This is a genomic window from Pseudomonas sp. B2021 (assembly GCF_018135665.1).
Lineage (GTDB): Bacteria > Pseudomonadota > Gammaproteobacteria > Pseudomonadales > Pseudomonadaceae > Aquipseudomonas > Aquipseudomonas lactis.
This window is the reverse complement of the sequence record NZ_SMOF01000001.1, coordinates 1817496-1874289: the sequence shown is the minus strand read 5'-3', so window position 1 is coordinate 1874289 and position 56794 is coordinate 1817496. Positions and strand designations below refer to the sequence as shown.

52 protein-coding genes and 3 pseudogenes (1 of these 55 running past the window's edge) are annotated in these 56794 nt (G+C 61.2%); 23 read left to right on the top strand and 32 right to left on the bottom strand.

What is annotated here, in order from left to right:
* The 3 genes in view from mfd to E1K68_RS08485 are tightly spaced (at most 10 nt apart) and all read left to right on the top strand, a layout consistent with a single transcriptional unit that may run on beyond the window.
* Positions 1-1726, top strand: the 3' portion of a protein-coding gene (gene mfd / locus E1K68_RS08495; RefSeq protein WP_212613958.1) for a transcription-repair coupling factor. It extends 1724 nt beyond the left edge of the window; only the last 1726 of its 3450 coding nucleotides appear in the window; its start codon lies off the left edge, out of view; the stop codon is at positions 1724-1726.
* 10 nt (positions 1727-1736) lie between these two features.
* On the top strand, positions 1737-2303 hold the full coding sequence (locus E1K68_RS08490) for a CsiV family protein (protein WP_212613957.1): 567 nt from the start codon (positions 1737-1739) through the stop codon (positions 2301-2303).
* A 9-nt stretch (positions 2304-2312) separates the two neighbouring features.
* A complete protein-coding gene (locus tag E1K68_RS08485; RefSeq protein ID WP_003189664.1) occupies positions 2313-5003 on the top strand; it encodes a DEAD/DEAH box helicase in 2691 nt (896 codons plus the stop codon).
* 101 nt (positions 5004-5104) lie between these two features.
* On the opposite strand, the gene nagZ is transcribed toward E1K68_RS08485, so the two are convergent.
* Both nagZ and E1K68_RS08475 read right to left on the bottom strand, forming a co-directional pair.
* On the bottom strand, positions 5105-6115 hold the full coding sequence (gene nagZ / locus E1K68_RS08480; RefSeq protein WP_094774410.1) for a beta-N-acetylhexosaminidase: 1011 nt from the start codon (positions 6113-6115) through the stop codon (positions 5105-5107).
* A gap of 135 nt (positions 6116-6250) precedes the next feature.
* Positions 6251-6958, bottom strand: coding sequence for a TetR/AcrR family transcriptional regulator (locus tag E1K68_RS08475; protein ID WP_003189661.1), 708 nt, complete (start codon positions 6956-6958; stop codon positions 6251-6253).
* A 263-nt stretch (positions 6959-7221) separates the two neighbouring features.
* Between E1K68_RS08475 and lexA the strand changes: the two genes are divergently transcribed.
* Together lexA and sulA are read left to right on the top strand one after the other, a co-directional pair.
* Positions 7222-7830: a transcriptional repressor LexA gene (gene lexA / locus E1K68_RS08470; protein WP_003172575.1), complete on the top strand. Its 609-nt coding sequence runs from the start codon at positions 7222-7224 to the stop codon at positions 7828-7830.
* A gap of 10 nt (positions 7831-7840) precedes the next feature.
* A complete protein-coding gene (gene sulA, locus E1K68_RS08465; RefSeq protein ID WP_003189659.1) occupies positions 7841-8314 on the top strand; it encodes an SOS-induced cell division inhibitor SulA in 474 nt (157 codons plus the stop codon).
* A gap of 37 nt (positions 8315-8351) precedes the next feature.
* Here sulA and E1K68_RS08460 read toward each other — a convergent pair whose 3' ends face one another.
* The 9 genes and pseudogenes from E1K68_RS08460 to E1K68_RS08425 all read right to left on the bottom strand — a co-directional run bounded on the left by E1K68_RS08460 (position 8352) and on the right by E1K68_RS08425 (position 17574).
* Complete coding sequence (locus E1K68_RS08460) at positions 8352-8585, bottom strand: hypothetical protein (protein WP_003189656.1); 234 nt, start codon at positions 8583-8585, stop codon at positions 8352-8354.
* Between the two features lie 856 nt (positions 8586-9441).
* Positions 9442-9963 (bottom strand): DUF6586 family protein, encoded by a 522-nt coding sequence (locus E1K68_RS08455; protein WP_003189653.1) that lies wholly within the window; start codon positions 9961-9963, stop codon positions 9442-9444.
* A 39-nt stretch (positions 9964-10002) separates the two neighbouring features.
* A pseudogene (locus tag E1K68_RS28135) lies at positions 10003-10125 on the bottom strand (outer membrane lipoprotein carrier protein LolA); the annotation flags it as partial.
* 29 nt (positions 10126-10154) lie between these two features.
* Entirely contained in the window at positions 10155-12776 is a 2622-nt protein-coding gene (gene topA, locus E1K68_RS08450) for a type I DNA topoisomerase (RefSeq protein WP_003189652.1), read from the bottom strand.
* A 114-nt stretch (positions 12777-12890) separates the two neighbouring features.
* Positions 12891-13127 (bottom strand): DUF1653 domain-containing protein, encoded by a 237-nt coding sequence (locus E1K68_RS08445; RefSeq protein WP_003189651.1) that lies wholly within the window; start codon positions 13125-13127, stop codon positions 12891-12893.
* 98 nt (positions 13128-13225) lie between these two features.
* Positions 13226-14401, bottom strand: a complete 1176-nt coding sequence (gene fadA / locus E1K68_RS08440) for an acetyl-CoA C-acyltransferase FadA (RefSeq protein WP_003189650.1) — start codon at positions 14399-14401, stop codon at positions 13226-13228.
* 29 nt (positions 14402-14430) lie between these two features.
* Entirely contained in the window at positions 14431-16578 is a 2148-nt protein-coding gene (gene fadB / locus E1K68_RS08435; protein WP_212613956.1) for a fatty acid oxidation complex subunit alpha FadB, read from the bottom strand.
* A 365-nt stretch (positions 16579-16943) separates the two neighbouring features.
* The gene (locus E1K68_RS28130) at positions 16944-17114 is read right to left on the bottom strand and encodes a hypothetical protein (protein ID WP_236269839.1); all 171 of its coding nucleotides are present in this window, start codon (positions 17112-17114) and stop codon (positions 16944-16946) included.
* A 22-nt stretch (positions 17115-17136) separates the two neighbouring features.
* Entirely contained in the window at positions 17137-17574 is a 438-nt protein-coding gene (locus E1K68_RS08425) for a hypothetical protein (protein WP_212613955.1), read from the bottom strand.
* 105 nt (positions 17575-17679) lie between these two features.
* On the opposite strand from E1K68_RS08425, the gene E1K68_RS08420 reads away from it, so the two are divergent.
* Positions 17680-18120 (top strand): universal stress protein, encoded by a 441-nt coding sequence (locus E1K68_RS08420; protein WP_003189647.1) that lies wholly within the window; start codon positions 17680-17682, stop codon positions 18118-18120.
* Between the two features lie 183 nt (positions 18121-18303).
* Here the strand turns inward: E1K68_RS08420 and E1K68_RS08415 are convergent, their stop codons facing one another.
* On the bottom strand, positions 18304-20226 hold the full coding sequence (locus E1K68_RS08415; protein WP_003189646.1) for an ATP-binding cassette domain-containing protein: 1923 nt from the start codon (positions 20224-20226) through the stop codon (positions 18304-18306).
* Between the two features lie 213 nt (positions 20227-20439).
* On the opposite strand from E1K68_RS08415, the gene E1K68_RS08410 reads away from it, so the two are divergent.
* A complete protein-coding gene (locus tag E1K68_RS08410) occupies positions 20440-22368 on the top strand; it encodes a transglycosylase SLT domain-containing protein (protein ID WP_057710848.1) in 1929 nt (642 codons plus the stop codon).
* Between the two features lie 133 nt (positions 22369-22501).
* On the opposite strand, the gene E1K68_RS08405 is transcribed toward E1K68_RS08410, so the two are convergent.
* The gene (locus E1K68_RS08405; RefSeq protein ID WP_212614880.1) at positions 22502-24280 is read right to left on the bottom strand and encodes an ABC transporter ATP-binding protein/permease; all 1779 of its coding nucleotides are present in this window, start codon (positions 24278-24280) and stop codon (positions 22502-22504) included.
* Positions 24281-24518: 238 nt separating this feature from the next.
* Here E1K68_RS08405 and E1K68_RS08400 point away from each other — a divergent pair, with 238 nt between their 5' ends.
* On the top strand, positions 24519-24692 hold the full coding sequence (locus E1K68_RS08400; RefSeq protein ID WP_003189642.1) for a PA1571 family protein: 174 nt from the start codon (positions 24519-24521) through the stop codon (positions 24690-24692).
* Positions 24693-24846: 154 nt separating this feature from the next.
* Here the strand turns inward: E1K68_RS08400 and pdxB are convergent, their stop codons facing one another.
* Positions 24847-25989 carry a 4-phosphoerythronate dehydrogenase PdxB gene (gene pdxB / locus E1K68_RS08395; protein ID WP_212613954.1) on the bottom strand — a complete coding sequence of 381 codons (1143 nt, stop codon included), beginning with the start codon at positions 25987-25989 and terminating at the stop codon, positions 24847-24849.
* 161 nt (positions 25990-26150) lie between these two features.
* Here pdxB and E1K68_RS08390 point away from each other — a divergent pair, with 161 nt between their 5' ends.
* Complete coding sequence (locus E1K68_RS08390; RefSeq protein ID WP_003189639.1) at positions 26151-27545, top strand: MATE family efflux transporter; 1395 nt, start codon at positions 26151-26153, stop codon at positions 27543-27545.
* On the opposite strand, the gene tusA is transcribed toward E1K68_RS08390, so the two are convergent.
* Together tusA and rlmM are read right to left on the bottom strand one after the other, a co-directional pair.
* On the bottom strand, positions 27542-27784 hold the full coding sequence (gene tusA, locus E1K68_RS08385; RefSeq protein ID WP_003189637.1) for a sulfurtransferase TusA: 243 nt from the start codon (positions 27782-27784) through the stop codon (positions 27542-27544). The genes E1K68_RS08390 and tusA overlap by 4 nt on opposite strands.
* Positions 27785-27913: 129 nt before the next feature.
* The gene (rlmM, locus tag E1K68_RS08380; RefSeq protein ID WP_003189635.1) at positions 27914-28990 is read right to left on the bottom strand and encodes a 23S rRNA (cytidine(2498)-2'-O)-methyltransferase RlmM; all 1077 of its coding nucleotides are present in this window, start codon (positions 28988-28990) and stop codon (positions 27914-27916) included.
* Positions 28991-29186: 196 nt separating this feature from the next.
* On the opposite strand from rlmM, the gene acnA reads away from it, so the two are divergent.
* Positions 29187-31928, top strand: coding sequence for an aconitate hydratase AcnA (gene acnA / locus E1K68_RS08375; RefSeq protein ID WP_003189634.1), 2742 nt, complete (start codon positions 29187-29189; stop codon positions 31926-31928).
* Positions 31929-32105: 177 nt separating this feature from the next.
* Here acnA and E1K68_RS08370 read toward each other — a convergent pair whose 3' ends face one another.
* Positions 32106-33044 carry an aspartyl/asparaginyl beta-hydroxylase domain-containing protein gene (locus E1K68_RS08370; protein WP_005786126.1) on the bottom strand — a complete coding sequence of 313 codons (939 nt, stop codon included), beginning with the start codon at positions 33042-33044 and terminating at the stop codon, positions 32106-32108.
* A gap of 148 nt (positions 33045-33192) precedes the next feature.
* Between E1K68_RS08370 and E1K68_RS27745 the strand changes: the two are divergent.
* Positions 33193-33282, top strand: a pseudogene (locus tag E1K68_RS27745) (outer membrane lipoprotein carrier protein LolA); the annotation flags it as partial.
* Between the two features lie 3 nt (positions 33283-33285).
* Here the strand turns inward: E1K68_RS27745 and cysK are convergent.
* On the bottom strand, positions 33286-34260 hold the full coding sequence (gene cysK, locus E1K68_RS08365) for a cysteine synthase A (protein ID WP_003189630.1): 975 nt from the start codon (positions 34258-34260) through the stop codon (positions 33286-33288).
* 127 nt (positions 34261-34387) lie between these two features.
* On the opposite strand from cysK, the gene E1K68_RS08360 reads away from it, so the two are divergent.
* From E1K68_RS08360 to E1K68_RS08350, 3 genes are all read left to right on the top strand, one after another.
* Positions 34388-35464 carry a DUF748 domain-containing protein gene (locus E1K68_RS08360; protein WP_003189629.1) on the top strand — a complete coding sequence of 359 codons (1077 nt, stop codon included), beginning with the start codon at positions 34388-34390 and terminating at the stop codon, positions 35462-35464.
* Between the two features lie 213 nt (positions 35465-35677).
* Positions 35678-36523 carry a MoxR family ATPase gene (locus E1K68_RS08355; protein WP_003189627.1) on the top strand — a complete coding sequence of 282 codons (846 nt, stop codon included), beginning with the start codon at positions 35678-35680 and terminating at the stop codon, positions 36521-36523.
* A complete protein-coding gene (locus E1K68_RS08350; RefSeq protein WP_212613953.1) occupies positions 36523-37701 on the top strand; it encodes a VWA domain-containing protein in 1179 nt (392 codons plus the stop codon). Before E1K68_RS08355 ends, E1K68_RS08350 begins: the two co-directional genes overlap by 1 nt.
* 110 nt (positions 37702-37811) lie before the next feature.
* Here the strand turns inward: E1K68_RS08350 and E1K68_RS08345 are convergent, their stop codons facing one another.
* Genes E1K68_RS08345 through E1K68_RS08335 form a run of 3 tightly spaced genes read right to left on the bottom strand, consistent with a single transcriptional unit; the run spans position 37812 to position 40164 of the window.
* Complete coding sequence (locus E1K68_RS08345) at positions 37812-38726, bottom strand: biotin-dependent carboxyltransferase family protein (protein WP_212613952.1); 915 nt, start codon at positions 38724-38726, stop codon at positions 37812-37814.
* Positions 38723-39427 carry a 5-oxoprolinase subunit PxpB gene (pxpB, locus tag E1K68_RS08340; RefSeq protein ID WP_212613951.1) on the bottom strand — a complete coding sequence of 235 codons (705 nt, stop codon included), beginning with the start codon at positions 39425-39427 and terminating at the stop codon, positions 38723-38725. Before pxpB ends, E1K68_RS08345 begins: the two co-directional genes overlap by 4 nt.
* The gene (locus E1K68_RS08335) at positions 39424-40164 is read right to left on the bottom strand and encodes a 5-oxoprolinase subunit PxpA (protein ID WP_212613950.1); all 741 of its coding nucleotides are present in this window, start codon (positions 40162-40164) and stop codon (positions 39424-39426) included. The genes pxpB and E1K68_RS08335 overlap by 4 nt, the downstream gene beginning before the upstream one ends.
* 175 nt (positions 40165-40339) lie before the next feature.
* On the opposite strand from E1K68_RS08335, the gene E1K68_RS08330 reads away from it, so the two are divergent.
* Positions 40340-41260, top strand: a complete 921-nt coding sequence (locus E1K68_RS08330; RefSeq protein ID WP_003189619.1) for a LysR family transcriptional regulator — start codon at positions 40340-40342, stop codon at positions 41258-41260.
* 114 nt (positions 41261-41374) lie between these two features.
* Here E1K68_RS08330 and E1K68_RS08325 read toward each other — a convergent pair whose 3' ends face one another.
* Genes E1K68_RS08325 through E1K68_RS08315 form a run of 3 tightly spaced genes read right to left on the bottom strand, consistent with a single transcriptional unit; the run spans position 41375 to position 43262 of the window.
* Positions 41375-41917 carry a DUF2937 family protein gene (locus tag E1K68_RS08325; protein WP_014717492.1) on the bottom strand — a complete coding sequence of 181 codons (543 nt, stop codon included), beginning with the start codon at positions 41915-41917 and terminating at the stop codon, positions 41375-41377.
* A 10-nt stretch (positions 41918-41927) separates the two neighbouring features.
* Entirely contained in the window at positions 41928-42704 is a 777-nt protein-coding gene (locus tag E1K68_RS08320; protein WP_212613949.1) for a class II glutamine amidotransferase, read from the bottom strand.
* A 30-nt stretch (positions 42705-42734) separates the two neighbouring features.
* Complete coding sequence (locus E1K68_RS08315) at positions 42735-43262, bottom strand: hypothetical protein (RefSeq protein WP_032900466.1); 528 nt, start codon at positions 43260-43262, stop codon at positions 42735-42737.
* Positions 43263-43286: 24 nt separating this feature from the next.
* On the opposite strand from E1K68_RS08315, the gene E1K68_RS08310 reads away from it, so the two are divergent.
* Positions 43287-45329 (top strand): S9 family peptidase, encoded by a 2043-nt coding sequence (locus E1K68_RS08310; protein ID WP_212613948.1) that lies wholly within the window; start codon positions 43287-43289, stop codon positions 45327-45329.
* Here the strand turns inward: E1K68_RS08310 and E1K68_RS08305 are convergent.
* On the bottom strand, positions 45326-45607 hold the full coding sequence (locus E1K68_RS08305) for a hypothetical protein (protein WP_212613947.1): 282 nt from the start codon (positions 45605-45607) through the stop codon (positions 45326-45328). The genes E1K68_RS08310 and E1K68_RS08305 overlap by 4 nt on opposite strands.
* A gap of 78 nt (positions 45608-45685) precedes the next feature.
* Between E1K68_RS08305 and E1K68_RS08300 the strand changes: the two genes are divergently transcribed.
* The 4 genes from E1K68_RS08300 to E1K68_RS08285 all read left to right on the top strand — a co-directional run bounded on the left by E1K68_RS08300 (position 45686) and on the right by E1K68_RS08285 (position 47882).
* Entirely contained in the window at positions 45686-46372 is a 687-nt protein-coding gene (locus E1K68_RS08300; protein ID WP_212613946.1) for a hypothetical protein, read from the top strand.
* Positions 46373-46461: 89 nt separating this feature from the next.
* Positions 46462-46836 carry a YajD family HNH nuclease gene (locus E1K68_RS08295; protein ID WP_003189609.1) on the top strand — a complete coding sequence of 125 codons (375 nt, stop codon included), beginning with the start codon at positions 46462-46464 and terminating at the stop codon, positions 46834-46836.
* Between the two features lie 160 nt (positions 46837-46996).
* Positions 46997-47464 carry an RNA methyltransferase gene (locus E1K68_RS08290; RefSeq protein WP_003189607.1) on the top strand — a complete coding sequence of 156 codons (468 nt, stop codon included), beginning with the start codon at positions 46997-46999 and terminating at the stop codon, positions 47462-47464.
* Between the two features lie 67 nt (positions 47465-47531).
* Positions 47532-47882: a DUF2892 domain-containing protein gene (locus tag E1K68_RS08285; protein WP_057710842.1), complete on the top strand. Its 351-nt coding sequence runs from the start codon at positions 47532-47534 to the stop codon at positions 47880-47882.
* A gap of 83 nt (positions 47883-47965) precedes the next feature.
* Here E1K68_RS08285 and E1K68_RS08280 read toward each other — a convergent pair whose 3' ends face one another.
* Positions 47966-49186 carry a hypothetical protein gene (locus tag E1K68_RS08280; RefSeq protein ID WP_034133631.1) on the bottom strand — a complete coding sequence of 407 codons (1221 nt, stop codon included), beginning with the start codon at positions 49184-49186 and terminating at the stop codon, positions 47966-47968.
* A 13-nt stretch (positions 49187-49199) separates the two neighbouring features.
* Positions 49200-49649 (bottom strand): YcgN family cysteine cluster protein, encoded by a 450-nt coding sequence (locus E1K68_RS08275; protein WP_212613945.1) that lies wholly within the window; start codon positions 49647-49649, stop codon positions 49200-49202.
* 153 nt (positions 49650-49802) lie between these two features.
* Between E1K68_RS08275 and E1K68_RS08270 the strand changes: the two genes are divergently transcribed.
* Positions 49803-50396, top strand: coding sequence for a nitroreductase family protein (locus E1K68_RS08270; RefSeq protein WP_212613944.1), 594 nt, complete (start codon positions 49803-49805; stop codon positions 50394-50396).
* 136 nt (positions 50397-50532) lie between these two features.
* Here E1K68_RS08270 and E1K68_RS08265 read toward each other — a convergent pair whose 3' ends face one another.
* The 5 genes from E1K68_RS08265 to E1K68_RS08245 all read right to left on the bottom strand — a co-directional run bounded on the left by E1K68_RS08265 (position 50533) and on the right by E1K68_RS08245 (position 55189).
* Positions 50533-51465, bottom strand: a complete 933-nt coding sequence (locus tag E1K68_RS08265; protein WP_003189599.1) for a D-2-hydroxyacid dehydrogenase — start codon at positions 51463-51465, stop codon at positions 50533-50535.
* A gap of 106 nt (positions 51466-51571) precedes the next feature.
* The gene (locus E1K68_RS08260) at positions 51572-51865 is read right to left on the bottom strand and encodes a YcgL domain-containing protein (RefSeq protein ID WP_003189597.1); all 294 of its coding nucleotides are present in this window, start codon (positions 51863-51865) and stop codon (positions 51572-51574) included.
* The gene (gene rnd / locus E1K68_RS08255; protein WP_003189594.1) at positions 51862-52995 is read right to left on the bottom strand and encodes a ribonuclease D; all 1134 of its coding nucleotides are present in this window, start codon (positions 52993-52995) and stop codon (positions 51862-51864) included. Before rnd ends, E1K68_RS08260 begins: the two co-directional genes overlap by 4 nt.
* A 122-nt stretch (positions 52996-53117) precedes the next feature.
* Positions 53118-53717, bottom strand: a complete 600-nt coding sequence (locus tag E1K68_RS08250) for a class I SAM-dependent methyltransferase (protein WP_003189592.1) — start codon at positions 53715-53717, stop codon at positions 53118-53120.
* 101 nt (positions 53718-53818) lie between these two features.
* Positions 53819-55189: a glutamine synthetase family protein gene (locus tag E1K68_RS08245; RefSeq protein ID WP_212613943.1), complete on the bottom strand. Its 1371-nt coding sequence runs from the start codon at positions 55187-55189 to the stop codon at positions 53819-53821.
* A gap of 291 nt (positions 55190-55480) precedes the next feature.
* Here E1K68_RS08245 and E1K68_RS27740 point away from each other — a divergent pair.
* Positions 55481-55588: pseudogene (locus E1K68_RS27740) on the top strand (outer membrane lipoprotein carrier protein LolA); the annotation flags it as partial.
* 49 nt (positions 55589-55637) lie between these two features.
* Positions 55638-56411: a transporter substrate-binding domain-containing protein gene (locus E1K68_RS08240; protein WP_034133636.1), complete on the top strand. Its 774-nt coding sequence runs from the start codon at positions 55638-55640 to the stop codon at positions 56409-56411.
* Positions 56412-56794 lie beyond the last annotated feature (383 nt).

Sequence of the window (56794 nt, the reverse complement as noted above, 5' to 3'; positions counted from 1 at the left end):
CCGTCGCGCCGCCCGCGAAGGCTATGCGTTCGCCGACCCGAAAGCCGACTACGCCACCTTCAGCGCCGGTTTTGCCTTCGAAGAAACCCCCGACCAGCAAACCACCATCGAAGCGGTGCGCGCCGACATGCTCGCGCCCAAGCCGATGGACCGCCTGGTGTGTGGCGACGTGGGCTTTGGCAAGACTGAAGTGGCCATGCGTGCAGCCTTTATTGCAGTACACGGCGGTCGCCAGGTGGCGATCCTGGTCCCCACCACCCTGCTCGCCCAGCAGCACTACAACAGCTTCCGCGACCGCTTTGCCGACTGGCCGGTGACCGTGGAGGTAATGAGCCGCTTCAAGTCCGCCAAGGAAGTGAACGCCGCCGTCGCCGATCTGGCCGAGGGCAAGATCGACATCGTCATCGGCACCCACAAGTTGCTGTCGGACGATGTGAAGATCAAGAACCTGGGCCTGGTGATCATCGACGAAGAGCACCGCTTTGGCGTGCGCCAGAAAGAACAGCTCAAGGCCCTGCGCAGTGAAGTCGACATCCTCACCCTCACCGCCACGCCAATTCCGCGCACGCTGAACATGGCGGTATCGGGCATGCGCGACCTGTCGATCATCGCCACGCCACCGGCGCGTCGTTTGTCGGTGCGCACCTTCGTGATGGAGCAGAACAAGAGCACGGTCAAGGAAGCCCTGCTGCGCGAACTGCTGCGCGGCGGCCAGGTGTATTACCTGCACAACGATGTGAAAACCATCGAGAAGTGCGCCGCCGACCTCGCCGAACTGGTACCTGAGGCCCGTATCGCTATCGGCCACGGGCAGATGCGCGAGCGCGAACTCGAACAGGTAATGAGCGACTTCTATCACAAGCGTTTCAACGTGCTGATCGCCTCGACCATCATCGAGACCGGCATCGACGTGCCGAGTGCCAACACCATCATCATCGAGCGCGCCGACAAGTTCGGCCTGGCGCAACTGCACCAACTGCGCGGCCGCGTCGGGCGTAGTCACCACCAGGCTTATGCGTACCTGCTGACACCACCGCGCCAGCAGATCACTTCCGATGCGGAAAAACGCCTGGAGGCGATCGCCAATACCCAGGACCTCGGCGCGGGCTTTGTACTGGCCACCAACGACCTGGAAATCCGGGGTGCCGGCGAGTTGCTCGGCGATGGCCAGAGCGGGCAGATCCAGGCGGTGGGTTTCACGCTGTATATGGAGATGCTCGAACGCGCGGTAAAAGCCATCCGCAAAGGCGAACAACCGAACCTCGACCAACCCTTGGGCGGCGGCCCGGAGATCAACCTGCGCTTGCCTGCGTTGATTCCCGAAGACTACCTGCCGGATGTGCATGCACGGTTGATCCTGTACAAGCGCATTGCCTCGGCGGCCGACGAAGAAGGCCTCAAGGACTTGCAGGTAGAGATGATCGACCGCTTCGGCCTGCTGCCGGAGCCGACCAAGAACCTGGTGCGCCTGACCCTGCTCAAGTTGCAGGCCGAGCAGTTGGGCATCAAGAAAGTCGACGCCGGGCCGCAAGGCGGGCGTATCGAGTTCGAAGCGCAGACGCCGGTCGACCCGTTGGTGCTGATCAAGCTGATCCAGGGCCAGCCCAACCGCTACAAGTTCGAAGGGGCTACGCTGTTCAAGTTCATGGTGCCGATGGAACGTGCCGAAGAACGCTTCAACACCTTGGAGGCGCTGTTTGAACGCCTCATTCCGAAATCCGTTTAAGGACGCCCCCATGCGCGTGTTCCGCATTTTGAGCCTGTTGTTGGTGGTACTCGCACCTTCGGCCTTTGCCGACAGCCTGTATCAGGTGGAAATGATCCTGGTGCGCCAGAATGCGGAACCGGTGATCAACAGCCGCGCCGCCCCGGAAAACTGGGATGCGGGCGCGCCGCGCCTGGGTGAGCGAATGAGCCCGCCGCGCCTGGGTAATATCGTCGACAAGCTGCGCGCCGACGCCAACTACACGGTGCTCGCCCACAAAGCCTGGGAACAGAACCTGGGCGAGCAACCGGTGAAGGTGGCGATCACCGATGGCCAGGAGCAATTCGGCCAGTTCCCTATCGAAGGGGTGTTGAGCCTGCAACTGGGGCGCTTTACCGATATCGACGCGGATTTCTGGATCAACCAGTTCGACGGCAACGGCAGCGTGATTAACAGCGAACACTTGAGCCAGAAAGACGTGCGCACCAAGAACAACCAGCTCAACTACCTGGACGGCGGCCACCTGGCGCTGCTGATCAAGATCACCTCGCTGACCGCCAATCCACCCAGCGCACCACCGCCCGACCTTCAGGACTGATTGCGCGCCATGCCCCTGACGTCGTCGTTGACCAAACCCCTGGCCCCTTCGTGGGCCAACCGCTTCAAAGAGCAAAGCCTTGAGCGCGGGCGGCGCTACGCCCTGGAAAACCGCGTGCGCATCGTCGAGTGCGGCGACAGCACCATCACCGCCAGTTGCGAAGGCTCGGGCGGCAACGTTTACCGCCAGACCATCTCACTGCGCGAATCGGCCAAGGGCCTGCTGATCCTGGTGGACAGCCGCTGCACGTGCCCGGTGCACACCAACTGCAAACACATCGCGGCGGTGCTGCTCAAGGTCCAGGAAACCCTGGCCTACCCGGCAGCGGCCCAGGATGCGCAACTGCTGGAAAAGCTCCAGGCAGTGCTGGATAACCGCGTGGTCCTGCCCCAGGTGGTGATGGACGACGTGCAACCGGTGCCCCGCCTGTGGCTGGCCAGCGTGGAGTTCAGCGCGTTCGAGCCGCGCAACGGCAAGATGCAGCGCTATATCCAGCACCGTGCGGCGTTGTCGTTCAACTACCTGGGCAACTATGTCAGCGGGCAAAAGAATGCCGACATCATTGTGCGCCAGGAGACCCAGAGCCTGCGGATCAAGCGCCATCCCGAGCAAGAACAGGCCTATCGCGAACACCTGCGCCTGCTTGGTTTCAAGATCGCCACGCGCCAGAGCAAGGCCCTGCCGGAAAGTGCCGGCGAGCTGTTCGAGATGGTCAATGACAGCGCCTGGCTGAACTTCACCCTCAATGTGTCGCCCACCTTACGCGCCGAAGGCTGGGAGCTGCAGATCGATGAAGACTTCGGCTTTGACCTCAGCCCCGTCGATGACTGGTATGCCACCGTCGATGAAGGGCCGGAACGCGATTGGTTCGACCTGGAGCTGGGCATCATCGTCAACGGCGAACGTTTGAGCCTGCTGCCGATCCTGCTGAACCTGATGCGCTCCCACACCGAGATTCTCAACCCCGAGAAACTCGCGCGGCGCCGCGATGAAGAGCTGATCCTGGTGAACATCCCTGGCCTGCCCAACGGCCACGGCCCGCTGCAAGTGGCGCTGCCCTACGGCCGCTTGAAGCCGGTGCTGGCGACCCTCGGCGAGTTTTACCTGCAAGAAGCCGGCACCACCGCGCTGCGCCTGGCCAAGGCCGACGCCATACGCCTCAACCCGCTGGAAGACCTGCCACTGCAATGGGAAGGCGGCGAGAAGATCCGCAACTTCGCCCAGCGCCTGCGCGATATCAAGGATTTCACCTGCGCGGCGCCTGAAGGCTTGAATGCGACCTTGCGCCCCTATCAGCTGGAAGGCTTGAGCTGGATGCAGTCACTGCGCCAACTGGAGGTGGGTGGGATACTCGCGGATGACATGGGCCTGGGTAAAACCCTGCAAACCCTGGCGCATATTCTTACCGAGAAAATCGCCGGGCGCCTTGATCGGCCGTGCATGGTCGTGATGCCTACCAGCCTGATCCCGAATTGGCTCGATGAGGCTGCGCACTTCACCCCGCAGCTGAGAGTGCAGGCACTTTATGGCGCGGGGCGTAAGAAACATTTCGCCAACCTGAATGACTACGACCTGCTGCTGACCACCTACGCCCTGCTGCCCAAGGACATCGAACAGCTCGCCGCCCTGCCCTTGCACGTCTTGATCCTGGATGAAGCGCAGTACATCAAGAACCCGTCCAGCAAGGCGGCCCAGGCCGCGCGCGAGCTGAATGCCCGCCAGCGCCTGTGCCTGAGCGGCACGCCCTTGGAAAACCACTTGGGCGAGCTGTGGTCGCTGTTCCACTTCCTGCTGCCGGGTTGGCTGGGCGACGTGAAGAGTTTCAACCGTGATTACCGCGTGCCGATTGAAAAACGCGCCAGCGAGGTGCGATTGCAGCACCTCAACGGCAGGATCAAACCCTTCCTGCTGCGCCGTACCAAGGAGCAAGTGGCAACCGAACTGCCGCCCAAGACCGAGATTATCCACTGGGTCGACCTCAACGAGGCCCAGCGCGACGTGTACGAAACCATGCGCCTGGCCATGGATAAAAAGGTCCGCGACGAAATCACCCGCAAAGGCGTGGCCCGCAGCCAGATCATCATCCTTGAAGCGCTGCTGAAACTGCGCCAGGTGTGCTGCGACCTGCGGCTGGTCAACGACGCTACCCTGCCCGCCCGTGGCAGCAGCTCGGGCAAGCTCGACAGCCTGATGGACATGCTCGATGAGCTGTTTGCCGAGGGCCGCCGGATCCTGCTGTTCTCACAGTTCACCTCGATGCTGAGCCTGATCGAGGCTGAGCTGAAAAAACGCGGGATTGCTTACGCTCTGTTGACCGGCCAGACCCGGGATCGACGTACACCGGTGAAAGACTTCCAGAGCGGCAAGCTGCAGATCTTTTTGATCAGCCTGAAAGCCGGTGGCGTAGGTTTGAACCTGACCGAAGCCGACACGGTTATCCACTATGACCCCTGGTGGAACCCGGCCACGGAAAACCAGGCCACCGACCGTGCGTACCGCATCGGGCAGGAAAAGCCGGTGTTTGTGTACAAGATGATTGCCCGAGGCACGGTGGAGGAGAAAATTCAGCACTTGCAGAAGGAGAAGTCCGATCTGGCGGCGGGCGTGCTGGATGGGCGTACGACTGGGGACTGGCAGTTGGGCAATGATGAGATTGAGGCGTTGTTTGCGCCGCTGCCCAACAAGCAAGAGAAGCGCTGACTGTTAGGCCGCCTTCGCGAGCAAGCCCGCTCCCGCACTTGAATGTATTCACAAATCAAAATGTGGGAGCTGGCTTGCCTGCGATGGCCGCGCCGCGGTCTTCAGCCGATCAACTGCGCATCCCGCAACGCAGTAAGCGCTGTCAGCCAACGCGGGTCCTGCTTATAGTCCGTCGAGGCAACCGCCTGCCCACGCATACGTGCAATCCGCGCCGAGGGCGTGACCTTCATCCGCTGCGCTGCACTGAGCGCCAACTCGGCCGCCGCACGGTCATTGCACACCAAGCCCATGTCACAACCGGCGGTCAGCGCCGCTTCGATACGACTGGCCGCATCGCCGACCACATGGGCGCCGGCCATGGACAGGTCATCGCTGAAGATCACCCCGTCGAACTGCAACTCACCGCGCAGAATGTCCTGCAACCAGCGGCGTGAGAAGCCGGCGGGCTGGGCATCGACCTGCGGGTAGATGACGTGCGCCGGCATCACGGCGGCCAGTTGCTTGCTCAGGCGTGCGAAAGGCACCAGGTCATTGGCGCGAATCTGTTCCAGGCTGCGCTCGTCCGTGGGAATAGCGACGTGGGAATCGGCCTCGGCCCAACCGTGGCCAGGGAAGTGCTTGCCGGTGGCGGCCATGCCGGCGCTGTTCATACCGCGGATAAAGGCACCGGCCAGTACGGCAGCGCGCTCGGGGTCACCTTCAAAGGAGCGGGTGCCGACCACGGCGCTGCGTTGGTAGTCGAGGTCCAGCACTGGGGCAAAACTCAGGTCCAGGCCCACCGCAAGCACTTCGGTGGCCATGATCCAACCGCATTGTTCGGCCAGGTATTCGGCGTTGGGGTTATCCGCCAGCGCACGCATGGCCGGCAGGCGCACGAAGCCTTGGCGCAGACGCTGCACGCGGCCGCCCTCCTGGTCCACGGCCAGCAGCAAATCCGGACGCACTGCGCGAATGGCTGCGCTCAACTCGCGAACCTGGCGCGGGTGCTCGATATTGCGCGCAAAAATGATCAGGCCGCCCACTTCCGGTTGGCGCAACAGGTGACGATCCTCGGCCGTGAGCCAGGTACCGGCGACGTCGACCATCAAAGAACCTTGCAGGGCAGCAGTCATAAACCTTCCTTAAATAACGCACACAACCCGTCGTCCTTGCCAGGCACGGCAAGGACGACAGGTTGCGAATAAATAGCTGAAATCGGCATGGCGGCTAGCTTAGCGGATGCAAGCGGCCGCGCCCACCCGCAGCGATCAAACCTTGGCGGCGACCGGTACGGTTTTGCTGCGTGGGCGTAACTGGGCGGCGGCCATGGCCGGATCGCTGACGCCGGTTTCGGCGCGCATGCCAGCGGCGAGGAACGGCACCATCAAGCGCATGACTTGCTCGATGGAAGTGTTTACGCCGAAATCGGTCTCGGCAATTGCCCGCAACGCTTTGATACCAGACATGCTGAAGGCTGCGGCGCCGAGCATGAAATGCACGCGCCAGAACAGTTCGATAGGCGGAATACGCGGGGCCGCTTCGTTGACCAGCAGCATATAGCGGCGGAACACCTTGCCGTACATGTCTTCCAGGTAACGGCGCAAGTGGCCCTGGCTCTGGCTGAACGCCAGGCCCAACAGGCGCATGAAGATCGACAGGTCGTTGCCACTGCGAGGCTGCACAACCAACGCTTGCTCCACCAGGATTTCCAGCAGCTCTTCCAGGCTGGGCTTGTGATCGGCCTTGGCCTGGCGGCGTTCCAGCTCACGGTCGAGGCTTGCGCAGAACGGGCCCAGAAAGCGTGAGAATACCGCCTGGATCAGGGCCTTTTTCGAGCCGAAATGATAGTTCACAGCAGCCAGGTTGACCCCAGCCTTGCTGGTGATCAGCCGCAATGAAGTTTCAGCAAATCCTTTTTCCGCGAACAATTGCTCGGCAGCATCGAGAATGCGTTCAACGGTTTCCGACTGGGCCATGGCTACTCCGCCTGACAAACACTTGTTTGAAACATACGTTTCAGAGTGTGTCTTGTCAAGCCTGCAGGTCCGCTTTGCGGCTGGTCGGTCATCTGTTTCATCGCTATTTAATCACATCCTCGCAGCTCTGTAGGCAGCGCCGCATCTGCTGTGTAGGACGGCTGACGGATGACCGTCCAGCGGAGCCGCTAAAAAGGATGATTGCCAAGCGCAGTTCACTGTATATAATCCCAGTCACTGTATAAAAAGACAGAGCGATCAACATGCTAAAACTGACGCCACGCCAAGCTGAGATTCTGGCTTTTATCAAGCGCTGCCTTGATGACAATGGTTACCCGCCTACCCGTGCGGAGATTGCCCTGGAGCTGGGGTTCAAATCCCCGAACGCCGCCGAGGAACACCTCAAGGCCCTCGCTCGCAAAGGTGCGATCGAGATGACCCCAGGTGCTTCGCGGGGTATTCGTATCCCTGGCTTCGAAGCCAAGGCCGACGAGTCGACATTGCCGATCATCGGCCGCGTCGCCGCAGGTGCGCCGATCCTGGCGCAGCAGCACGTCGAGGAATCCTGCAACATCAACCCGACCTTCTTCCATCCCCGCGCCGACTACCTGTTGCGCGTTCACGGCATGAGCATGAAGGACGTGGGCATCTTTGACGGTGACCTGCTGGCGGTCCATACCACCCGCGAAGCTCGCAATGGCCAGATCGTCGTGGCCCGTATCGGCGACGAGGTCACGGTCAAACGCTTCAAACGTGAAGGCAGCAAGGTCTGGCTCCTGGCCGAAAACCCTGAGTTTGCCCCGATCGAAGTCAACCTGAAAGACCAGGACCTGGTGATCGAAGGCTTGAGTGTCGGCGTCATTCGCCGCTAAAGGAGGCATCATGCAGCTCGTACACACCCCACAACACGCACAACTGTCGCTGTTCGAGGCCTTCATGGCCCAACCCCTTGCGCCAATCCTCAAGGAAACGGTCGAAGCCCCCTGGGGCGGCGAACCTGAGGCGTTCAGTGAATTGTCGTTGCGCGGTGCGGCTGAGAGCTGCCTGAACCTGCTGGCACCTATCCTGCGCGAATTAAGCGAAGATCAGGACGCCCGCTGGCTGACACTGATCGCCCCGCCCGCCAGCCTCACCCAGGCCTGGCTGCGGGACGCCGGGCTCAACCGCGAGCGCATCCTGTTGCTGCAACCACGCGGCGCGCAAAGCGCCCAGCAGCTTACTTGCGAAGCCTTGCGTCTAGGCCGTAGCCATACGGTGGTGAGCTGGTTGAACCCTTTGAATGCAAGCGCCAAGCAGCAACTGATCAGCGCTGCGCGCATGGGTGATGCGCAGAGTTTAAATATTCGATTGGGGTAATGACGGGCGCGCCACAAACGCAGCCTTCACCAAGGACTCAGTGAAGAACGCGCGGCCCTTCTTCTTTCTCCGGCTCGCCTTCGGCAAGGCGACCTGCCATCTGTACGCCCACGCTCAACATGGCTTTAGCCACTTCGACGTGCTGACCTTGCAGGAAGACTTTGGCGTCTTCGGAGAAATCCAGAATAACCAGAGAACCCTCGTCCTCCGCCCGGCGCAGTTCGATTCGGCCGTCAGGCAGTTCAACAATTTCCAGAAAGGACGTTGGCATAAAAGTCTGTTCTCCACGAAAGGCCTGGGATTATATCAGTCATCCACCCAGCCTCGCAGAGGATATGGACAGGTTTGTTGACGGCTTGATGAATGGTGCCCTGGGCAACACGCTAATCAATGTGGGAGCTGGCTTGCCTGGGATGGCGGAGTATCAGCAAATAATCAGCAAACGGACCCACCGCTATCGCAGCATAAGTATCTATACAACTTTGTAAGCCGTAGCAGCCAACGGTAACCACGATGCGAAGCGAGCAGCTCTTGATCTGCTCTTGATCTGCTTTTGATCTTGATCTCAGGCGCCCCGTTAAACCACGCTGGCCGAACGCAGGCTTGAATTCGTGGGTAACCCGGCAGGACGCCGGGTTAGCCGCCCCGCGCCATGGATGGCGCGTGGCGGCGGCCCACGGATTCAAGCCTGTGTTCGGGCACACCGAGCCTAGGCGAGGGGCCGAGTGGAGGGGCAAGAGCGCTTTGGTTACTTTCGCGCTTTTCGAAAGTGACCCGCCGTCAGGCGGAACCCTAAGTGGCCGTAACCGCAGGAATGGATATGTACTCGGTATAACAGGGTCGCCTGCCAGACCGCCTTCGCGAGCCCGCTCCCACAGGTTGAACGCGGGGCATCAGGTCGATAGGTGTCGGCTGGCAGGCCGTCATCGCAGGCAAGCCAGCTCCCACAGTTTGATCGCGGGGCGTCAGGTCGATAGGTATCGGCTTTCAGACAAGCCCCCACATATGGATCCTAGAGCGTCAGGTACATAAGCGTCGGCTGTCCGGTCGTCACGGGAGCAAGCTCCCTCGCCACAGGTTCAGCGTCGCTCCGAAGCCAGCCCCCACATTTGCTTAGTGCAAACCCTTCAGCACTCGTTCAACCCTTCACGAAAACGCAGCGCCATCTTCTTCAGTTCCTGGCGCCAGCCTTCCAATTCCTCACGGCTCAAAGGCTTGGGCTCATCCTGCTCCAATGCCACGGCGACGATCAGCGGCTGGGTAACATCCCCCTTGGGCACATGGGGAATACGCGGTGGCTGAAACATATCCGCATGGGCCTTGAGCAGCCGCGCCACCCAACTGTCAGGGCTTTGGGCCATTTCCACCAACTCGGCCAACTCGGGGATCGCCATGGAATCCAACACTTCACGATTCATGATCATTTCCGCCCGAGGCGCGCCCGCTTGGGGCAAGCGATAGAACCCGGCGATTTCATGGCACAGCCCCAGCAAGGCACCGTACAGGTGGAACAACGCCGCTTCGCGCCCCGCCTGTACCAGCGCGATGGCATTCATCTCTTTCCCTTCCTCGGCACGGCCAAGGGCCTCCAGGGATAAACCCGCGAAGTAAATTTTCTGATTGGTACGGGTATAGAGTTCGTTGGCCATGACGGCAATCTCCACAACGAATAGGCGTGATGCTGGCTGTGTAGGAGCGAGCTTGCTCGCGAAAAACCTCCAGGCACCGTAGGGTGCCAGGTTTCCGGCGTTTTCGTTAACGATCTTCGCGAGCAAGCTCGCTCCTACAGTAAGCAAAAGCCGTCTATACAGACGGCTTTTGGCGTTAACAGACTAGCGGATCAAGCGCCTTGGCGCTTGTCCTCGACCTTCCACTTGCCGCCGTCGTAGAACGCTTTCCAGCCAGTCGGCTTGCCGTCCACTTCGGTCTGCACGTACTGCTCCTTGGTCTTGCGGCTGTAGCGGATCACGGCTGGGCGACCATCCGGGTCCTTCTTCGGCGCTTCACACAGGAAGTGGTACTTCGGATCGATCTCGTCCTTGTGCGGCACGATCTCCATCACCAGCGGCGCACGGGTCTCGCGGTTTTTCGGGAACTGGCTCGCAGCCAGGAACAGCCCCGAAGCGCCGTCACGCAGGATGTAGGTGTCGTTGACCTTCTCGCACTTGAGCTCAGGCATCTTCACCGGGTCCATCTTCGGCGGCGCCGCATCCCCGCTTTTCAGCAGTTTGCGGGTGTTTTTGCACGTCGGGTTGGTGCAACCGAAGAACTTGCCGAAACGGCCGGTCTTGAGCTGCATCTCACTGCCGCACTTGTCGCATTCCAGGCTCGGGCCTTCATAGCCCTTGATGCGGTAGGTGCCCTCTTCGATCTCGTAGCCGTTGCAATCGGGGTTGTTACCGCAGATGTGCAGCTTGTGCTTCTCGTCCAGCAGGTAAGCGTCCATCGCCGTGCTGCAGATCGGGCAGCGGTGCTTGCCGCGCAACACCAGCGACTCGGACTCACCCTCATCATCAGCCGCAATTTCATCGCCCGGCACCAGGTTGACGGTCGCCTTGCAGCGCTCTTTCGGCGGCAGGCTGTAGCCTGAACAACCGAGGAACACGCCGGTGGAGGCGGTACGAATCTGCATCGGCCGACCGCAGGTGGTGCACGGGATATCCGTCATCACCGGCTGGTTGGCGCGCATCCCGTTCTCAGGGTTCTCGGCCACTTCGAGCTTTTTCTTGAAGTCGCCATAGAACTCGTCGAGCACGTTTTTCCAGTCGCGTTCGCCCTGGGCCACGTCATCGAGGTTCTCTTCCATGCCCGCGGTGAAACCGTAGTCCATCAGGTTGGAGAAGCTCTCCGACAGACGCTCGGTCACGATGTCACCCATCTTTTCCGAATAGAAACGACGGTTGTGCAACGCAACGTAGCCACGGTCCTGGATGGTGGAGATGATCGCCGCGTAGGTCGATGGACGACCTATACCGCGCTTCTCCATCTCTTTGACCAGGCTGGCTTCGGAATAACGCGCCGGCGGCTTGGTGAAGTGCTGGGACGGGTCGAGCTTGATCAGCTTCAACGTGTCGCCCTGGGCCATGTCCGGCAGCACGTCATCATCGCCAGGCTTGGCAATCTGCGGCATCACGCGGGTATAGCCGTCGAACTTGAGGATACGGCCCTTGGCACGCAGCTCGAAATCGCCCGCGCCCACGCTGACGGTAGTAGACAGGTATTGCGCCGGCAGCATCTGGCACGCCAGGAATTGGCGCCAGATCAGCTCGTAGAGGCGCTCAGCGTCGCGCTCCATGCCGCTCAGCTTGGCAGGCGTGGTGTTGGCGTCAGAAGGACGAATCGCTTCGTGAGCCTCTTGTGCGCCTTCCTTGCTGCTGTAGACGTTCGGCTTCTCCGGCAGGTAGGTCTTGCCGAATTCGCTTTCAATATAGGTACGCGCCATCGCCACCGCGTCTTGCGACAGGTTGGTGGAGTCCGTACGCATATACGTGATATAGCCAGCCTCATACAGGCGCTGGGCCATCATCATGGTCTTCTTCACCCCGAAGCCCAGGCGGTTGCTCGCGGCTTGTTGCAGGGTGGAGGTGATGAACGGCGCCGACGGCTTGCTGCTGGTCGGTTTGTCCTCACGCTTGACGATGCTGTAGCTGGAGGCTTTGAGCTTCTCCAGCGCGGCCATGGCCTGGGCTTCGTTCAGCGGTTTGAAGGCCTCGCCTTTCTCACGGGCCACTTCAAAGCGCACATTGGCGCCCTTGGCAGTGCCGAGGTCGGCGTGGACTTCCCAGTACTCTTCAGGGATGAACGCACGGATCTCGCGCTCACGTTCCACCACCAGCTTGACCGCTACCGATTGCACACGGCCGGCGGACAGGCCACGGGCGATCTTCGCCCACAGCAATGGCGAGACCATGTAGCCGACGACGCGGTCGAGGAAGCGACGGGCCTGCTGGGCGTTGACACGGTCGATATCCAGCTCGCCCGGCTTGGAGAACGCTTCCTGGATGGCTTTCTTGGTGATTTCGTTGAACACCACGCGCTTGTAGCGGCTGTCATCACCGCCGATGGCTTCGCGCAGGTGCCAGGCAATGGCTTCCCCTTCGCGGTCCAAGTCCGTCGCGAGATAGATGGTGTCAGCATCTTTGGCGAGCCGGCGCAGCTCTTCGATGACCTTTTCCTTGCCCGGAAGGATTTCGTACTTGGCCTTCCAGCCATGGTCCGGGTCCACACCCATGCGCGAAACCAGTTGCTTGCGCGCTTTTTCTTTAGGCGTGAGTACCGGACCTTCGCCCGCGGCGGCCTTTCCGCGCTTGGCGGCAGGCTCCTTGCTGGCGCTAGCCGAACCGCTGGTGGGCAGGTCTCGGATATGGCCGATACTCGACTTCACCACGTACTCGTTGCCCAAGTACTTGTTGATGGTCTTGGCCTTAGCCGGGGATTCCACAATGACCAGCGATTTGCCCATGGATCGGAAAATTCCTGAATTCGAGAAGTGAAAGGCAGTTGGCGCCTGACGCGGCAACGCTATATATAGTGGCAACCGGATGAGGTCAAGCGCAGCATTCTGCGCGACCTGCCGTTATTGCCCTGTAAAAAGACTGGGTTCGGCCGTGACCAAAGCAAAGCGCGGGACCTGCTCGCCGTCAACTTCGACGGTCTCCAGGAACATGCTCAAAGGGCGCACCCAAAAACCGTATTCGCCATACAGCGCTTGGTAAAACACCACTTCTTCTTCGGTTTCAGAGTGGCGCGCCACACTGAAAACACGGTACTGCGGCCCCTTGTAATGCTGGTAGAGCCCTGGTTCGACTTTCATGCTCTGGCCCTCGTACAAAATTTGTTGAAAAAAAATATTTAAAAGTTCCAAAAAACAAAAACCGGGGCACTGGGCCCCGGCTTCCGTCAACCGAACGTTTAGACGCGTTCGAAGACGGTGGAGATGCCTTGGCCGAGACCAATGCACATGGTTGCAACCCCGAGGTTGCCGCCATTTTGCTTCATCACATTAAGCAAAGTGCCGGAGATACGCGCACCGGAGCAACCGAATGGGTGGCCCAGGGCAATCGCACCGCCGTGCAGGTTAACCTTCTCGTTCATCTTGTCGAGTACTTTCAAATCTTTCAGCACTGGCAGGGCCTGTGCGGCGAAAGCTTCGTTGAGCTCGAAGAAGTCGATATCGGAGATGGAAAGGCCTGCGCGCTTCAAGGCTTTTTGTGTGGCCGGTACTGGACCATAGCCCATGATCGCCGGATCCACACCCGCCACCGCCATCGAACGAATCACGGCCAACGGCTGGATACCCAGGTCCTGGGCACGCTGCGCCGACATCACGATCATGCACGAAGCACCGTCAGTGATCTGCGAGGAAGTACCGGCTGTCACGGTGCCGCCCTTTGGATTGAAGGCTGGCTTGAGGGCCGCCAGGCTTTCCAGGGTGGTGTCCGGACGAATGGTTTCGTCGTAGTCGAACAGTTTCAGAAAACCGTTTTCGTCGTAGCCGTTCATCGGGATGATTTCATCCTTGAACTTGCCTTCCACAGTCGCCTTGTGAGCGAGCTGGTGGGAACGCAGGCCGAAGGCGTCCTGGGCTTCACGGGTGATGCCGTGCATCTTGCCGAGCATTTCCGCGGTCAGGCCCATCATGCCCGAGGCTTTCGCCGCGTAGAGGGACATGTGCGGGTTAGGATCGACGCCGTGCATCATGCTGACGTGGCCCATGTGCTCCACGCCGCCGACCACGAACACATCGCCGTTGCCAGTCATGATCGCTTGCGCAGCGGTGTGCAGCGCGCTCATCGAGGAGCCACACAGGCGGCTGACGGTCTGGCCGGCCGCGGTGTGCGGGATCTGGGTCATCAACGACGCCATGCGCGCGATGTTCCAGCCCTGCTCCAGGGTCTGGTTGACGCAGCCCCAGATCACGTCCTCGACCTCGTTCGGGTCGACCTTGGTGTTGCGCTCCAGCACTTTGCTGATCAGATGCGCCGACATGTCTTCGGCGCGGGTGTTGCGGTGCATGCCGCCCTTGGAGCGGCCCATCGGCGTACGACCGAAGTCGACGATCACGACGTCTCTTGGATTCAAGCTCATAAATATTCTCGCTCTAGTCGTCTGGGCACTTAACCGAAGAAGCTCTGGCCATTCTTGGCCATTTCACGCAGCTTCGCGGTCGGGTGGTACAGCGGGCCCAGATCAGCGTACTGATCAGCCAGGGCAACGAACTGGGCCACACCGATGGAGTCGATGTAACGCAGCGCACCACCACGGAATGGAGGGAAACCAATACCGTACACCAGGCCCATATCGGCTTCGGCGGCGGTTTCAACGATGCCGTCTTCCAGGCAACGCACGGTTTCCAGGCACAGGGCAATCATCATCCAGTTGATGATGTCCTCGTCAGACACCTCACGCTGTTCGTAGATGACCGGAGCGAGTACTTCGTGCACCGATGGGTCGGCCACTTTCTTCTGCTTGCCCTTCTTGTCGGTCTCGTAGGCGTAGAAACCCTTGCCGTTCTTCTGGCCCAGGCGCTTGGCTTCGTAGAGTGCGTCGACAGCCGAACGACGGTCGTCTTTCATGCGGTCCGGGAAGCCTTCAGCCATGACGTCGCGACCGTGGTGGCCGGTGTCGATGCCGACCACGTCCATCAGGTACGCCGGGCCCATTGGCCAGCCGAATTTTTCCATGACCTTGTCGATACGCACAAAATCCACACCGGCGCTGACCAACTTGGCGAAACCGCCGAAGTACGGGAACAGCACGCGGTTGACCAAGAAGCCCGGGCAGTCATTGACCACGATCGGGTTCTTGCCCATTTTCTTGGCGTAGGCAACGGTGGTGGCCACGGCCAGCTCGCTGGACTTCTCGCCACGGATCACTTCTACCAGCGGCATCATGTGCACCGGGTTGAAGAAGTGCATGCCGACGAAGTTTTCCGGACGCTTGAGGGCCTTGGCCAGCAGCGAGATGGAAATGGTCGAAGTGTTGGAGGCCAGGATGGTGTCATCTTTGACCTGGGCTTCCACTTCAGCCAGCACGGCTTGCTTGACCTTCGGGTTTTCGACAACCGCTTCGACCACCAGGTCGACGTGGCCGAAATCGCCGTAGGACAGCGTAGGACGAATGCCGTTAAGCACTTCAGCCATTTTTGCAGCGGTCATGCGGCCTTTATCAACGCGGCCCACCAGCAGCTTGGCGACTTCGGCCAGGCCCTGCTCGATCCCGTGTTCGTTGATGTCTTTCATCAGGATCGGCGTGCCTTTGGACGCCGACTGATAGGCGATACCGCCACCCATGATACCGGCGCCGAGTACGGCAGCCTGTTTCACGTCCTTGGCAATTTCGTCGTAGGCCTTGGCCTTTTTCTTCAGTTCCTGATCGTTCAGGAACAGGCCGATCAGGCTCTGGGCCGCCGAGGTTTTCGCCAGTTTGACGAAGCCTGCCGCTTCCACTTCCAGGGCTTTGTCGCGACCGAAGTTCGCGGCCTTCTGGATGGTCTTGATCGCTTCAACCGGCGCCGGGTAGTTCGGGCCGGCCTGGCCTGCCACGAAACCTTTGGCGGTTTCGAACGACATCATCTGTTCGATGGCGTTGAGCTTGAGTTTTTCCAGCTTCGGTTGACGCTTGGCTTTGTAGTCAAATTCGCCGCTGATGGCGCCCTTGATCAGGTTCAGCGCGGCTTCGGCCAGCTTGTCCGGAGCTACTACAGCGTCGACGGCACCGACTTTCAGTGCGTCTTCAGCCTTGTTTTCCTTGCCGGCGGCGATCCATTCGATCGCGTTGTCAGCACCGATCAGGCGCGGCAGGCGCACGGTACCGCCAAAGCCTGGGTAGATGCCCAGCTTGACTTCCGGCAGGCCGATCTTGGCCGTCGCGGACATGACGCGGAAATCTGCCGCCAGGCACATTTCCAGGCCGCCGCCCAACGCGATGCCATTGATGGCAGCAACGGTCGGCACGTTGAGGTCTTCGAAATCGCTGAAGATCTTGTTGGCTTCGAGGTTGCCAGCCACCAGCTCGGCATCGGGCAGCTTGAAGTTGTCGACGAATTCGGTGATGTCAGCGCCGACGATAAACACGTCCTTGCCGCTGGAGACGATCACGCCCTTGACCGAAGCATCTGCTTTGATGGTGTCTACGGCCTGACGCAGTTCGTTCAGGGTTAGACGGTTGAACTTGTTGACGGACTCACCCTTGAGGTCGAACTTGAGTTCGACGATGCCACTTTCAAGAGCCTTAACCGTGATGGCTTTACCTTCGTAAATCATCAACTGATCTCCACGATATGGAAGCTGAACAGTACACACTGGACGCTGGTCTCTGGTTTGACATTGACAGTTGAATCAATGCTCACGCCAATCCGCCAGGCACACCCGCCAGTGCGATAGTCGGGTTTTGTATGAGTCGTCTGACAGGCAAACGCTCAATTCATACGCCCGTTTGATTTGGGTACGCCACCTTCATCCAATTCCGAGCAATTGTCAATCGCTCCAAAGGCTAGTAAAAACGCGACTTTCCAGTCATTTCAGAACCCGGCCCACAGGCGGGCCACCCGTCAATATTCAAATATTCACAGGATCAATAATAGAAAAGATGTGGGAAAAGGCTGTACAGAAAGGAATACCCGGCTAGGCTAGCGGCAACCTACAGATTTACCGGCCTGCCTGGCCACCTCCAGCCCGATGATGATGTCGGGCTTTTTATTGCCCGGCTTTTGTGTAGGAGCGAGCTTGCTCGCGAAAACCTGGAGAGCGCCGCGTATAGCCTGATTATCCGCGTTATCGTTGGCGATTTTCGCGAGCAAGCTCGCTCCTACAGGGTTTGGGTCAGGCCAGGGCCTTGAGCAGCGTATCGATGTCTTTGAGTACGCTTGCGTCGCCCTTCTCGCCCCAATACAAAGCAATCATCTGTTTGTCGGCCTCGACCTTGTAGACGTTCGCCGGCAGCGTTGCAAAATGCGGCAACAACTTCTCATCCACACAAGGCTCACGCCACTGATTGACCCACAGCCCCGGCTCCATCTGCCAGTAACTCCAGGTCGCGGGCATGCTGCCACGCCGTGGTCGGCAGTACTGCGCGCAAGGGCTCGGCGGCTCCTGTTTGAGCCAGTGCGGCCACTCCTGAGGCGCCAACTGCATGGCCAAGCCGATGCGGCGTGCCTCCATGCGCAGGGCCATGCGCCCGCTCTGCTGGCGCGAAGGACGCAGCCATACCAGGGGGCTCAAAACCACCGCAAGGATTGACACCACTATCCAGACCGTCATATGTGTACTCCCGAATTTCTAGATGAGCGGATTTGATCTGCGGCAACCCCATCCGCTTGAAAGCAGCCATACTGAACTTATTGCAGTCCCCTGGAGGAACGCCTCATGCCCTACAAACATATTCTGGTCGCTGTCGACCTGACCGAAGAGTGCGATCCAGTGATCAAGCGCGCACAGGAATCCGCGATTGCCAATGGCGCCAAACTGTCGCTGGTGCACATCGTCGAGCCCATGGCGATGGCCTTTGGTGGTGACGTGCCGATGGACCTTTCCCAGCTGCAGCAGCAACAATTCGACCAGGCCAAGGAGCGCCTGGACCGTTTGATTCTCAAATACCCGCACCTGAAAAAGGAAGACTGCCACCTGACATACGGCCAACCGCGCCAGGAAATTCACCACTTGGCCAAGGAACAGGGTTGTGACCTGATCGTAGTGGGTAGCCATGGGCGCCACGGCTTGGCCTTGCTGCTGGGCTCGACCGCCAATGATGTATTGCACGGCGCGCCGTGCGATGTACTGGCCGTCAAACTGGTAAAGAGTTCGTAAGACCGATGAAGGTCTAATGTGGGAGCTGGCTTGCCTGCGATAGCAGCCTGTCAGTTGATGCATCAGGTGGCTGATACACCGCTATCGCAGGCAAGCCAGCTCCCACAGTTGGATCGCATTTCATATTAAAAAGCCTCGCGCTCATAGGAATGAACGCCAGGCTTTTCAGTGCTGCAAGATCACTCAGGCATCCAACTCGGCCCAACGCTCAACCAACGCTTCCAGCTCCTGGTTCAACGTCTCCAAAGAGGCGATGACCTTGGCGGTCTCTGCCGCAGGGCGCAGGTAGAAACCAGCGTCAGCCATTTCCGCTTCGACCGCAGCAATCTGCTGTTCCTTGGCGTCGATATCACCCGGCAAGGCTTCCAGCTCGCGCTGCAACTTATAGCTCAGCTTTTTCTTGGCCGGCGCAGCGTCAGCCGCCGGTGCAGGCGCTTCGGCAGCGACCGGAGCCACCACCGCCGTGTTCAAGTCTGCTTTGCCCGACTTGCTCTCGGTTACGCCCAGCAGGCGCGGCGAGCCGCCCTGACGCAGCCAGTCCTGATAACCGCCCACGTATTCACGCACCTTGCCTTCACCTTCGAAGACCAGGGTGCTGGTGACCACGTTGTCGAGGAATTCCCGGTCGTGGCTGACCATCAGCACAGTGCCGTTAAAGGTCAGCAAGACCTCTTCCAGCAGTTCCAGGGTTTCCACGTCGAGGTCGTTGGTCGGTTCGTCGAGTACCAGCAAGTTGGCCGGCTTGCTGAACAGCTTGGCCAGCAGCAGGCGCGCGCGCTCACCACCCGACAGCGCCTTGACCGGCGTACGTGCACGCTGCGGGCTGAACAGGAAGTCGCCCAGGTAGCTGAGTACGTGGCGGCTCTGGCCGTCGATGTCGATAAAGTCGCGGCCTTCGGCGACGTTGTCGATCACGGTCTTTTCCAGGTCCAACTGGTGGCGCAACTGGTCAAAGTAGGCCACGTCGATGCGAGTGCCCTCTTCGACCTTGCCGCTGGTCGGTTGCAGGCCGCTGAGCATCAGCTTGAGCAACGTAGTCTTGCCGGTACCGTTGGCGCCCAGCAGGCCGATACGGTCGCCGCGCTGCAGGACCATGGAGAAGTCCTTGATCAGGAACGGGCCGTCCGGGTGATGGAAGCTGACGTTCTCCAGCACCATCACTTGCTTGCCCGACTTGTCGGCAGTATCGAGCTGGATATTGGCCTTGCCGGTGCGCTCGCGGCGCTCACTGCGCTCGACGCGCAAGGCTTTCAAGGCACGTACGCGGCCTTCGTTACGGGTGCGACGGGCCTTGATGCCCTGGCGGATCCAGACTTCTTCCTGGGCCAGCTTCTTGTCGAACAGCGCGTTGGCGGTTTCTTCGGCCGCCAGGGCGGCTTCCTTGTGCACCAGGAAGCTAGCGTAGTCGCCGTTCCAGTCGATCAGGCCGCCACGGTCCAGTTCGAGGATGCGCGTGGCCAGGCTCTGCAGGAAAGCACGGTCGTGCGTGATAAACAGCACGGCGCCTTGGAAGTCCTTGATGGCTTCTTCAAGCCAGGCGATGGCGCCAATGTCCAGGTGGTTGGTCGGTTCGTCGAGCAGCAGCAGGTCCGGCTCGGACACCAGGGCCTGGGCCAGCAGCACGCGACGACGCCAGCCGCCGGACAATTCGGCGAGGGTCTTGTCGGCCGGCAGTTGCAGGCGGCTCAGGGTGCTGTCCACCAGTTGCTGCAAGCGCCAGCCGTCACGGGCTTCGAGGTCTTGCTGGACGTGCATCAGCTTGTCGAGGTCTTCCTCGGTGACGCAGTTCTGCGCCAGGTGATGGTATTGCGCGAGCAACTCGCCAACGCCATCCAGGCCTTCGGCAACCACGTCGAACACTGTCCGTCCGTCGGCCACCGGCAATTCTTGCGGCAATTCGCCGATCTTGAGGCCCGGGGCACGCCACACAGAGCCGTCATCGGGCTTCTGGTCGCCTTTTACCAGCTTCATCATGCTGGACTTGCCGGTGCCGTTGCGGCCGATGATGCACACCCGCTCACCACGGGCGATCTGCCAGGACACCTTGTCCAACAACGGCATGGCGCCGAAAGCAAGGGACACATCGCTGAATTTGAGCAGGGTCATACGCTTCTCCAAAAACTGGGCGCGCATTCTACCTGATGTGAGGGTGGGATGCGGTCGGCATTTTCTCTATTGACACGTTCTGTAGGACATTTCCGGCGAACTTGAACGAACCAGCCGGCAAAGCTTTCGCGGGCCGCTGGCAAAAGGCTAAGCTAGGGGCAATCAGTGTCGGCAGTGCCGGTGCTAGTCGTGATTTCTCTGCACGGACGTCTCATGCGCAGTCGCCTTTTCAACTTTTTATCTTGTCTGCTTCTTTCCGCCACTGCCGTTCAATCCGCCCAGGCGGTGGACCTCACCACTCAACGCCAGTATTACGATCAAGCCAAACGCGCCCTGGCCAAGGGCGACAGCGGCCCCTACATGCAATACAGCCAAGCCCTGGCCGATTACCCGCTCACGCCCTACCTGGCCTATGACGAGCTGACCGCGCGCCTGAAAACCGCGAGCAACGAGGAAATCGAACAATTCCTCGCCAAACACGGCGACCTGCCCCAGGCCAACTGGATGAAACTGCGTTGGCTGCGCTGGCTGGCCGAACGTGGCGATTGGCAGACCTTTGAAAAGTACTACGACACCAAGCTCAATTTCGTCGAGCTGGACTGCCTGCATGGCCAGTACCAGCTCAGCCACAACCTGAAAGCCGAAGGCTACAAGACTGCCGAAAAGCTGTGGATGACCGGCAAATCCCAGCCCGCCGCCTGTGACGTCACGTTTGGCCAATGGGCCGCTGCCGGCCAACTCACCGAGCAGAAGATCTGGGAGCGCGCCAAGCTCGCCGCCGAAGCGCGTAACTACGCGCTGGCCAATAGCCTGGTGAAAACCCTGCCCACCCTCGGCGCCCAAGGCCGCTTGATGGTGGATGTTGCGCAAAAGCCCGACATGCTCAGCGACCCGTCACGCTTCCAGCCGGCCACCGAGGCCATGGCTGACGCCGTGGGCCTGGGCCTGCGTCGCCTGGCGCGCCAGGATCCGGACAAAGCCATGTCGCTGCTCGACGGTTACGCCAGCAGCATGCACTTCTCCCGTGACGAAAAAGTGTCGATTGCCCGCGAGATCGGCTTGACCCTGGCCAAGCGCTTCGACCCGCGCGCGCTGGAGGTCATGACCAAGTACGACCCCGAACTGCGCGACAATACGGTCTCCGAATGGCGCCTGCGCCTGTTGTTGCGCCTGGCGCGCTGGGAAGACGCCTACCAGTTGACCCGTAAGCTCCCACAAGACCTGGCCACCACCAACCGCTGGCGCTACTGGCAGGCGCGCAGCCTGGAGCTGGCCGAGCCGAAAAACCCGCAGGCTTTGGTGCTGTACAAAAACGTCGCCAAGGAGCGGGACTTCTACGGTTTCCTCGCCGCTGACCGCTCCAAATCGCCTTATCAGTTGAACAACAAGCCGCTAGTGATGAGCCAGGCCCTGGTCAACAAGGTCCGCAACACCCCAGGCGTGCGCAGGGCCCTGGAGTTCTACGCCCGCGGCCAGATCGTCGACGGTCGCCGTGAGTGGTACCACGTCAGCCGTCATTTCAACCGTGACGAGATGGTGGCCCAGGCCAAACTGGCCTACGACATGAAGTGGTACTTCCCGGCGATCCGCACCATCAGCCAGGCGCAGTACTGGGACGACCTGGACATCCGCTTCCCGATGGCCCACCGCGACACCCTGGTGCGCGAAGCCAAGGTACGCGGCCTGCACTCCAGTTGGATCTTTGCCATCACCCGCCAGGAAAGCGCGTTTATGGATGACGCCCGTTCCGGCGTTGGCGCCAGCGGCCTGATGCAACTGATGCCCGGCACCGCCAAGGAAACCGCACGCAAATTCAGTATCCCCCTGGCCTCCCCGGCCCAAGTGCTGGACCCGGATAAAAACATCCAGCTCGGCGCTGCCTACCTGAGCCAGGTGCACAGCCAGTTCAACGGCAACCGCGTGCTCGCCTCCGCTGCCTACAACGCCGGCCCCGGCCGCGTGCGCCAATGGCTGCGCGGCGCAGACCACCTGAGTTTCGACGTGTGGGTGGAAAGCATCCCCTTCGACGAAACCCGCCAGTATGTGCAGAACGTGCTGTCTTATTCGGTGATCTACGGGCAGAAGCTCAACTCACCGCAACCGTTGGTGGATTGGCATGAGCGGTACTTCGACGACCAGTAGGAGCGAGCTTGCTCGCGAAGAACGTCAACGCTAACGCGTGCTTCCTGGATAAACGCGGCGCCTGTGAGTTTTTCGCGAGCAAGCTCGCTCCTACAGAGGCGCCATTGCCCGCATCGAGAGATGCGGGCATTTTTTATTTCACCTGTTCATCTCCATCGTTGAACTGCAACGCCGCCAACCGCGCATACAACGGATTGCTCGCAATCAACTGCTGATGCGTGCCCACCGCCACCAGCTTGCCCTGGTCCATTACCGCAATGCGGTCGGCATTCTTCACCGTGGCCAAACGATGCGCGATGACCAGCGTGGTGCGCCCCTGCATGAGCTGCGGCAGGGCTTGTTGGATCAGGTGTTCGCTCTGAGCGTCGAGGGCGCTGGTGGCTTCGTCCAGTAGCAGGATCGGCGCGTCGACCAGCAAGGCGCGGGCGATGGCCAGGCGTTGGCGCTGGCCGCCAGAGAGGCCCTGGCCACTTTCGCCGAGGTGGGTTTGGTAGCCGTCGGGCATTTGCAGGATGAAGTCGTGGGCGTGGGCAATACGCGCGGCGGCTTCCACCTGGGCGGTGGTGGCGGACGGGTTGCCGTAGCGGATGTTGTCCTCGACGCTGCCGAAGAACAACGCCGGGCTCTGGGACACCAGGGCGAAATGGCGCCGCAGGTCCAGGGGGTCTAGCTCGGTCAGCGGCTGGCCTTCGAGCAGGATTCGGCCTTGCTGGGGGTCGTAGAAGCGCAGCAGCAGATCGAAAATCGTCGACTTGCCCGCACCGGACGGCCCTACCAAGGCCAGGGTTTCGCCCGGGTTGATGGTCAGGTTCAAGCCGTCGATGGCATAGCTGTCCGGTCGCGAAGGATAGGAAAAGCGTAGGTCCTGCAGTTCCATGCGGCCGCTGACCCGTTCCGGCAAACGTACACCGCCAGTGGCCGGCGCCTGGATGTCGCTGCCTGACTGCAACAGCTCACCGATCCGCTCCGCCGCCCCAGCGGCACGCTGCAACTCGCCGAGCACTTCGCTCAGGGTGCCAACGGCGCTGCCGACAATCAGGCTGTAGAACACGAACGCCGCCAGCTCACCGCCGGAAATACGCCCGCTGATCACGTCCATGCCGCCCACCCACAGCATCACGCCCACCGCACCGAGCACCAGCATGATCACCAGGGTAATCAGCCAGGAGCGCTGCAAGATGCGCTTACGTGCGGTGATGAAGGCGTCCTCGACGGTGACGGCAAAGCGCTGTTCGTCCTGCACCTGATGGTTATAGGCCTGCACGGTCTTGATCTGGCCCAAGGTCTCGGCGACATAGCTGCCAACGTCCGCGATACGGTCCTGGCTCAAACGCGACAGGCTGCGCACCCGACGTCCGAAAATCAGGATCGGCGCCAGCACCAGCGGCAACGCCACCACCACGATGCTGGTGAGTTTGGGGTTCGTGATAAACAGCAACACGATGCCGCCGATGACCATAAGGGCATTGCGCAAAAACAGCGACAGCGATGAGCCGATCACCGATTGCAGCAAGGTGGTGTCGGTGGTCAGCCGCGACTGGATTTCGGAGCTGCGGTTGTTCTCGTAGAAGCCTGGGTGCAGGTAGATCAGGTGGTTGAACACTTGCCGGCGAATATCGGCCACCACCCGCTCGCCAATCCACGACACCAGGTAAAACCGCGTGAAGGTGCCCACGGCCAGGCCGAGCACCAGCAGCATGAACAGGCCGATGGACTGGTTGAGCAAGTGCGGCGACTGAGTCATGAAGCCCTGGTCCACCAGCAGGCGTATGCCCTGCCCCATGGACAAGGTGATGCCAGCGGTGACGATCAGCGCCAGCAGTGCGCCAAGCGCCTGCCAGCGGTAGGGCGCGATAAAGCGGCTGGCCAGGCGAATCGCACGGCGTTGACGGATGGAGAACATGGGAGGTATCACCAATGAGGAATCTGTACCCTCCAACATTGGGGGAACTTGCGCGAATAACAATGAGTCAGGTTAATTATGCCCACCGATGCAGGCCGCTAGAGGCTATCGGTCTAAGCCTCATCTGGAAATATGTACCGGTTTCTGGTGGACTGGGTGTTCAAACCGATGAGCGTGTAAGGAGTTGTAACGGCGCGTTCATGCGGGGGAATTAAAGTAGGTACACAACCTGATGAGGAGACAGGCCATGACCTTGCAAAATAGCAGCGACGCCAAGATTGAAGTGATCCGCCAGCCGCAACAGCTGCCTTGCTCGTATATCGATGCCAAAGGCCAGGAAGTGCAGATTACCGAAGAAATGATCCAGCAAGCCTGCAGCGAACTGGAACAGCGACTGGTCAAGCCTGCCCAGCAAGGCTGAAGCGCCCAAGCTCTTTCAAACCCGGCCCCGGTGGCCGGGTTTTTTATGCCCCCTGTAGGAGCGGGCTTGCTCGCGAAAAACCTGAGGGCGCCGCGTTAAATCAGAAACGCTGCGTTATCGTTGACGTTTTTCGCGAGCAAGCTCGCTCCTACAGTTATAGGTGTTCGGCGCCCAGAGCAGCCACGATCTGCGACAGCACCACCGACTCCCCCATGATGCGCACCTTCAAGCCATCGATCTCGCGACGTTCCGGGTAATGCTTGCGCAGCAGGTCAAAGGCCTGGCGCTGCTCCTGCACGGTACCTACCAGGCTGCGGCGGAAATCCGCATCGTCACGGCGTGGGTCGTACACACTGCGGCACAAGGTCGCCAGCGCCCAGGCCGGGTCAGTCGTAGCGTTAAGGTGCATCTCGGCCAGCCAGGGGGCCGGCAGCAAATCACTCAGCTGGATACTCGGCTCCTGGCCCAGGTGCGCACACAGCGCCTGGTAAATCTGCGCGGTACCGCGCTGTTTGCCATCGAGGCTGTAGCCGGCGATATGGGGCGTGGCCAGCACGCACAGGTCTGCCAGCTCGACATCCACCTCGGGCTCGCCTTCCCACACGTCCAGCACCGCTTGCAGGTCTTCGCGCGCCAGCAACACCTCGCGCAGGGCGGCGTTATCCACCACCGCGCCCCGGCTGGCATTGATCAGCCAGGTGCCCGGCTTGAGCTGTTCCAGGCGCTGGCGATCAAACAGGTGCCAGGTCGAACCATTGCCGGACTTGATCAGCGGCGTATGCAAGCTGATCACGTCACAGTGCTCGATGATCTGCTGCAGGCTGACGTAATCACCGTCTTCGGTGACCTGGCGCGGTGGGTCGCACACCAACACATTCCAGCCCAGGCCCTTGAGCACCTTGACCAACCGCCCGCCGACTTCACCGGCACCGACGATACCGTAGGTGCGCTGCTTGAGGTCGGCGCCTTCGATTTCAGCCAGGGTCTGCAAGCTGCCGAGCACGTAGTCCACCACCCCACGCGCATTGCAGCCGGGCGCGCTGGACCACTGGATACCTGCTTGCTTGAAGTAGTCGAGGTCCAGGTGGTCGGTGCCGATGGTGCAAGTGCCGACAAAACGCACCTTACTGCCCTCGAGCAGGGCGCGGTTGACGTTGGTCACCGAGCGCACCAGCAGTACATCGGCCTGCTCGACCGTGGCGCGGTCGATGGAACGGCCGGGCACACGGCGAATCTCGCCAAACCCTTCGAAGAATGCATCGAGCAGCGGGATATTTTCGTCGGCAACAATCAGCATGGCAGGCTCCTTTGGCGGATTGGCAGTGTACAGAAGATCCTGTGTAGGAGCTGGCCTGGGCGCATTGCTTACAAATCCCTAACACAGGTTTTTTCCTGACCACTGCGTCAACGCGTAGAATCCGCCGTCCTTGCGACTGCCTTTTTATTGGACACCTGTACGTGAACACTGCCACCGCTACCCTCTCCCGCCCCGCCCGCATCAGCCGGGAAGTGCGCGGCCTGCTGACGCTGGCCTTGCCGATCATGATTGGCCAACTGGCAACCACCGCGATGAGCTTCGTCGATGCGGTGATGGCTGGGCGCGTGAGCCCGCAGGACCTGGCGGCGGTGGGCCTGGGTAATTCGATCTGGATCCCGGTGTACCTGTTGATGACCGGTACTCTGCTGGCCACCACACCGAAAGTTGCCGAGCGTTATGGCGCGGGCAAACTCACCGAGATCGGGCCTCTGGTGCGCCAATCGTTGTGGTTGGCCGTGGTGGTCGGTCTCTGCGGCGCGCTGCTGTTGCTGTGCGCCGAGCCGATCCTGCATGCCATGAAGGTCGAGCCCGACCTGATCGAGCCGTCCATGGGCTACCTGCACGGCATCGCCGCCGGTATGCCGGCGGTTGCGTTGTACTACGTGTTTCGCTGTTTCAGTGACGGCCTGGGCCGCACACGGCCGAGCATGGTCATGGGCTTGTGCGGGTTGGCGCTGAATATTCCGCTGAACTACATCTTCATCTACGGCCACTTTGGCGTACCGGCCATGGGCGGCGTGGGCTGTGGCTGGGCTACCGCCATTGCGATGTGGGTGATGATGATCGGCCTGGCCATCTGGACGCGCTGGGGCGCGGCCTATCAAAGCAGCGAATTGTTCAAGCGCTTCGACTGGCCGCAATGGACGGTGATCAAGCGCATCCTGGGCATCGGCCTACCGATTGGTGTGGCGATCTTCGCCGAGTCGAGCATTTTCGCGGTGATTGCCCTGTTGCTTGGCAGCCTGGGCGCCACGGTGGTCTCCGGTCACCAGATAGCCCTGAACGTCAGCTCCCTGGTGTTCATGATCCCCTATTCCCTGAGCATGGCCGTCACCGTGCGGGTCGGCCAGGCGTTGGGGCGCGGCGAACCCCGGGAAGCTCGCTTCGCCGCCGGCGTCGGCATGGGCACCGCCCTGGCGTACGCGTGTTTTTCCTGCAGCTTGATGCTGCTGTTTCGCGAGCAGATTGCAGCGATCTACACCCCCGACCCGGTGGTGATCCACCTGGCGTCGATGCTGATCGTGTTCTCGGCGTTGTTCCAGTTCTCCGACTCGATCCAGGTCACCGCCGCCGGCGCATTGCGCGGCTACCAGGACACCCGGGTGACCATGGTGCTGACCTTGTTCGCCTACTGGGGCGTGGGCCTGCCGGTAGGTTACGCCCTGGGCCTGACAAACTGGCTCGGCGAGCCCAGCGGCCCGAGCGGTTTATGGCAAGGGCTGATCGTGGGCTTGAGCTGTGCAGCGGGGATGTTGGTGGTGCGCCTGGCGCGCAGTGCACGCCGACGCATCCGGGCCGAAAAGGCGCAGGCTTAATCGGCTTTCTTGCGGATCCAGTACAGGTAGGTGCCAGCATCTTCCTGCTGATCCACCAGTTCGTGGTCGAGAAACACGCAGAACTTGGGGATATCGCGACGGGTCGACGGGTCGGTCGCGATCACCTTGAGCAGACCGCCCGCCGGCAGGTCGCGGATGTGCTGGTGCAGCATCATCACGGGTTCCGGGCAGTTGAGGCCGGTGGCGTCGAGGGTACCGTCAACAGGTTCAAGACTCATACTTCACTCCTAAAACTGGCACCGCTCAGCAATGTGGGAGCGGGCTTGCCCGCGATGACGGGGGCACATTCAACATAAATTTCGACTGTTATACCGCTTTCGCAGGCAAGCCAGCTCCCACATTTAATATCAGCGGCCTTTAGATTTCTTTATGTCTATCAGACGACGCAAGTGGCAGGTGACCTCTTCGCGGTCGTGGTAGAGCTGCTTGCAGCCAATCTCCACACGAATGCCGCGCGCCTTGAAGCCCTCTTCGATGCGCTCCAGCAAACGCTTCACTTCGGCGTAACGCTGCTTCATCGGCAACTTCAGGTTCACCACCGCCTCGCGGCAATGCCCTTCGCCAATCCAAGTTTCCAAGAGTGCCGCGTTGCGCGCGGGTTTTTCGACGATGTCGCAGACCATCCAGTCTACCGGCTGCTTGGGCACGAAGGTGAAGCCGTCGGCCATCAGGTGTTGCACCAGGCCGGTGTCCATCAGGCTTTCGGCCATGGGGCCGTTGTCGATGGCGGTCACCAGCATGCCACGGTTGACCAGTTGCCAGGTCCAGCCGCCTGGCGCTGCGCCGAGGTCGACACCAGTCATGTCGCCGTGCAGGCGTTCGTCCCACTGGTCGCGGGGGATGAAGTGGTGCCAGGCCTCTTCCAGCTTGAGGGTCGAGCGGCTGGGCGCGTCACGCGGGAACTTGAGGCGCGGGATGCCCATGGGCCACATCGCCGAGTTGTTCGATTCGGCCAGGCCCATGAACACTTCGCGGCCGCTCTTGAAGGTCAGCAGCAGGCGCGGCTTGCTCGGGTCGTCCACCAGCTTGCCGGCGTTAAGCAGGGCTTTGCGCAGGTGCACTTCGAATTTCTTGCAGAAGTTCGACAGCTCCTTGCCGTCGTTGGTGTCGACCATCTCCAGCCACAGGCTGCCGCACACGGGGAATTCGCGCAGGTGGGCGAGGATCACGCTGATGCGGTCGGTTTCCGGCAGGTCGATAAACACCCCGCGCGCCCACTGCCGGGGGAAGATCAGCTCGGCAAAGCGTTGGCCGTGCATCAGGCGCTGGGCGCCATCTTCTTCGGTGCAGACAAATTCGGCGCAGGCGCTGCCGGTCTTGGCCTTGGCGTAGCCGGACACGTTCAGGCGCGCGGCGTGCTCCGCGATCTCGGAACAGACTTCGCCTTCAAAACCCGGGCGGCAGTGCATAAAAAGGGTGTTCATTGAATCTCCTGGTGAATCAACTGGCCTTGCGCTATCGCAATACCTGTCATGAAAACGCGCGCATGATAGCCGAGTTCGGAACCTTGGACTCAGCGATAGAGTCCAGTTATTAGCCTGCTAATGAAAACAGCGCTAACGTGATAGCTCTGTTCGTCCCGTCAGGTCCGTAGCCGTGCGGACCATAAGGAGTCATGTAATGTCATCCCTTGATAGCCTGAGAACCCTTAAGACACTGCACATAGACAGCAAAACCTACCACTACTTCAGCCTGCCCGAAGCCGCCAAGAGCCTGGGTGACCTGGACAAGCTGCCGATGTCCCTCAAGGTGCTGCTGGAAAACCTGCTGCGCTGGGAAGACGCCAAGACCGTCACCGGCACCGACCTCAAGGCCATCGCCGCCTGGCTCAAGGCGCGCCAGTCGGACCGCGAGATCCAGTACCGCCCCGCTCGCGTGCTGATGCAAGACTTTACCGGCGTACCCGCCGTGGTCGACCTGGCCGCCATGCGCGCCGCCGTGGCCAAGGCCGGCGGTGACCCGCAGCGCATCAACCCGCTGTCACCGGTGGACCTGGTGATTGACCACTCGGTGATGGTCGACAAGTTCGGCAGCACCAGCGCCTTTGAACAGAACGTCGATATCGAAATGCAGCGCAACGGCGAACGCTACGCCTTCCTGCGCTGGGGCCAGAGCGCCTTCGACAACTTCAGCGTGGTGCCGCCGGGCACCGGCATCTGCCACCAGGTCAACCTCGAATACCTGGGCCGCACCGTGTGGACCAAAGAGGAAGACGGCCGCACCTACGCCTTCCCCGACACCCTGGTCGGCACCGACTCCCACACCACCATGATCAACGGCCTCGGCGTACTCGGCTGGGGCGTGGGCGGGATCGAAGCCGAAGCGGCCATGCTCGGCCAGCCGGTGTCGATGCTGATCCCGGAAGTGATCGGTTTCAAGCTCACCGGCAAGCTCAAGGAAGGCATCACCGCCACCGACCTGGTGCTGACCGTGACGCAAATGCTGCGCAAGAAAGGCGTGGTGGGCAAGTTCGTCGAGTTCTACGGCGACGGCCTGGCCGATTTGCCCCTGGCCGACCGCGCGACCATCGCCAACATGGCCCCGGAATACGGCGCGACCTGTGGTTTTTTCCCGGTGGATGAAGTGACCCTGGACTACCTGCGCCTGTCCGGCCGCCCGGCTGAGACGGTCAAACTGGTGGAAGCCTATACCAAGGCCCAGGGCCTGTGGCGCAATGCCGGCCAGGAGCCAATCTTCACCGACACCCTGGCTCTGGACATGGGCACTGTCGAGGCCAGCCTTGCCGGGCCCAAACGTCCCCAGGACCGTGTCGCCCTGCCGAATGTAGGCCAAGCGTTCAGCGATTTTCTCGACCTGCAATTCAAGCCCACCAGCAAAGAAGAAGGCCGCCTGGAAAGCGAAGGCGGAGGCGGCGTTGCCGTGGGCAATGCGGACCTGGTCGGCGAGGCGGATTATGAATACGAAGGCAACACCTATCGCCTGAAAAACGGCGCAGTGGTGATTGCCGCGATTACCTCCTGCACCAACACCTCCAACCCCAGCGTGATGATGGCCGCCGGGCTGGTGGCAAAGAAAGCCGTGGAAAAAGGCCTGACCCGCAAGCCCTGGGTGAAAAGCTCCCTGGCGCCGGGCTCCAAAGTGGTCACCGACTACTACAAGGCGGCGGGCCTCACCCAATACCTGGACAAGCTTGGCTTCGACCTGGTGGGCTACGGCTGCACCACCTGTATCGGCAACTCCGGCCCCCTGCCCGAGCCGATCGAAAAAGCCATCCAGAAGGCCGACCTCACCGTCGCGTCGGTGCTGTCCGGTAACCGTAACTTCGAAGGCCGCGTGCACCCTCTGGTGAAAACCAACTGGCTGGCCTCGCCGCCCCTGGTCGTCGCTTACGCGTTGGCCGGCACCGTGCGCATCGACATCAGCAGCGAGCCGCTGGGCAATGACCAGCAGGGTAATCCGGTGTACCTGAAGGACATCTGGCCCAGCAGCCAGGAAATCGCCGAGGCGGTGGCCCAAGTCAGCACCAGCATGTTCCACAAGGAATATGCCGAAGTGTTTGCCGGCGACGAGCAGTGGCAAGCCATTGAAGTGCCGCAGGCAGCCACCTACGTGTGGCAGCCGGATTCCACCTATATCCAGCACCCGCCGTTCTTCGACGACATCGCCGGCCCGCTGCCGGTGATCGCGGACGTCAAGGGCGCCAACGTGCTGGCCCTGCTGGGGGATTCGGTAACCACCGACCACATCTCCCCTGCCGGCAATATCAAGGCCGACAGCCCGGCCGGGCGCTACCTGCGCGAACAGGGCGTGGAGCCGCGTGACTTCAACTCCTACGGTTCACGCCGGGGTAACCATGAAGTGATGATGCGCGGCACCTTTGCCAATATCCGTATCCGCAATGAAATGCTCGGCGGCGAAGAAGGCGGTAACACGCTGTATATCCCCACTGGCGAGAAAATGGCGATCTACGATGCGGCCATGAAGTACCAGGCCTCCGGCACACCGCTGGTGGTGATCGCCGGCCAAGAATACGGCACCGGCTCCAGCCGCGACTGGGCGGCCAAGGGTACCAACCTGCTGGGCGTCAAGGCGGTGATCGCCGAGAGCTTCGAGCGCATCCACCGCTCCAACCTGGTGGGCATGGGCGTGTTGCCGTTGCAGTTCAAGCTGGATCAGAACCGCAAGACACTCAAGCTCACCGGCAAGGAGAAGATCGATATCCTCGGGCTGACCGCTGCCGAGATCGAGCCGCGAATGAACCTGACGTTGGTGGTCACTCGCGAGGATGGCAGCAGCGAGAAGGTTGAGGTGCTGTGCCGGATTGATACCTTGAATGAAGTGGAGTACTTCAAGGCGGGTGGGATTCTGCACTACGTGCTGCGCCAGTTGATCGCCTCTTAAGAGCAACGCAGATCAAATGTGGGAGCTGGCTTGCCTGCGAAAGCGGTGGGTCAGTCAACCTTTTTATAGCTGATACTCCGCCATCGCAGGCAAGCCAGCTCCCACAGTTTTGATCATATTCCAGGCGTAAAAAAGGCGCTGTATCTTTCGATACAGCGCCTTTTTATGGTGTGCGGTTTAGCCGAACAGCCACTTCCACAGCAGTACCAACACCACCACCGCCAGCACCGGCCGCGCAATGCGGTAGGCCTTGGGATGCTTGCGCTTCCACTGTTTGACCTGGCCACTGAACTTGTCGCTGAAGGTCTTGCTCCAGGCGTACGCCTGGTTGATGCCGCCCACGCGCTCGTCATCGAGGTTCTGCGGCGCGGTTGCGCGGCCCAGTTGCTTGCTGACCCAGCGGTTGATACGGGTCATCACGCGGTTGCTCAATGGGCGCTCAATGTCGCAGAACAGGATCACACGGGTCTGTTCGGTTTCGTTTTTCACCCAGTGCACGTAGGTTTCATCGAACATCACGTCTTCACCGTCGCGCCAGGCGTAGACCTGACCGTCGACGAAGATACGGCAGTCGTCGGAGTTCGGCGTAGACAGCCCCAGGTGATAACGCAGGGAACCGGCAAACGGGTCGCGGTGCGGGTTGAGGTGACTGCCGCCCGGCAACAGCGCAAACATCGCGCCCTTGACGTTAGGGATGCTGCTCACCAACGCCACGGTCTTGGGGCACAGCGCCTCGGCCGAAGGCAGCGGTTTGTCGTACCACTTGAGGTAGAAACGCTTCCAGCCCTTCTTGAAGAACGAACCGAAGCCGGCGTCGTTGTTCTTTTCGGCGGCGCGGATGTAGCCCTCGTCGAACAGGTGCATGGCCTCTTCGCGGATCACTTCCCAGTTGTCCTTGAGCACATCCAGTTCCGGGAACTTGCTGCGGTCCAGGTAGGGCTTGGACGGCACCGCGGAAAACAGGTACATCAGGGCGTTATACGGGGCGAACAGCGCCGAATGGTTGACGAACTGACGCAACATCGGCAAACGGGCCTTGCCACGCAGGTGCACATACAGCGTGCTGCCGATGAACAGCAGCAACACCGACAGTTTGGCGGCCAAAGAAAAGGTCATGCAGCAACTCCTGGAAATAAGCGCCTGGCCAGCAAATTTCCGTCAATGGGAAACCAGACGTAGCAGCCGGCCATGATAAACACTTGAACCATTATGCAGAAGGCCCAGGAAACCAGACTGACCTGTATCAACACCTGTAGGAGCGAGCTTGCTCGCGAAGAACGTCAACGATAACGCGGGTTTACTGATACAACGTGGCGTTCTCAGGTTTTTCGCGAGCGAGCTCGCTCCTACAGTCGATTCAGGCTTGGTTTTCCTGTTCGGTAAACAAATCGCTGAATAACATGCTCGACAGGTAGCGCTCACCGGAGTCCGGCAAGATCACCACAATAGTCTTGCCCTGCATCTCCGGCTTCTCGGCCAGGCGCACGGCCACCGCCATGGCGGCGCCACAGGAGATCCCGCACAGAATGCCCTCTTCCAGCATCAAGCGCCGGGCCATGGCCTTGGACTCCTCGTCGGTCGCCAGCTCCACCCGGTCGACCATCGACAGGTCGAGGTTTTTCGGCACAAAACCGGCGCCGATCCCCTGGATCTTGTGCGGGCTGGGCTTGATCTCTTCACCCGCCAAGGCCTGGGTGATCACCGGGGAAACCATGGGCTCCACGGCCACCGACAGAATCGGCTTGCCCGCGGTGTTCTTGATATAGCGTGATACCCCGGTGATGGTGCCGCCGGTTCCCACGCCCGCCACCAGCACGTCCACGGCGCCATCGGTGTCGTTCCAGATTTCCGGGCCGGTGGTTTTCTCGTGGATCGCAGGGTTTGCCGGGTTGTCGAACTGGGCCGGCATAAAGTAGGTGGCCGGGTCGCTGGCGACGATCTCGGCGGCCTTGTCGATGGCACCCTTCATGCCCTTGGCCGGCTCGGTCAGCACCAGCTCGGCGCCCAGAGCCTTGAGCACTTTACGGCGCTCAAGGCTCATTGACGACGGCATGGTCAGCAGCAACTTGTAGCCACGGGCAGCGGCGACAAAGGCCAGGCCGATACCGGTGTTGCCCGAAGTGGGCTCGACGATGGTCATGCCCGGCTTGAGCTTGCCGCTGCTTTCTGCATCCCAGACCATGCTTGCGCCAATGCGGCACTTCACCGAATAACTCGGGTTGCGCCCTTCGATCTTGGCCAGGATCGTCACGCCACGCGGTGCGATGCGGTTGATCTGAACCAGGGGCGTGTTACCGATGGAGTGCGCGTTGTCTGCAAAGATACGGCTCATGGCGGTTCCTATTGTCGAGGCGTTGGGAAAGGCCCCAAGGGTATGCCGCGTACTCCCAAGCGTCCAGACGGAGGAACGTTGCGTTCATCAGAACAGTCAATCTCCTACAAGCAAGGAGAACTGCCCTATGAAACGTCGCTACAGTTGGCCGTTAGGGACCATCGCCGCTCTGGTGCTGGTCTTGATTGCCATCCACCTTGCGCTGCCCTACCTGGTGCGCAACTACCTGAACGACAAACTCGCCAACATGGGCGATTACCGTGGCGAGATTGCCGATGTGGACCTGGCGCTATGGCGCGGCGCCTACCGGATCAATGGCCTGCAAATCGTCAAGGTGGACGGCAAGGTCCCGGTGCCGTTCGTCAAGGCACCGCTGATCGAGTTCGCGGTGAGCTGGCATTCGCTGTGGTACGACCATGCCGTCGTGGCCGAGGGGCATTTTGTGCGCCCGCAGATCAACTTTGTCGATGGCGGTGCCAACAAGCAGGCGTCCCAGACCGGTAAAGGCACCGACTGGCAGGAGCAACTGCGCAAACTGTTACCGATCACCCTCAACGAAGTGCGCATCGAAGACGGTGAGATCGCCTTCCATAACTTCAGCTCCAAGCCCCAGGTGAATATCAACGCCACCGGGGTCAACGCCAGCTTCTATAACTTGACCAATGTGGTGGATGTCAAAGGCAAGCGCGACGCCCGCTTCGAAGGCAAGGCACTCCTGCAAGGCCAGGCGCCTCTGGAGGCCAACGCCACCTTTGATCCGCTGAGCGATTTCGAAGAGTTCGAGTTCCGCTTCCGCGCCCGCGACCTGCAACTCAAGCGCATGAATGACTTCGCATCGGCCTATGGCAAGTTCGACTTCAAGGCCGGCACGGGCGATGTGGTGATCGAAGCCCAGGCGGAAAATGGCCGGCTCACCGGCTACATCAAGCCGCTGCTGCGCGATGTGGAGGTGTTCGACTGGCAACAAGACGTTGAAAACCAGGACAAGAATATCTTCCGCTCGATCTGGGAAGCCGTGGTGGGCGCCAGCGAAACCGTGCTGAAAAACCAGCGTAAAAACCAGTTCGCCACCCGTGTAGAGCTGAGCGGTAGCGTGCATCAGCAAAATGTCAGTGCGTTTTCGGCGGTGATCGCGATTCTGCGCAATGGGTTTATCCAGGCGTTCAATGCCCGTTACGAACAGCCCAAGCCCAGCGCTGATTAACCCTGTTGGAGCTGGCTTGCCTGCGATAGCGGTGTATCAGCGACAGATTAGTTAACTGACCCACCGCCATCGCAGGCAAGCCAGCTCCCACACGTCCTGCATGGGCCAGGGCTGATGTGACCCGCCATTCAGAGACTGAATGCCCCGTCTGCGTTCACAGTCGCCGGGGCTGCGCGGTATAGTCAGGCCATTGATGAATTCGAGGAATGACCGATGAAGTTCGAAGGCACCCAGGCCTATGTGGCTACCGATGACCTGAAACTGGCCGTCAACGCCGCCATCACCCTGGAGCGGCCGCTGCTGGTCAAGGGCGAACCGGGCACCGGCAAGACCATGCTTGCCGAGCAACTGGCCGAATCCTTCGGTGCCAGGTTGATCACCTGGCACATCAAGTCCACCACCAAGGCACACCAGGGCCTGTACGAGTACGACGCGGTCAGCCGCCTGCGTGACTCACAACTGGGCGTGGACAAGGTGCACGATGTGCGCAACTACCTGAAGAAGGGCAAGCTGTGGGAAGCCTTCGAGTCCGAAGAGCGGGTGATCCTGCTGATCGATGAAATCGACAAGGCCGACATCGAGTTCCCCAACGACCTGCTGCAAGAACTCGACAAGATGGAGTTCTACGTCTACGAAATCGACGAGACCATCAAGGCCAAGAAACGCCCGATCATCATCATTACCTCCAACAACGAAAAAGAGCTGCCGGACGCGTTCCTGCGCCGCTGCTTCTTCCACTACATCGCCTTCCCCGACCGCACCACCCTGCAAAAGATCGTGGATGTGCACTACCCAGACATCAAGAAAGACCTGGTCAGCGAAGCGCTGGATGTGTTCTTCGATGTGCGCAAGGTGCCGGGCCTGAAGAAAAAACCTTCCACCTCCGAGCTGGTCGACTGGCTCAAGCTGCTGATGGCCGACAATATTGGCGAAGCGGTGCTGCGCGAGCGCGACCCGACCAAGGCCATCCCGCCCCTGGCCGGCGCTTTGGTTAAGAACGAGCAAGACGTGCAGTTGCTGGAGCGTCTGGCGTTCATGAGCCGTCGCGGTAATCGCTGATGCTGCTCAACCTGTTCAATGAGATGCGTGCCGCCAAGGTGCCGGTGTCGGTGCGCGAGCTGCTCGACCTGATCAACGCGCTCAAACAGCGCGTGACCTTCGCCGACATGGACGAGTTCTACTACTTGGCCCGGGCGATCCTGGTCAAGGACGAGCGGCATTTCGACAAGTTCGACCGGGCCTTCGGCGCCTATTTCAACGGCCTGGAAAAGCTCGACGACCACCTGCAGGCACTGATCCCCGAAGAATGGCTGCGCAAGGAGTTCGAACGTTCCTTGAGCGATGAAGAACGCGCGCAGATCCAGTCCCTCGGTGGCCTCGACAAGCTGATCGAGGAATTCAAGAAACGCCTGGAAGAACAGAAAGAACGCCACGCCGGTGGCAACAAGTGGATCGGCACCGGCGGCACCAGCCCCTTTGGTTCCGGTGGCTACAACCCCGAAGGCATTCGCGTCGGTGACGCCGGCAAGCGCCAGGGCAAGGCGGTAAAAGTCTGGGACCAGCGCGAGTACAAGAACCTCGACGACCAGGTAGAACTGGGCACGCGCAACATCAAGATCGCCCTGCGCCGCCTGCGCAAGTTTGCGCGCCAGGGTGCGGCCGAAGAGCTGGACATCGACGGCACCATCGACCACACCGCCCGCGATGCCGGCTTGCTGAATATCCAGATGCGCCCCGAGCGGCGTAACACCATCAAGCTGTTGCTGCTGTTCGATATCGGCGGCTCGATGGATGCCCACGTGAAGATCTGCGAAGAGCTGTTCTCCGCGTGCAAGACCGAGTTCAAGCACCTGGAGTACTTCTACTTCCATAACTTTGTGTACGAGTCGGTGTGGAAGAACAACCAGCGTCGCACCTCGGAGCGCACGTCCACCCAGGATCTGCTGCATAAGTACGGCGCCGACTACAAAGTGATCTTTATCGGTGATGCGGCCATGGCGCCCTATGAAATCACTCAGGCCGGTGGCAGCGTCGAGCATTGGAACGAGGAGCCGGGGTATGTGTGGATGCAGCGCTTCATGGCCAAGTACAAGAAGCTGATCTGGATTAACCCCTACCCGAAAGATACCTGGGGCTATACAGCGTCGACGGGGATTGTTCGCGAGTTGGTGGAGGATCAGATGTATCCGCTGACGCTGCGCGGGTTGGAAGAAGGTATGCGTGTTCTCTCCAAATAGGCGGTGGTGTCCCGGCCGGCCTCATCGCAGGCAAGCCAGCTCCCACAGAGGAATGCATTCCAACTTTGAAATGCAGTCAACATGTGGGAGCTGGCTTGCCTGCGATGCTTTTAGCAGTCAGCAAAGCGCTGCAAAAACTTGATGTGCTGCCGATGCGCCGCCTCCTGCACCACCGGTGCCAACCGCACCTTCTCCCCCGGCAAGCACTGCGCCAGCCGCGCCAAGGATAAAGGCGTCAACGCGCCCAACCGCGGATAACCACCGATCGTCTGCCGGTCATTGAGCAACACAATCGGTTGCCCATCCGGGGGCACCTGAATCGCGCCCAATGGAATCCCTTCGGAAATCAACGACGGCCCCTGATACTGCAACGGCGTGCCGAGCAAGCGCATGCCCATGCGGTCTGCACGGCTGTCCAGAGCCCATTCGGTGTTGAAAGCATCGAACAGGCTCTGCCCGCTGAACTGGCCTATCTGCGCGCCGATGATCACGTCCAGTGATGCAGCGGATTGCACATCCGGGTTGGCCAGCACCTTCATTGCACCGCCCGTACCGGAATACGCCAAACGCCCGCCTTCGGCCAGTGCCTTGCCGCAACCGTCCACCCCGCCCAATGCTTCGCGCACGACCGTGGCACAACTGCCCAGTACAGCCTGCGCATCAAAGCCACCGGGCGCGGCCAGATAAGCGCGTGCCCCAGTGAACGGCTGGGTGAAGCGCAATCGCTGGCCCTTTTGCAGGATAAAACTGCGACCGGGGCTTATCGCACGCTCATCGACATAGGCGCCCAGGTCCGCACCGGCCAAGGCCAGCAGGCAATAATCCTCGGCCTGCACGGTAAAGCCCCCCAGGGTGATCTCCACCACCGGCGCATCCAGGGCATTGTCCAGCAGCCAGTTGGCCCAGGCCATCGACACCCAATCCAGCGCGCCGCCCTGGGTCACGCCCAGGTGGCGTACGCCAAAACGACCGGCGTCCTGCAACAGGCACAGCGGCGTGCTGGCCTCGATGATCAAGCGGCTCATGCCTGCGCCTCCAGCGGCGTGTCGTCGCCACCCAAGTGGATGAATTCGGCGTGGCTGACCGAGGCGAAGCGCACCGTGTCGCCGGGTTGCATCAGGCTGTAGCCGTCGCGCTCCCGGTCGAACAGTTTGGCCGGGGTGCGGCCGATCAGGTTCCAGCCGCCCGGGGACACCACCGGGTACGCGGCGGTTTGTCGTTCAGCGATGCCGACGCTGCCGGCGGCCACGCGTTTGCGCGGCGTGTTGAGGCGCGGTGTGGCGAGCACTTCGTCCACCAGCCCCATAAAGGCAAACCCAGGGGCAAAACCGAGGGCGAACACCTGATATTCGTGGGCGCTGTGGCGGCGGATCACCTCCTCCACGGCCAGCCCGCTGCGCTGGGACAGCAAGGTCAGTTCCGGGCCGACACTCAGGTCGTACCACACGGGCAGCACATGGCACTGGCCACTGCCCTGCGCCTGGGGTTGCAGATCGGTGAGGGCCTGGTCGATCAGCGCCCGGGCCTGGGCCGGGGTCAGCGCCGTGAGATCGTAATGCACCATCAAGGTGGTGTAGGACGGCACCAGGTCCACCAAGGCCGGGCCAAAACCGTTGCGCAGGCGCTCGGTAGCCGCGAGCATCCACGGCATGTTGGCTTCGGCGATCACGTCAAACAGGCGCACCATCAGGCAGTCGATCGCCACCACTTCAATGCGTGGGTTCATGCTGTTTTCAACGCTTCGCGGATACGCTGCACGGCAGCAACCGAGCTGGCGTTGTCGCCATGCACACACAGGGTATTGGCTTGTAGCACCAATGGGCTGCCGTCGCTGGCAATCAGCGATTCGCCACGGAAAAGGGTCAGGGCCTGCTGCACGATGGTGTCGGCGTCGTGATGCACCGCGCCGGGCAGTTGGCGAGACACCAGATGGCCGTTATTGTCATAGGCACGGTCAGCGAAGGCTTCGAACCACAGGGTCACCCCGTATTCGTCGCCCAAGGGCTGGGCCGCGCGGTTGTCGCGGGTGGCCAGCAGCATCAGCGGCAGGTCGCCGTAAGCGGCCACGGCCTGGATCACCGCACGCAACTGCGCGGGGTTGGCCATCATGTCGTTGTACATCGCGCCGTGGGGTTTCACATAGCTGACGCGCCCGCCCTGGGCGCGGCAGATGCCGTCCAGCGCACCGATCTGGTAGTGCAACAGGTCCTGGATTTCCTGCGGCGTGTAGTTCATGGAGCGCCGGCCGAAGCCTTGCAGGTCCTGGTAGGCCGGATGAGCGCCCACTTGCACGCCGTGCTTGAACGCCAGGCTGACGGTCTTGCGCATGATGCTCGGGTCGCCGGCATGGAAACCGCAAGCCACGTTGGCGCAATCAATGAACGGCATGACTTCGGCGTCCAGACCCATGGTCCAGTTGCCAAAGCTTTCGCCGATGTCGCAGTTCAGTAGCAGGCGGCTCACGGGGGTCGCTCCTGTAGGATTTGTTTTCTTGTAGTGTGGGATTTTTTACGCAGAACTCGCAACTTGTCCTGACACCCCAACGACGCTTATCGTGCAATAGCTCGATTTTTGGCGCTTGCCCGGTGCGACGTCCAACTAATAAAAACCGATCCATGCATAAGAAAAAGTTGATCCCATGAATTTGAAGTTCCTCGAAACCTTCGTCTGGGTGGCCAAGCTCAAGAGCTTCCGGCTCACGGCCGAGAAGCTGTTCACCACCCAGGCCTCGATCTCCAGCCGCATCGCGGTGCTGGAAAGCGAGCTGGGGGTGAAACTTTTCCTGCGTGATTCGCGTGGCGTGAGCCTGACCCCGGAAGGTTTGAAAGTGCTCGACTATGCCGAGCAGATGATGGTGACCATGCAGGGCTTGAAGCAGTCCCTGGAGACCACCAGCAGCAAGGTTGGGCGCATTCGGATCGGCGCAATGGACACGGTGATCCACACCTGGCTAAGCCCGCTGGTTGCTGAGCTGATGAAGCTGTACCCACTGGTGGAAATCGAGCTGGTCGCCGACACTGCGCTGAACCTCAGCGATCAACTGCAAAAAGGTTTCCTCGACCTGATCCTGCAAACCGACCTGCTGCGCCTGGAAACCGTGCGCAGCCTGGAACTGGCCAGCCACCCCATGGCCTGGATCGTGGCCAGCCAGTCGATCTACAACCGCGACTACGCTTCCCTCGCCGAACTGGCCCAGGAACGCATCATCACCTACTCGAAAAACTCTCACCCGCATCAGGACGTATTGAGTTTGATGCAGGCCAATGGCGTGGCCGCACCGCGCATGAACTGCGTGAACTCGGTGTCGGCGATCACCCGGTTGCTGCGCGATGGCTTCGGCATCGGCGCGCTGCCACCGGTGCTGGTGAGCGAAGAACTGGAGCGAGGGGAATTGGTCATGCTGCCCATGGCCCAGCGTCTGCCGAACTTGCAGGTGGTGGTGTCGTGGCGTGTGGGGGTGGAGTTGGTGGAGGAGATTGTGGGGTTGTGCCAGAAAGTCGTTGCCCGCTATGCCGAGCAAGTCGGTGCAGAACGCATGCAACTGAATAAACCCGACTGATCGTTCCCACGCTCTGCGTGGGAATGCAGCACAGGGCGCTCTGCGCCCTCACGCGCGACGCGGAGCGTCAGAAAAAGCATTCCCACGCGGAGCGTGGGAACGATCAGTGGGTCGTTAGAGGCCCTTGAGGTCCCGCTCTTCGATGGGCCGGCTCTGGCGCAGGCGCCGACCACCCAGCACCACCCAGTCGATCAAGCGGTACAGGCACTCGATGCCGAACGACAACAGCATCGCCCCGCCCAGGCCCCAGCCCATGGCTTCGGGCGTCAGCAAGATCTGGTAGCTGTAGCCATTCCAGGTCTCCGAACGGATATCCGGGTCGGCAGCCACGGCCACTTGCAGGGCGCGGATGTACCACGGACCCTGCATGGCCTGGAATTGCTTGTCCAGCTCGAGCTGGCGGTCGAGCATGGCGCCCAGGCTGCTGGCGTCGCTCTGGAACACCGGGTCATCGCTGGCGCGGTAATGCGCCACCAAGGCTTGCATATCACCGTTGAAGAACTGCTGCGCCGTGGACTCGAAACCGCGCAAGCCGGTCTGCGCCTCGATCAGGTGGGCCTCGACGCGCTTGGCGTAGTCATTGATAAACCCAGGCACCTGCACGCCGACCAACAAGCCAACGGCAAACAATACCAACCGCAGATAGCTCAGCAACATGCTCGATTCCTTACTCGGTAACGCCCTGGCTGACACATTCACCGCGTCGCCACAGGCTCCATTGGCCCGGTTCGTAGCGGGTCCAGTTTTCGTTGTCAGTCAACGGCTCGGTGGCGATCACCGTTACCACATCATTGGGGGTGGTTTCAGCCTGAAAATCGACGATCACATCGACATCTTTCAAGCGCGCCGGGCCAAAAGGCGCACGCCGGGTGATCTGCGCAAGCTTGGTCGAGCAGTAGCAGAACAGCCAGTCGCCGTCGCTGAGCAGGCAGTTGAACACGCCTTTGCAGCGGTATTCGGCGCAGGCGGCGATCAGGTCGGGCAGCACCTGCTCAATGTCCACTGGCTCGGGGAAGGCTTCGCGCACGCGGTTGAGCAGGTCGCAGAACGCTGCTTCGCTGTCGGTATCGCCCACCGGGCGGTAGAAGGTGGCGCGGGGATTGAAGTCCGCCAGTTGGCCGTTGTGGGCAAAACACCAGTTACGCCCCCACAGCTCGCGCACGAACGGATGGGTATTGGCCAGGCTGACCTTGCCCACATTGGCCTGGCGGATATGGCCGATCACCACTTCGCTCTTGATGGGGTAACGCTGCACCAGCAACGCGACTTCCGACTCGCTGCTGGCGGCCGGGTCCTGGAACAGGCGCAGGCCACGGCCCTCATAGAAGGCAATGCCCCAACCGTCGCGGTGCGGGCCAGTACGCCCACCGCGCTGCATCAGCCCGGTAAAGCTGAACACGATATCGGTGGGGACGTTGGCACTCATGCCCAATAATTCACACATGCCAGGGCTCTCGCTGCAGGGCAAACAACGTTAAAGGCGCGGCTCGACCCGCATACCACCGGCAGGCGCCGGGCGACGGAACGGTTCGTCGTCTTCCGGCTCGGCGGCCAAAGCCGCATCCGCAGCCGCCTTGCGCTCACGACGAGCGTTGGCGGCGCGCTCGATGGGCCAGCGGATCAGCACAAACACGATGTACAGGGCAAACGCGATCATCGTGTACATGAACAGGTCGGAAATGGCGCGCCAGGCGTTGTTGCCGACCTTGAGCACCAGGTCCAGGGCGGTAATGGCCACGGCCGGCGCAAACTGGGTCTTGACCGGGTCGACGATGGTCGGGCTGAGCAGCAACACCGCCACCAGCAATTGCAGGGGCTCGCGCAGCCAGCGCCAGATCCAGCGGGTCATGCGCCACCACACCAACAGGCAGCCCAAAGCGGCGAAGGCGTAAAGGCCCCAAGCGGTCAGATAGTCGTTCTCGGTCATGGTGTCCATGGCAAGGTTGGCAAACAGGCGGCTATGATAACGGCTTTTGCGTGTCGCGGCTGCAATGCCTGCCACCGTCTGCCAGATAGGGAATTATCCATGCCTATTTCCACCGCACCGATTGCCCGCAAGGCCCCAGGCCCAGACCCGTACGCCTGGCTGCAAGAACGCGACAACCCTGAGGTGCTCGACTACCTCAAGGTCGAAAACGCTTGGCAGGAAGCGCAACTGGCCGATCAGCAGGCGTTGCGCGAGACCCTGTTCGACGAGATCAAGGGCCGCATTCTGGAAACCGACCTGTCCCTGCCCTCCCCTTGGGGCCCGTATTTGTATTACACCCGCACCACCGCCGGCGACGAATACGCCCGCCACTACCGCTGCCGCCGCCCGGCCGATGACAGCAACCACGTGGACGCCAGCAGCGAAGAACTGTTGCTGGACCCTAACGTACTGGCCAATGGCGGCTTTTTCTCCCTGGGCGCATTCAGCATCAGCCCCGACCACCAACGCCTGGCCTACAGCCTCGACACCAGTGGCGAAGAGATTTACACCCTGTTCGTGAAGGAATTGGCGACCGACAAGGTCAGCGAACTGGCGTTCGACAACTGCGACGGCAGCATGACCTGGGCCAATGACAGCCTGACGCTGTTTTTCGGTGAGCTGGACGACACCCATCGTCCGCACAAACTGTATCGCTATCGCCTGGACGGCACCGCCGCGCAGGAAGTCTTCCACGAGCCCGACGGCCGTTTCTTCCTGCATTGCTACCGCTCAAGCTCCGAACGCCAACTGTTGCTGGCCCTGGGCAGCAAGACCACCAGCGAAGTCTGGGCGCTGGACGCCGAGCAACCGCACCTGGCCTTCGCCTGCCTGGCGCCGCGGGTCGAAGACCACGAATACGATGTCGACCACGGCAAGCGCAATGGCCAGTGGACCTGGTTTATCCGCAGCAACCGCGACGGCATCAACCATGCACTGTACGTGGCCGCCGACACCGGCACGCCGCCCACCGAAGCCGACTGGCAGAACCTGGTCCCCCACAGCGATGAGGTCATGCTCGACGGCGTGAGCCTGAACGCCAACGCCATGACCTTGAGCCTGCGCATTGGTGGCCTGCCGGTTATCGAAGTACACCCCGAGAACGTGCCGGCCTATCGGGTGCAATTGCCTGACGCCGCCTACAGCCTTTACGTGCAGAACAGCCTGGAGTTTCCCAGCGACAAGATCCGCCTGCGCTATGAAGCCTTGAACCGTCCCGCCCAAGTGCGCCAGCTCGACCTGGCGACAGGCGCGCAGGTTGTGCTCAAGGAAACCCCGGTGCTGGGCGTCTTCAACGCCGATGATTACGTCAGCCAACGCCTGTGGGCCACGTCCGCCGACGGCACCCAGGTGCCCATCAGCCTGGTGGTCAAACGTGACCAGCTCGGCAAGCCGACGCCGCTGTACCTGTATGGCTACGGGGCCTACGGCTCAAGCCTGGACCCGTGGTTTTCCCATGCGCGCCTGAGCTTGCTCGACCGCGGGGTGGCGTTTGCCATCGCCCATGTGCGCGGCGGCGGTGAGCTGGGGGAAGCCTGGTATCGCAACGGCAAGCAGGAACACAAGCAGAACACCTTCAGCGACTTTATCGCCTGCGCCGAGCATTTGATCGCCCAGGGCCTGACCACCTCCCGGCAACTGGCGATCAGCGGCGGCAGTGCCGGCGGCCTGTTGATCGGCGCGGTGCTCAACCAGCGCCCGGAATTGTTCCAGGCGGCGATTGCCGAAGTACCGTTCGTCGACGTGCTCAATACCATGCTCGACCCGGAACTGCCGCTGACCATCACCGAGTACGACGAATGGGGCAACCCCGAAGACCCCGAGGTGTACGCGCGCATCAAGGCCTACGCGCCCTACGAGAACGTCAGCGCCCAGGCTTACCCGGCCACGCTGGTGATCGCCGGCTATAACGACAGCCGTGTGCAATATTGGGAAGCCGCCAAGTGGGTGGCCAAGCTGCGTGATACCAAGACGGACGACAACCTGCTGCTGCTCAAGACCGAACTGGGCGCCGGCCATGGCGGCATGAGCGGGCGCTATCAGGGGCTACGTGACGTCGCCCTCGAATATGCCTTTGTGTTCAAGGCCCTCGGCCTGGTCTAACCGCCTGGCGTCTTTGGCTTGCTGTCGTTCTGCTGCAGGCCAGGGACCGTCTGGTCCTTGGGCGGTGCCGGCAGCACGATGGGCGCCAGCGGTGGCGAGCCATTATGGGTCTTGGGCGCAACGGGCGGCGTGACTTGCGGGTACAACGTGGGCGTTGGCGTGCCCGGCGCGCCTGGGGTTGCCGTGGGCGCGACCGGTACGGTTTGTAACTCCTGAGCCTGCGCGGTACCCAATGCGAGCGCGCTCAACACAATGACCGTTAGAATGCTGCACTTCATCGATGGCTCCATGGCCTGACCGGAATGCCTTAAGGCTACTCCCAACCGCGCAAGAATGCCCTTCCCAATGAGATTTCCATGAAACGTTTCGTTCTGCTGGACACCACCCCAATCCCCGACAACGGCGGTGCCTTGTGCCTGTTCGAATACGGCGAGGACTTCGTCATCAAGATCCAGGGCGGTGACGGCGGCCAGTTAATGAACACGCGCATGCACGGCTCCGAAGATGCCCTGGCGGAGATTCCCTGCCGCAAGGTGGCCGGTCGCCTGGGTTCACGGGTGCTGATCGGCGGCCTGGGCATGGGCTTTACTTTGGCTGCGGCGCTCAAGCATTTGGGCAAGAGCGCCGAAGTGGTGGTGGCCGAACTGGTGCCCGGCGTCGTGGAATGGAACCGTGGGCCGCTGGGGGAGAAATCCGGTCGCCCGCTGCTGGACCCGCGCACCGTGGTCCGCCAGGAAGACGTGGCCAAGGTACTGCAGGCCGAACCCCAAGGCTTTGACGCGATTATGCTCGACGTCGACAACGGCCCCGAGGGACTCACGCAAAAAGCCAACAGTTGGCTGTACTCGGCCAGTGGCCTGGCCGCGTGCGCCAAGGCCCTGCGGCCCAAGGGTGTGCTGGCGGTGTGGTCGGCCAGCGCCGACAAGCTGTTCAGTGACAAACTGCGCAAGGCCGGCTTCAAGGCCGAGGAAGTGCAAGTATTTGCCCATGGCAACAAGGGCACGCGGCATACCATCTGGATTGCAGAGAAGCTCAAGGGCTGATCACGGTTGATTCAATCGCGCCAATCCCCTGTGGGAGCGGCTAGAATCAACCCTATCCGTGAACCACCCAATAATAGCCAGGAGCCATGATGAGCTCGAACAACCCGCCCTCCCACACCGCTAAGCTGGACCGCATCCTCGCCGATGCCCAGCGCGACCGCGAAATGGGCTACCGCGATAAAGCCTTGAAGATGTACCCCCATGTGTGCGGCCGCTGCGCCCGTGAGTTTTCCGGCAAGCGCTTAAGTGAACTGACCGTCCACCACCGTAACCACAACCATGATGACAACCCCCAGGACGGTTCCAACTGGGAGTTGCTGTGCCTGTACTGCCACGACAACGAACACTCGCGCTACACCGACCAGCAGTACTTCGGCGAAGGCTCCACCAGCAGCCCGAGCATTGCCAAGGCAACGCACAACCCGTTTGCGGCGTTGGCGGGGTTGATGAAGAAGGACGACTGAGGCTTTTCTTTGCCTGTTCCGGCCTCATCGCAGGCAAGCCAGCTCCCACAGTAGGAATGCATTTCCCTGTGGGAGCCGGGCTTGCCCGCGATGACGATCGTCCAAGCACTGCATCCCCCCAGGCCGTATAATCGCCGTTTTTCTCAAGGCACCCTTCCCCGTGGGCAATAAACGCTACAGCTGCATCGGTCTGTATAACCCCAAATCCCCCGAAAACGTCGGCTCGGTGATGCGTGCCGCCGGCTGCTACGGCGTGGCCTCGGTGTTCTACACCGGCGTGCGTTACGAGCGCGCCCGGGATTTCATCACCGACACCAAGAAGGTGCACCACGATATCCCGCTGATCGGCATCGACGACCTGAAAAAGATCCTGCCCCTGGGTTGCATCCCGGTCGCCGTGGAATTGGTCGAAGGCGCCCGCCCGTTGCCTGAATACACTCACCCCGACCGCGCGCTGTATATCTTCGGCCCCGAAGACGGTTCCCTGGACAAAGAGATCCGCGACTGGTGCGAGGACGTGGTGTACATCCCCACCACCGGCTGCATGAACCTGGCGGCCACGGTCAACGTGGTGCTCTATGACCGCCTGGCCAAGGGCAACAACACCCGTTCGGGCCCCAAGTACTGATCTTGCGGGAACATCCGGCACATGCGCGCAGTCAGCTAGTAACACTTGCCCTTGTTGGAGACTGATCATGAGCGACAGCAAAACCTTGCGACCTGTCATCGAAGCCACACCGTTGAAACCTCAACCCAACCAGAACGTGCATGGCTGGGAACGCATCGGCTCAGTGGCCGGCGGAGTGATGATGGTGGGTAAAGGCCTGCGCCGCGGTGGGATTTTCGGCTTGATCCAGGTGGCGATTGGTGGCGTGGCACTGGCCCGTGGCTTTACCGGGCACAGTTCGCTCAAGGACAAACTGGAACAGGGCCGCCAGGAAATGAACAGCGTGCGCACGAAAATCGAGCGCGCCGGGGAAGAGTTGAAGAACCTGAAGACCAAGGCTGAAGTGGCGGCTGAAAAGGTGGTGAAACCTAAAGCCTGATCTAAGACTTGGACATGCTGGAGATTCAAATGTGGGAGGGGGGCTTGCCCCCTCCCACATGTTGAATTGCACAGGGCTAGGAATCAGCGCAGCAGTTTGCTGTCCAGCACCACCGACGACTCGCCGATCACGCTCTCGGCCAACTGCACGAACTCTTTGGTGTTGATGCTGTTCACCCGCATCACTGCCTGCGCCAGATCGTCCAGGGAGCGTTTGTTGTGGGTCTTCACGCGGATCTCTCGGTCCAGCTCCTGCAACACCACCACCGAACGCGCCAGCGTCGCGCCGTTGACGTGCTCGCCTTTGAGCGTAGTGACGTCTTTACCTTCTTTGGTCAGCCGCGCCTGGATCGCCGCATAGCGTTCATCGGTGATGCCACCGGCACGCCGCATCAGTTCAATCGCGTAGTACTCGCCCAAGCCCTCGCTGATCCAGTCACTGCTATCGTGGTCGTTGAAGCGCCCGATGGCCTGTACCACTTCGCGCAGCAACGGGCTGCTGCCATTTTCGCCAACGAGCGGCGTGCGGCTGTTGAGGTAGATCGAGTCGCGCAGTGAATAAGCCCCCCGCCGCATCGGGTCACTGGCGCCGACGATCAACAGTTTGCCGGGATGGCGCGGGAAGGCGGCTTCCACCTGGGGCCAGACAAACGTCAGCAGCGTCAGCACGTCCATACGGCGCATGCCCTGACCCTTTGGCGAGGCCACGGTGACGTCGGTTTCACCCAGGCGCAGGCGGCGGCTGCCGAGGTTGCCCGCCAGCATCCAGCCGGTGGGACGGTCGAACAGGCGGGACACGTTGTCGATGCGGAATTTGTTTTGGCCGATGCGCGGCCAGGCGGTTTCGACGCTCTTCCACCCGGTAGGCAGTTCGAACAGCAGGCGTGAGACCAGCTCGATGCCGTCTTGCTGATCGAGACGTGCGGCCGGTACCAGGTCTTCGCCGCGCAGTAACGCCCAGCCGGGCGTGATCCGTGTGTCATAAACCCCGGGCTTGCGCGCATGGGCCAGGCGCACCCGGTAGGTCAGGCTGGCCTTGTCGGCGCTGGGTTGCCACAGGCCACGGTTGCCGGTGACCTGCCACTGGCCATCGGCCTTGAAGTCGCTGTAGTCACCGTCGCGGCCCAGGTCGAAGTTCAGGCTGCGCACCGCCGCGCCCTGGGACAGGCTGACGCGCACCTCGGCCTGCTGGCTTTGGGGCAACAGCTTGATGTGGTAATCCAGGTCGACTTTCTTCGCGCACCAGCCCGGCCCGCTCAGCGCCAGCACGACCAGGCCCGCTGCCCACTTGGCGGCCACCTTCATACACACTCCTCGTTCAGCCTGCGCGGAAAATCAGGTAATCCTCCCAGTCATCCTCGGGCACGCTGCCTTCGCTGAGCATGCGCCCGGACTGGGAAATGCGTTCGTGGTGCACCGCGTCACGGTCGCCGCAGACCAGGTGATGCCACAGCGGCAAGTCCTTGCGCTCGCTGACCAGGCGGTATCCGCAGGTCGGCGGCAACCATTTGAACTGGTCGGCCTGGCCCGGCGTGAGCTGGATGCAGTCGGGCACCGAGGTGCGGCGGTTGGGGTAATCGGTGCACTGGCAGGTTTTCAGGTCGAGCAGTTTGCAGGCGATGCGCGTGTAATAGACGCTGTTGTCGTCTTCATCCTCAAGCTTTTGCAGGCAGCACAGGCCACAGCCGTCGCACAACGACTCCCACTCCTCCTGGTCGAGGTGCTCAAGGGTTTTGCGTATCCAGAAAGGTTCGACTTTGGCGGCCATGGCTCTGCATCAGTATCGGAAGGTGAAAAGGCCGCCAGTCTAGTGCCCAAGCCGGTTGGGGCCAAGCGCTTACGACTGACGGTGTTGCAAGACTTGTCAGGCAGGGGTGGGCGCAGTAGCTTTGAATCCCGGTTTTTTCATCAGGATCTGTCCATGAGCAATAACCCCCGCGTTGCCGATTATCCGATCCACTCCCAATTCACCGAGCGCTGGTCGCCCCGCGCCTTTACCGGCGAGAGCATCCCGCAGGAGACGCTGCTGAGTTTCTTCGAAGCCGCACGCTGGGCACCTTCGGCCTACAACTCGCAGCCGTGGCGGTTTCTGTATGCGCGCCGTGACACGCCGGATTGGGCGCGTTTCCTGGGCCTGCTCAATGAATTCAACCGCAATTGGGCGCAGCATGCGTCGGCCCTGGTGATCATCGCGTCGAAAACCGACTTCATCGCCCCCGGCGCCACCGAAGAAACCCCGGCGCTGTGGCACACCTTCGACACCGGCTCAGCCTGGGGCCACCTGGCGCTGCAAGCCAGCCTCAGTGGCTGGCACACCCACGGCATGGCCGGTTTCGATCAGGAACTGACCCGCAAGGAGCTGAAGATTCCCCAGGGTTATGCGCTGCATGCGGCCGTGGCGGTGGGCAAGTTGGGGGACAAGTCGAGTTTGCCGGAGTACCTGCAAGGGCGCGAAATGCCGAGCCCGCGCAAGCCGTTGAGCGAGCTGGTGTCCGAGGGTGACTTCAGCCTCTAAGCATCGCACTCTGACCCTCTGTAGGAGCGAGCATGCTCGCGAAAAACTCACAGGCGCCGCGTTTATTCAGAAAGTACGCGTCATCGTTGACGTTCTTCGCGAGCAAGCTCGCTCCTACAGAGGGCATGGGGCAAGCTCAGTACCCGCGCTCGAAATCCACTTCCCCGCGCAGCGCTTGCTTGGCCTGATACGCCCGCAGGTTCTGTACAAACAATTCCACCATCATCGGCGGCGAGGTCGGGGCCGAGCTGTGCCCGGTCAACAGCAAACCCCACGCCGTCCAGAACGGGTGGCGTTGCGGCAAAGGCTCCTGGCGGCACACGTCGATCACCGCGCCGGCCAGGTGCCCTTCTTTGAGCGCCTCGACCAGGTCGGCGTCCACCACCGCCACGCCGCGTCCGACGTTGATAAACAACCCGGTGGGCTTGAACTGCTTGAACAGCGCCGCGTCGTACAGGTCATGGGTATCAGGCGTGTTGGGCAGCAGGTTGATCACGTAATCCACCTCCCCCACCAGCCGGCCTAACTGGTCGAGCCCGGCCACTTCGATAAACGGCGCCTGCTCGCGGGCCTGGCTGGCGATGCCATACAGCTGCACGCCGAATGGCAGCAGAAACTCGGCCACGCTCTGGCCAATGTCACCGGTGCCGACGATCAGCGCCTTGCGCCCGGCCAGGCTCTGGCCCATGCGGTTATCCCACTTGCGCTCCACCTGGCTGACCAGCCGCGCCAGCACTTCGCGCTCGTGGCCCAGCATGTAGGTGAGGACAAACTCGGCCATGACCTGGCCAAAAATGCCTACCGCTCGGGTCAGGCGATAGTCGCGGGGCAAGCCATCGGCCAACAGTGGCGTGATGCCCGCCCAGGTCGATTGCAGCCATTGCGGGTGATGGCCCTGGCGCAGCAGGGTCGCCAACAGATCGGGCTGGCCCAGCCACACCGGGCAGTCGGCGGCCAGGCGCGAAAGTTCGGCCGAGTCGCCGCTGGTCAGCACTTCAAGGTCTGGGGCGGCGTCCCTGAGCAATTGGGCGTAGAGCGGATGATCCTGTTCAGCAATCAGAACACGCATGGTTCAAACCTTTGAAAAAACAGTGCAGACGGCCGCCCGCATCCTTACGGCCACCGTCCTCTAATACGATTCCATTGAAACGGTGCCCTGAGGCGGGCACTGGTGATCACATCGGGTCGTTGCGGCGCAGCAGCTCTTCGGGCAAGTGCTCGATGTACTCGTCCTCGGCCGGCGGCATTTGCAGGTGGTAGCCCTGCTTGTCGAGGTTTTCCAGCACCACGGCGATGTCTTCGCGCGACAGCTTGCGCTCAGGCGTCAGCACCATGTCAAAGGCGTGATGCGCCTTGCCAAAGGCTTCCATCAACGGCTCGGGCACGCGCTCCAGGGCGTCGCTTTTGAGCACATAGAGGTACATGCCGTCTTTTTTCTTGCTACGGTAGATGGAGCAAATACGTTTCAAGGCTGTTCTCCGGCATTGGCCAGGCTGTCGAGCAGCGCCTGGCCCATCAACTCGCGGCGCCAGCCACGCAGCGAGTCTGGCAATTGGTAAGGCCCATCGGGGTAGCCACTTTTAACCAGGGCTTCGAGGGTTTTCTTGCGCAGCATCAGTTCCGGCGCCATGTCCAGGCGCTCGGCGAAGGTTTGGCCCAGGGCCCGCAGTTGCTTGATCAACGCTGCAGCGTCCACGGGTAAAGGCTCAGCCACGGCAGGCGGCCATTGGTCCATGGGCACGCTGGCGGTGCGTTTGATCAGGTCCAGCAGGAACTGGCCGTCCTGGCGCACGGTGCGCGGGTGCATGTCTTCGATCTTGCCCAGGGCAGCGAGGTTATCCGGCTGGGATTTGGCCAGGGGCCACAACGAGTGTTCGCGAATGATGCGGTTGCGCGGCAAGTCGCGAGCACGGGCCTGCTGCTCGCGCCAGGCGCACAGTTCACGCAGCACCGCAAGTTGAGCACGGGACAACTTCCACGCCAGCTTGGCGTCGCGGTACAGCTCGTAGGGGTCGATCTCGCGGCGCAGGTTGGCCACCAGTTCGGCGCCGTCTTCCAATACCCAGGCGTATTTGTCGTCCGACAGTTGCGGGCGCAGGCGGGTGTAAACCTCGGCCAGGTGCACCGCGTCTTCGGCGGCGTAGCTGATCTGCGTCTCCGACAATGGCCGCTGCAGCCAGTCGGAGCGGGTTTCACCCTTGGGCAGCTCGATGTCCAACACCGCTTGCACCAGCCGCGAGTAGCCCATGGAGAAACCGAGGTTGAGGTACGCCGCCGCCAATTGGGTGTCGAACAACGGCACCGGCAAGCTGCCGGTCAGGCGCAACAGCACTTCCAGGTCTTCGCTGCAGGCGTGCACCACCTTGATCACCGCTGGGTTTTCCAGCAAGGCGGCCAAAGGTTGCCAATTGTCGATGGTCAGGGGGTCGATCAGGTAAGCGCGCACGCCATCACCGATCTGGATCAGCCCGGCAATAGGGTAAAAGGTGTCGACCCGCATGAATTCGGTGTCGAGGGCGACGAATGGCAACTGCTGCCATTCGGCGCAATGCTGGCCGAGGCTATCGTTGTCGCAGATCCAGTGAATATCGATGGCCACACGGCTCTCCCTTGAAGAATGGCGCGCAGTATATATCGCGAAAGAGGCTTGCGAGCATCCGCAGTGCACACGCCATCATGAAAACTCCGACAGGAGATGAAGAATAGTCCGACAAACGGGCGTTATCCTCTCTTACGCAAAACGTAGACGCACCATAGTCGCGAGCCCGGCAGGAACTCTTGGTAATTGAGGATTTTGAAGCCGGCTTGGCGAAACTCGCTCTCTACGGGCGTGCCCACGTTCACGGCCACGATCACGGTGTCGCGGCTGACGCGGTGAAACTCGTGCAACAACATGAGTCGTGCATCGCTGTCGGGCACATGCCGAAACAAATCCAGGCAGAAAATGCAGTCCACCGCATTTGCCGAAAGGCCAATGGAAAACGCCGAGCCCTGGAATGTTTTGACACGCTTGAGCAACGCGCCCGGGTGATGGGTGCGCGCGTGATCGAGCATCGCCTGGGAGTTGTCCGAGGCCAGGATCACGCGGTTGACGTGTTCGGCCAGCACCGGCCAGAAGCGCCCGGAACCGCACGCCAGGTCGAGGATAAGCCCAGGCTCGCCCGCCACCTTCAGCGCTTGGCGCACCAGCCGCGCATCGCGCCACGCCGACAGGCGCTGCAACAGCCTGGGCGGACGCGGGTCGCCACAGCCCCTGGCATGCTCACGGTCATAGCGCTCGGTGAATTCGGTCTCGATGGAGGATGGAGGTTGTGGCGACATCGCGGGCTCATGTGAATGAAACGGTAGTAAACGACCTTGATTCGCAGCTTAACCGCCGCAACGTGAAAAAAAGGTCGAAAGCCCCTACCCGCTAAAATCGATCATGCCTGGTGTAAATACCAGCGCCAATCCTGCTCCCCCACCTCGCCCATGAACTGGCGGTATTCGGCACGTTTGACCGCCAGGTAAACGCCGAGGAATTCACGCCCGAACGCGTCCGGCGCCCAGCGGGACGTTTCCAGCGCGCGCAAGGTGGTCAGCCAGTCGGTGGGCAGCAGCTCCGTGGCCTGGGCGTAGCCGTTGCCTTCCACCGGGGCGCCAGGGTCTAGCTGTTCGCGGATGCCTCGGTGAATGCCGGCCAGGATTGCGGCGGCCGCCAGATAGGGGTTGGCGTCGGCGCCGCAGATACGGTGTTCGATATGCCGGGACTGGGCCGGGCCACCGGGCACACGCAGGCTGACGGTGCGGTTGTCCACGCCCCAGGTGACCGCGAGCGGCGCATAGCTGTTGGTTTGGAAGCGCCGATAAGAATTGGCGTTGGGGCAGAACATCAACAGTGAATCGAGCAAGGTGCTGAGCATGCCGCCCACGGCCTGGCGCAGCAGCGGCGTACCGTCTGCCGCTTCACTGGCAAACAGGTTATTGCCCTGGGCATCGGCCAGGCTGACGTGCATATGCATGCCTGTACCGGCCAGGTCGTCGAACGGCTTGGCCATGAAACAGGCGGTCATTCCATGCTTGTGCGCCACGCCCTTGACCAGGCGTTTGTAGCGCACGGCTTCGTCCATCGCCTGCAGCGCGTCGGTGCGGTGTTCGAGGGTGATTTCCACTTGGCCCGGCGCGTACTCGGAGATGGCCGTGCGCGCCGGAATCCCTTGCAGCTTGCAGGCGCTGTAGAGGTCGGCAAGAAACGGTTCGATCTGCTCCAGTTCGCGCAGGCCATACACCTGGGTCGAGCGCGGGCGATTGCCATCCACATCCCGCGCCGGTTGCGGACGGCCGTTGCTGTCGGGCTTCTGGTCGAGCAGATAGAACTCCAGCTCCGCCGCCATTACCGGGTAGTAACCGTCAGCCTTGAGCGCCTCGATAACTTTGGCCAGCAGGTGCCTGGGGTCGGCCACGGTGGCGGGCAGGCCTTCGGTGGGGTGCATGCTCACTTGCACCGCCGCGGTGGGGATCAAGCGCCACGGCATGCGCTGCAAACTGCCGCTGATCGGGTAGGCACGGCAGTCGATATCCCCCACCTCCCACACCAGCCCGGAGTTTTCGACGTCATCGCCATTGATGGTCAGGCCGAGGATGGTGCTGGGCAGAGGCCGACCACTTTCGTACACCGCCAGCAGTTCGTCGCGGTGCAGCAGCTTGCCGCGCGGTACGCCGTTGTTATCGAGGATAAACAGCTCGAACATTTCGATGTCGGGGTTCTGTTCAAGGAAGGTCTGGGCTTCGTGCAGGCTGGCAAAAACACTCATGGGAATTCTCATACGTTTGCATCAGGCAAGCGCGCAGGCGCCGCCAGGCAGATGCGCACAGGTGCGCGTCATCCATGTGGGTAGATCAACGTAGGAGAGAGGTATCTGGCGGGCGCGCGTGTCGGCAATGGAACAAGGCCCAGAACGCAAGCGCAGACGGCAATGTCGCGGTGTGAGTATCGGGGCAAGCGTGCATGCGCAAGTCACAGTGATAGAGATACCTGAGCGTCACATGCCGGGATACGCGGGTCAACTCAGGCTTGACGGAGTTTGGTTGCAGTTTGGCTAAACATTCTGCCTGTAGGAGCGAGCTTGCTCGCGAGGATCGTTAACGATAACGCGGGATGCCTGATTCACAGCGGCGCACTCAGGTTATTCGCGAGCAAGCTCGCTCCTACAAAAAACGGGCATTATGGCGGCTTCGACCGTGCCCTAAGGATTCGACTCCATGAAAGCGCCTCTGGCCCTCTGTGTACTGGCAAGCCTGGCCAATGTCGCCCAGGCCGACACCGCCGCGTCACGCCTTGACGAAGTGATTGCACGCGGCACCCTCACCGTGTGCACCACCGGCGACTACAAGCCTTACACCTCGCTGCGCAGCGACGGCGGCTATGAAGGTATCGACATCGCCATGGCCGAGTCCCTGGCCAAGAGCCTCAACGCCAAAATCAACTGGGTACCCACCACCTGGAAAACCCTGATGCCGGACTTTCTGGCCCAACGCTGCGACATCGCCGTGGGCGGTATTTCCGTGTCGTTGGAACGTCAGAAAAAAGCCTTTTTCAGCCAGTCGCTCGGAGTCGATGGCAAGATCCCACTGGTACGCTGCGCCGACGTGCAGCGCTACCAGACGGTGGAACAGATCAACCAGCCCCAGGTGCGAGTGATCGAACCGGCCGGTGGCACCAACGAAGTGTTTGCCCGTGCACACTTGGGCCAGACGCAGATTCGCCTGCATGACAACGTAACGATTTTTGATGAACTGCTGACGGGCAAGGCCGATGTAATGATCACCGACGCCAGCGAGGCGCGTTATCAGCAGAAGCTCAAGCCTGGGTTGTGTGCAGTCAACCCCGAGCAACCGATGCAGTACAGTGAAAAAGCCTTTTTGCTGCCGCGTGATGATGTCGCCTGGAAGAGTTATGTGGATCAGTGGTTGCATTTGAATGTGGCGACAGGGGCGTATGCGGGGATTGTGGGGCAGTGGTTGGCTGCGCCATGAATGTGGTCGGCGCGATCTAAATGTGGGAGCTGGCTTGCCTGCGATTGGGCCATAAGTACCTACACAAAAAGCCGCTGCTGCCCCAAGGTAACCACGATGCGAAGCGAGCCGCTCTTGATCTTGATCTGCTTGTGATCTTGATCTCAGGCGCCCCGTCAAACCACGCTGGCCGAACGCAGGCTTGAATTCGTGGGTAACCCGGCAGGACGCCGGGTTAGCCGCCCCGCGCCATGGATGGCGCGTGGCGGCGGCCCACGGATTCAAGCCTGTGTTCGGGCACACCGAGCCCAAGCGAGGTGCCGAGTGGTGGGGCAAGAGCCCTTTGGTTACTTTGGGGCTTTTCCAAAGTGACCCGCCGTCAGGGCGGCCCCCTAAGTGGCCGT

Excerpts from the sequence above, each read along its gene's own strand:
- E1K68_RS08455 (WP_003189653.1), bottom strand. The coding sequence starts at position 9,963 with ATGGCCAACGAACTCTATACCCGTACCAATCAGAAAATTTACTTCGCG.
- E1K68_RS08320 (WP_212613949.1), bottom strand. The coding sequence starts at position 42,704 with ATGTGTGAATTATTGGGCATGAGTGCCAACGTCCCCACCGATATCGTG.
- E1K68_RS08410 (WP_057710848.1), top strand. The coding sequence starts at position 20,440 with ATGCGCAGTCGCCTTTTCAACTTTTTATCTTGTCTGCTTCTTTCCGCC.
- E1K68_RS08345 (WP_212613952.1), bottom strand. The coding sequence starts at position 38,726 with ATGAGCCGCTTGATCATCGAGGCCAGCACGCCGCTGTGCCTGTTGCAG.
- topA (WP_003189652.1), bottom strand. The coding sequence starts at position 12,776 with ATGGGCAAATCGCTGGTCATTGTGGAATCCCCGGCTAAGGCCAAGACC.
- E1K68_RS08370 (WP_005786126.1), bottom strand. The coding sequence starts at position 33,044 with ATGACCTTTTCTTTGGCCGCCAAACTGTCGGTGTTGCTGCTGTTCATC.
- E1K68_RS08415 (WP_003189646.1), bottom strand. The coding sequence starts at position 20,226 with ATGACCCTGCTCAAATTCAGCGATGTGTCCCTTGCTTTCGGCGCCATG.
- E1K68_RS08445 (WP_003189651.1), bottom strand. The coding sequence starts at position 13,127 with ATGAAAGTCGAACCAGGGCTCTACCAGCATTACAAGGGGCCGCAGTAC.
- nagZ (WP_094774410.1), bottom strand. The coding sequence starts at position 6,115 with ATGACTGCTGCCCTGCAAGGTTCTTTGATGGTCGACGTCGCCGGTACC.
- pxpB (WP_212613951.1), bottom strand. The coding sequence starts at position 39,427 with ATGAACCCACGCATTGAAGTGGTGGCGATCGACTGCCTGATGGTGCGC.
- E1K68_RS08305 (WP_212613947.1), bottom strand. The coding sequence starts at position 45,607 with ATGAAGTGCAGCATTCTAACGGTCATTGTGTTGAGCGCGCTCGCATTG.
- E1K68_RS08425 (WP_212613955.1), bottom strand. The coding sequence starts at position 17,574 with ATGACGGTCTGGATAGTGGTGTCAATCCTTGCGGTGGTTTTGAGCCCC.
- E1K68_RS08400 (WP_003189642.1), top strand. The coding sequence starts at position 24,519 with ATGACCTTGCAAAATAGCAGCGACGCCAAGATTGAAGTGATCCGCCAG.
- E1K68_RS08245 (WP_212613943.1), bottom strand. The coding sequence starts at position 55,189 with ATGAGTGTTTTTGCCAGCCTGCACGAAGCCCAGACCTTCCTTGAACAG.
- E1K68_RS08240 (WP_034133636.1), top strand. The coding sequence starts at position 55,638 with ATGAAAGCGCCTCTGGCCCTCTGTGTACTGGCAAGCCTGGCCAATGTC.
- E1K68_RS08310 (WP_212613948.1), top strand. The coding sequence starts at position 43,287 with ATGCCTATTTCCACCGCACCGATTGCCCGCAAGGCCCCAGGCCCAGAC.
- fadB (WP_212613956.1), bottom strand. The coding sequence starts at position 16,578 with ATGATTTACGAAGGTAAAGCCATCACGGTTAAGGCTCTTGAAAGTGGC.
- E1K68_RS08350 (WP_212613953.1), top strand. The coding sequence starts at position 36,523 with ATGCTGCTCAACCTGTTCAATGAGATGCGTGCCGCCAAGGTGCCGGTG.
- sulA (WP_003189659.1), top strand. The coding sequence starts at position 7,841 with ATGCAGCTCGTACACACCCCACAACACGCACAACTGTCGCTGTTCGAG.
- pdxB (WP_212613954.1), bottom strand. The coding sequence starts at position 25,989 with ATGCTGATTGTTGCCGACGAAAATATCCCGCTGCTCGATGCATTCTTC.
- E1K68_RS08490 (WP_212613957.1), top strand. The coding sequence starts at position 1,737 with ATGCGCGTGTTCCGCATTTTGAGCCTGTTGTTGGTGGTACTCGCACCT.
- E1K68_RS08355 (WP_003189627.1), top strand. The coding sequence starts at position 35,678 with ATGAAGTTCGAAGGCACCCAGGCCTATGTGGCTACCGATGACCTGAAA.
- fadA (WP_003189650.1), bottom strand. The coding sequence starts at position 14,401 with ATGAGCTTGAATCCAAGAGACGTCGTGATCGTCGACTTCGGTCGTACG.
- E1K68_RS08280 (WP_034133631.1), bottom strand. The coding sequence starts at position 49,186 with ATGAAGGTGGCCGCCAAGTGGGCAGCGGGCCTGGTCGTGCTGGCGCTG.
- E1K68_RS08475 (WP_003189661.1), bottom strand. The coding sequence starts at position 6,958 with ATGGCCCAGTCGGAAACCGTTGAACGCATTCTCGATGCTGCCGAGCAA.
- E1K68_RS08360 (WP_003189629.1), top strand. The coding sequence starts at position 34,388 with ATGAAACGTCGCTACAGTTGGCCGTTAGGGACCATCGCCGCTCTGGTG.
- rlmM (WP_003189635.1), bottom strand. The coding sequence starts at position 28,990 with ATGAACACCCTTTTTATGCACTGCCGCCCGGGTTTTGAAGGCGAAGTC.
- acnA (WP_003189634.1), top strand. The coding sequence starts at position 29,187 with ATGTCATCCCTTGATAGCCTGAGAACCCTTAAGACACTGCACATAGAC.
- E1K68_RS08300 (WP_212613946.1), top strand. The coding sequence starts at position 45,686 with ATGAAACGTTTCGTTCTGCTGGACACCACCCCAATCCCCGACAACGGC.
- E1K68_RS08275 (WP_212613945.1), bottom strand. The coding sequence starts at position 49,649 with ATGGCCGCCAAAGTCGAACCTTTCTGGATACGCAAAACCCTTGAGCAC.
- E1K68_RS08295 (WP_003189609.1), top strand. The coding sequence starts at position 46,462 with ATGAGCTCGAACAACCCGCCCTCCCACACCGCTAAGCTGGACCGCATC.
- cysK (WP_003189630.1), bottom strand. The coding sequence starts at position 34,260 with ATGAGCCGTATCTTTGCAGACAACGCGCACTCCATCGGTAACACGCCC.
- lexA (WP_003172575.1), top strand. The coding sequence starts at position 7,222 with ATGCTAAAACTGACGCCACGCCAAGCTGAGATTCTGGCTTTTATCAAG.
- E1K68_RS08270 (WP_212613944.1), top strand. The coding sequence starts at position 49,803 with ATGAGCAATAACCCCCGCGTTGCCGATTATCCGATCCACTCCCAATTC.
- E1K68_RS08285 (WP_057710842.1), top strand. The coding sequence starts at position 47,532 with ATGAGCGACAGCAAAACCTTGCGACCTGTCATCGAAGCCACACCGTTG.
- E1K68_RS08250 (WP_003189592.1), bottom strand. The coding sequence starts at position 53,717 with ATGTCGCCACAACCTCCATCCTCCATCGAGACCGAATTCACCGAGCGC.
- E1K68_RS08330 (WP_003189619.1), top strand. The coding sequence starts at position 40,340 with ATGAATTTGAAGTTCCTCGAAACCTTCGTCTGGGTGGCCAAGCTCAAG.
- E1K68_RS08460 (WP_003189656.1), bottom strand. The coding sequence starts at position 8,585 with ATGCCAACGTCCTTTCTGGAAATTGTTGAACTGCCTGACGGCCGAATC.
- tusA (WP_003189637.1), bottom strand. The coding sequence starts at position 27,784 with ATGAGTCTTGAACCTGTTGACGGTACCCTCGACGCCACCGGCCTCAAC.
- E1K68_RS08485 (WP_003189664.1), top strand. The coding sequence starts at position 2,313 with ATGCCCCTGACGTCGTCGTTGACCAAACCCCTGGCCCCTTCGTGGGCC.
- E1K68_RS08265 (WP_003189599.1), bottom strand. The coding sequence starts at position 51,465 with ATGCGTGTTCTGATTGCTGAACAGGATCATCCGCTCTACGCCCAATTG.
- E1K68_RS08325 (WP_014717492.1), bottom strand. The coding sequence starts at position 41,917 with ATGTTGCTGAGCTATCTGCGGTTGGTATTGTTTGCCGTTGGCTTGTTG.
- E1K68_RS08420 (WP_003189647.1), top strand. The coding sequence starts at position 17,680 with ATGCCCTACAAACATATTCTGGTCGCTGTCGACCTGACCGAAGAGTGC.